The 57,671-nt window shown below is 40.6% G+C and carries 48 protein-coding genes, 1 tRNA gene and 1 pseudogene (2 of these 50 cut by a window edge); 9 read left to right on the forward strand and 41 right to left on the reverse strand.

Features of this window, described 5'->3' with window-relative positions; translation table 11 throughout:
* The 5 genes from J3L16_RS08980 to J3L16_RS09000 form a co-directional block, all read right to left on the reverse strand.
* On the reverse strand, positions 1–1,067 hold the 5' portion of the coding sequence (locus tag J3L16_RS08980; protein ID WP_207612636.1) for a TonB-dependent siderophore receptor. It extends 1,036 nt beyond the left edge of the window; 1,067 of the gene's 2,103 nt are visible here — the first part of the coding sequence; its start codon is at positions 1,065–1,067; the stop codon falls past the left edge of the window.
* A gap of 170 nt (positions 1,068–1,237) precedes the next feature.
* Positions 1,238–1,690: a 50S ribosomal protein L9 gene (gene rplI / locus J3L16_RS08985; protein WP_207612637.1), complete on the reverse strand. Its 453-nt coding sequence runs from the start codon at positions 1,688–1,690 to the stop codon at positions 1,238–1,240.
* A 19-nt stretch (positions 1,691–1,709) separates the two neighbouring features.
* Complete coding sequence (rpsR, locus tag J3L16_RS08990) at positions 1,710–1,937, reverse strand: 30S ribosomal protein S18 (RefSeq protein WP_207612638.1); 228 nt, start codon at positions 1,935–1,937, stop codon at positions 1,710–1,712.
* 11 nt (positions 1,938–1,948) lie between these two features.
* Entirely contained in the window at positions 1,949–2,329 is a 381-nt protein-coding gene (rpsF, locus tag J3L16_RS08995) for a 30S ribosomal protein S6 (protein WP_207612639.1), read from the reverse strand.
* A gap of 150 nt (positions 2,330–2,479) precedes the next feature.
* Positions 2,480–3,409 carry a diguanylate cyclase gene (locus tag J3L16_RS09000; protein WP_207612640.1) on the reverse strand — a complete coding sequence of 310 codons (930 nt, stop codon included), beginning with the start codon at positions 3,407–3,409 and terminating at the stop codon, positions 2,480–2,482.
* Positions 3,410–3,608: 199 nt separating this feature from the next.
* On the opposite strand from J3L16_RS09000, the gene J3L16_RS09005 reads away from it, so the two are divergent.
* Positions 3,609–5,117, forward strand: coding sequence for an Hsp70 family protein (locus J3L16_RS09005; RefSeq protein WP_207612641.1), 1,509 nt, complete (start codon positions 3,609–3,611; stop codon positions 5,115–5,117).
* A 3-nt stretch (positions 5,118–5,120) separates the two neighbouring features.
* On the opposite strand, the gene tmk is transcribed toward J3L16_RS09005, so the two are convergent.
* Positions 5,121–5,789 carry a dTMP kinase gene (gene tmk, locus J3L16_RS09010; RefSeq protein ID WP_207612642.1) on the reverse strand — a complete coding sequence of 223 codons (669 nt, stop codon included), beginning with the start codon at positions 5,787–5,789 and terminating at the stop codon, positions 5,121–5,123.
* A gap of 226 nt (positions 5,790–6,015) precedes the next feature.
* On the opposite strand from tmk, the gene J3L16_RS09015 reads away from it, so the two are divergent.
* Together J3L16_RS09015 and J3L16_RS09020 are read left to right on the forward strand one after the other, a co-directional pair.
* Positions 6,016–8,337, forward strand: a complete 2,322-nt coding sequence (locus J3L16_RS09015) for a GGDEF domain-containing protein (protein ID WP_242698767.1) — start codon at positions 6,016–6,018, stop codon at positions 8,335–8,337.
* 181 nt (positions 8,338–8,518) lie between these two features.
* Complete coding sequence (locus J3L16_RS09020; protein ID WP_207612643.1) at positions 8,519–9,034, forward strand: hypothetical protein; 516 nt, start codon at positions 8,519–8,521, stop codon at positions 9,032–9,034.
* A gap of 11 nt (positions 9,035–9,045) precedes the next feature.
* Here J3L16_RS09020 and J3L16_RS09025 read toward each other — a convergent pair whose 3' ends face one another.
* From J3L16_RS09025 to mutY, 4 genes are all read right to left on the reverse strand, one after another.
* A complete protein-coding gene (locus J3L16_RS09025) occupies positions 9,046–10,548 on the reverse strand; it encodes a winged helix-turn-helix domain-containing protein (protein WP_207612644.1) in 1,503 nt (500 codons plus the stop codon).
* Between the two features lie 180 nt (positions 10,549–10,728).
* Positions 10,729–10,804: transfer RNA gene (locus tag J3L16_RS09030), tRNA-Phe, on the reverse strand.
* Between the two features lie 113 nt (positions 10,805–10,917).
* The gene (locus J3L16_RS09035; RefSeq protein ID WP_207612645.1) at positions 10,918–11,190 is read right to left on the reverse strand and encodes an oxidative damage protection protein; all 273 of its coding nucleotides are present in this window, start codon (positions 11,188–11,190) and stop codon (positions 10,918–10,920) included.
* A 1-nt stretch (position 11,191) separates the two neighbouring features.
* Positions 11,192–12,295: an A/G-specific adenine glycosylase gene (gene mutY / locus J3L16_RS09040; RefSeq protein ID WP_242698768.1), complete on the reverse strand. Its 1,104-nt coding sequence runs from the start codon at positions 12,293–12,295 to the stop codon at positions 11,192–11,194.
* Between the two features lie 80 nt (positions 12,296–12,375).
* Between mutY and trmB the strand changes: the two genes are divergently transcribed.
* The 5 genes from trmB (at position 12,376) to arcA (ending at position 18,068) form a co-directional block, all read left to right on the forward strand.
* Positions 12,376–13,092, forward strand: coding sequence for a tRNA (guanosine(46)-N7)-methyltransferase TrmB (trmB, locus tag J3L16_RS09045; RefSeq protein ID WP_207612646.1), 717 nt, complete (start codon positions 12,376–12,378; stop codon positions 13,090–13,092).
* A 3-nt stretch (positions 13,093–13,095) separates the two neighbouring features.
* The gene (locus tag J3L16_RS09050) at positions 13,096–14,181 is read left to right on the forward strand and encodes a methyltransferase (protein ID WP_207612647.1); all 1,086 of its coding nucleotides are present in this window, start codon (positions 13,096–13,098) and stop codon (positions 14,179–14,181) included.
* A 3-nt stretch (positions 14,182–14,184) separates the two neighbouring features.
* The gene (gene glgA / locus J3L16_RS09055) at positions 14,185–15,615 is read left to right on the forward strand and encodes a glycogen synthase GlgA (protein WP_207612648.1); all 1,431 of its coding nucleotides are present in this window, start codon (positions 14,185–14,187) and stop codon (positions 15,613–15,615) included.
* 37 nt (positions 15,616–15,652) lie between these two features.
* On the forward strand, positions 15,653–17,269 hold the full coding sequence (locus J3L16_RS09060; RefSeq protein ID WP_242698769.1) for an ATP-binding protein: 1,617 nt from the start codon (positions 15,653–15,655) through the stop codon (positions 17,267–17,269).
* 91 nt (positions 17,270–17,360) lie between these two features.
* Entirely contained in the window at positions 17,361–18,068 is a 708-nt protein-coding gene (arcA, locus tag J3L16_RS09065) for a two-component system response regulator ArcA (protein WP_207612649.1), read from the forward strand.
* A gap of 30 nt (positions 18,069–18,098) precedes the next feature.
* Here arcA and pmbA read toward each other — a convergent pair whose 3' ends face one another.
* Positions 18,099–19,430 (reverse strand): metalloprotease PmbA, encoded by a 1,332-nt coding sequence (gene pmbA / locus J3L16_RS09070; RefSeq protein ID WP_207612650.1) that lies wholly within the window; start codon positions 19,428–19,430, stop codon positions 18,099–18,101.
* A gap of 118 nt (positions 19,431–19,548) precedes the next feature.
* Here pmbA and yjgA point away from each other — a divergent pair, with 118 nt between their 5' ends.
* Positions 19,549–20,055 carry a ribosome biogenesis factor YjgA gene (yjgA, locus tag J3L16_RS09075; protein ID WP_207612651.1) on the forward strand — a complete coding sequence of 169 codons (507 nt, stop codon included), beginning with the start codon at positions 19,549–19,551 and terminating at the stop codon, positions 20,053–20,055.
* Between the two features lie 27 nt (positions 20,056–20,082).
* Here yjgA and tldD read toward each other — a convergent pair whose 3' ends face one another.
* The 30 genes and pseudogenes from tldD to J3L16_RS09225 all read right to left on the reverse strand — a co-directional run.
* Entirely contained in the window at positions 20,083–21,525 is a 1,443-nt protein-coding gene (gene tldD / locus J3L16_RS09080; RefSeq protein WP_207612652.1) for a metalloprotease TldD, read from the reverse strand.
* Positions 21,515–22,357, reverse strand: coding sequence for a carbon-nitrogen hydrolase family protein (locus tag J3L16_RS09085; protein ID WP_207612653.1), 843 nt, complete (start codon positions 22,355–22,357; stop codon positions 21,515–21,517). Before J3L16_RS09085 ends, tldD begins: the two co-directional genes overlap by 11 nt.
* On the reverse strand, positions 22,341–26,207 hold the full coding sequence (locus J3L16_RS09090; protein ID WP_207612654.1) for a YhdP family protein: 3,867 nt from the start codon (positions 26,205–26,207) through the stop codon (positions 22,341–22,343). Before J3L16_RS09090 ends, J3L16_RS09085 begins: the two co-directional genes overlap by 17 nt.
* Positions 26,204–27,670, reverse strand: a complete 1,467-nt coding sequence (gene rng / locus J3L16_RS09095) for a ribonuclease G (protein WP_207612655.1) — start codon at positions 27,668–27,670, stop codon at positions 26,204–26,206. The genes J3L16_RS09090 and rng overlap by 4 nt, the downstream gene beginning before the upstream one ends.
* Entirely contained in the window at positions 27,667–28,242 is a 576-nt protein-coding gene (locus J3L16_RS09100; protein WP_207612656.1) for a Maf family protein, read from the reverse strand. The genes rng and J3L16_RS09100 overlap by 4 nt, the downstream gene beginning before the upstream one ends.
* Positions 28,239–28,712, reverse strand: coding sequence for a rod shape-determining protein MreD (gene mreD, locus J3L16_RS09105; protein ID WP_242698770.1), 474 nt, complete (start codon positions 28,710–28,712; stop codon positions 28,239–28,241). The genes J3L16_RS09100 and mreD overlap by 4 nt, the downstream gene beginning before the upstream one ends.
* Positions 28,712–29,557, reverse strand: a complete 846-nt coding sequence (gene mreC / locus J3L16_RS09110; protein ID WP_207612658.1) for a rod shape-determining protein MreC — start codon at positions 29,555–29,557, stop codon at positions 28,712–28,714. The genes mreD and mreC overlap by 1 nt, the downstream gene beginning before the upstream one ends.
* Positions 29,558–29,572: 15 nt before the next feature.
* Complete coding sequence (locus tag J3L16_RS09115) at positions 29,573–30,616, reverse strand: rod shape-determining protein (protein WP_207612659.1); 1,044 nt, start codon at positions 30,614–30,616, stop codon at positions 29,573–29,575.
* A gap of 67 nt (positions 30,617–30,683) precedes the next feature.
* On the reverse strand, positions 30,684–33,608 hold the full coding sequence (locus J3L16_RS09120) for a DUF6701 domain-containing protein (RefSeq protein ID WP_207612660.1): 2,925 nt from the start codon (positions 33,606–33,608) through the stop codon (positions 30,684–30,686).
* Complete coding sequence (locus J3L16_RS09125; RefSeq protein WP_207612661.1) at positions 33,605–34,042, reverse strand: type II secretory pathway component; 438 nt, start codon at positions 34,040–34,042, stop codon at positions 33,605–33,607. The genes J3L16_RS09120 and J3L16_RS09125 overlap by 4 nt, the downstream gene beginning before the upstream one ends.
* Positions 34,032–34,904, reverse strand: a complete 873-nt coding sequence (locus J3L16_RS09130; protein WP_207612662.1) for a type II secretion system protein — start codon at positions 34,902–34,904, stop codon at positions 34,032–34,034. The genes J3L16_RS09125 and J3L16_RS09130 overlap by 11 nt, the downstream gene beginning before the upstream one ends.
* Positions 34,904–35,434 (reverse strand): prepilin-type N-terminal cleavage/methylation domain-containing protein, encoded by a 531-nt coding sequence (locus J3L16_RS09135; RefSeq protein WP_207612663.1) that lies wholly within the window; start codon positions 35,432–35,434, stop codon positions 34,904–34,906. The genes J3L16_RS09130 and J3L16_RS09135 overlap by 1 nt, the downstream gene beginning before the upstream one ends.
* Positions 35,424–35,993 (reverse strand): prepilin-type N-terminal cleavage/methylation domain-containing protein, encoded by a 570-nt coding sequence (locus tag J3L16_RS09140; RefSeq protein ID WP_207612664.1) that lies wholly within the window; start codon positions 35,991–35,993, stop codon positions 35,424–35,426. Before J3L16_RS09140 ends, J3L16_RS09135 begins: the two co-directional genes overlap by 11 nt.
* 18 nt (positions 35,994–36,011) lie before the next feature.
* A complete protein-coding gene (locus tag J3L16_RS16430; RefSeq protein WP_207612665.1) occupies positions 36,012–36,518 on the reverse strand; it encodes a prepilin-type N-terminal cleavage/methylation domain-containing protein in 507 nt (168 codons plus the stop codon).
* A 48-nt stretch (positions 36,519–36,566) separates the two neighbouring features.
* A complete protein-coding gene (locus J3L16_RS09150; RefSeq protein WP_242698771.1) occupies positions 36,567–37,184 on the reverse strand; it encodes a prepilin-type N-terminal cleavage/methylation domain-containing protein in 618 nt (205 codons plus the stop codon).
* 31 nt (positions 37,185–37,215) lie between these two features.
* Positions 37,216–37,725 (reverse strand): hypothetical protein, encoded by a 510-nt coding sequence (locus J3L16_RS09155; protein ID WP_207612667.1) that lies wholly within the window; start codon positions 37,723–37,725, stop codon positions 37,216–37,218.
* Between the two features lie 2 nt (positions 37,726–37,727).
* A complete protein-coding gene (locus tag J3L16_RS09160) occupies positions 37,728–38,948 on the reverse strand; it encodes a type II secretion system F family protein (protein ID WP_207612668.1) in 1,221 nt (406 codons plus the stop codon).
* Complete coding sequence (locus J3L16_RS09165; RefSeq protein ID WP_207612669.1) at positions 38,941–40,674, reverse strand: GspE/PulE family protein; 1,734 nt, start codon at positions 40,672–40,674, stop codon at positions 38,941–38,943. The genes J3L16_RS09160 and J3L16_RS09165 overlap by 8 nt, the downstream gene beginning before the upstream one ends.
* Positions 40,671–41,726 (reverse strand): tetratricopeptide repeat protein, encoded by a 1,056-nt coding sequence (locus tag J3L16_RS09170; protein WP_207612670.1) that lies wholly within the window; start codon positions 41,724–41,726, stop codon positions 40,671–40,673. The genes J3L16_RS09165 and J3L16_RS09170 overlap by 4 nt, the downstream gene beginning before the upstream one ends.
* Entirely contained in the window at positions 41,723–42,625 is a 903-nt protein-coding gene (locus J3L16_RS09175; protein ID WP_207612671.1) for an AAA family ATPase, read from the reverse strand. The genes J3L16_RS09170 and J3L16_RS09175 overlap by 4 nt, the downstream gene beginning before the upstream one ends.
* 5 nt (positions 42,626–42,630) lie before the next feature.
* Entirely contained in the window at positions 42,631–44,301 is a 1,671-nt protein-coding gene (mshL, locus tag J3L16_RS09180) for a pilus (MSHA type) biogenesis protein MshL (protein WP_207612672.1), read from the reverse strand.
* 1 nt (position 44,302) lies between these two features.
* Positions 44,303–44,629 carry a hypothetical protein gene (locus tag J3L16_RS09185; RefSeq protein WP_207612673.1) on the reverse strand — a complete coding sequence of 109 codons (327 nt, stop codon included), beginning with the start codon at positions 44,627–44,629 and terminating at the stop codon, positions 44,303–44,305.
* A complete protein-coding gene (gene gspM, locus J3L16_RS09190; RefSeq protein WP_207612674.1) occupies positions 44,622–45,266 on the reverse strand; it encodes a type II secretion system protein GspM in 645 nt (214 codons plus the stop codon). Before gspM ends, J3L16_RS09185 begins: the two co-directional genes overlap by 8 nt.
* Positions 45,263–45,871: a PilN domain-containing protein gene (locus tag J3L16_RS09195; protein ID WP_207612675.1), complete on the reverse strand. Its 609-nt coding sequence runs from the start codon at positions 45,869–45,871 to the stop codon at positions 45,263–45,265. The genes gspM and J3L16_RS09195 overlap by 4 nt, the downstream gene beginning before the upstream one ends.
* Positions 45,868–46,806, reverse strand: a complete 939-nt coding sequence (locus J3L16_RS09200; protein WP_207612676.1) for an MSHA biogenesis protein MshI — start codon at positions 46,804–46,806, stop codon at positions 45,868–45,870. Before J3L16_RS09200 ends, J3L16_RS09195 begins: the two co-directional genes overlap by 4 nt.
* A 157-nt stretch (positions 46,807–46,963) precedes the next feature.
* Positions 46,964–48,766, reverse strand: a complete 1,803-nt coding sequence (locus tag J3L16_RS09205; RefSeq protein ID WP_242698772.1) for a sulfite reductase flavoprotein subunit alpha — start codon at positions 48,764–48,766, stop codon at positions 46,964–46,966.
* 19 nt (positions 48,767–48,785) lie between these two features.
* Positions 48,786–54,206: a glutamate synthase-related protein gene (locus J3L16_RS09210; RefSeq protein ID WP_207612677.1), complete on the reverse strand. Its 5,421-nt coding sequence runs from the start codon at positions 54,204–54,206 to the stop codon at positions 48,786–48,788.
* A gap of 227 nt (positions 54,207–54,433) precedes the next feature.
* Entirely contained in the window at positions 54,434–55,360 is a 927-nt protein-coding gene (gene rlmF, locus J3L16_RS09215; protein ID WP_207612678.1) for a 23S rRNA (adenine(1618)-N(6))-methyltransferase RlmF, read from the reverse strand.
* Between the two features lie 72 nt (positions 55,361–55,432).
* Positions 55,433–55,990, reverse strand: a pseudogene (locus J3L16_RS09220) (GNAT family protein).
* 96 nt (positions 55,991–56,086) lie between these two features.
* Positions 56,087–57,671, reverse strand: the 3' portion of a protein-coding gene (locus J3L16_RS09225) for an endonuclease (protein ID WP_207612679.1). It continues 44 nt past the right edge of the window; only the last 1,585 of its 1,629 coding nucleotides appear in the window; the start codon falls outside the window, past its right edge; its stop codon occupies positions 56,087–56,089.

Here is a 57,671-nt window from a genome sequence, read left to right on the forward strand (position 1 = left end):
CCGATCAGGACCGAGTGATCAATATTCCCTGTTGTAAATTCACTAACAAGGTTTCCTGAGAAAATGGCATTTTGTCTTTCTGTTGAATCGATATAACCATCTAAACCAACAACATTCGTGTCTTCGTTAAAGCTACTAGCAAAAAAGTTAGAATATACTTTGTCGAAGTCAGCGTATGATGCGCTAAAATTACCTCTGATTGTATCTGAAAAATCATGTTGTACTATGGCGCGAAACACATGAGCTTCAACATCGTTAAAGTTATTTTCAGGATCAGCAAATACAACCTCTTCAAAGGCTTCTACCGGACGGCCATTACTGTTAGTCGGTATACCTCTGTCAATAAAGCGTTCGTGGTTGATGTACTCATAAGACAAGTCAACTCTAGTTGCATCGCTTACAGAAAAGTGTGCAGTGGGGTTGAAACCAATACGGTCGCCGTCAAAGAAATCTCTATGATTTTCTAAATGCTCATACATAGCGTTAATACGAATAGCTGAATCATCACTAGTCGCTACATTTGCATCTATTTCAGCACGATAGCCGCCAAACGAATTTAGTGATGTTTTATAACCAGTGAATTGCTCATTAAGTTGCGCTTTTTTAGTTACGCGGTTAAGTACACCACCAGTGCCACCACGGCCAAACAATAAGGCATTCGGCCCACGTAATATTTCTACCTGCTCAATGTTATAAAGCGAGCGAAAATATTGCACATCATCTCTTGCGCCATCAATATAAAAGTCTGCGGTAGAACGAACACCGCGAAAAACTACTGCATCCCGATGGCCTTCACCTTGAGACGTGGTTACACCAGGAGTGTAATCGATAACCTGACCAATGCTAACAATATTACGTTGGGTAATATCATCAGCTGTTAAAATAGATAAACTTTGAGGAACATCCAAAATCGGCGTTGGCGTCTTAACAGAGTTCGACTTATTGTTAGATAAGTATTGTCCAGTTACGACAATTTTTTCAATATCTGTTTCGGCGTTGTTGTCTTCCGCCAATGCATTGTTAGTAATCAGTAACGCCGCAGCAATATAAGTGAGTCGAGTGTGCATATTTGCTCCTTAAAAGAGATTTTTATTAAAATTAACTCGGGTGTGGTTTCGGTGAGCATTAAACAACAGCTTACTTATAAAGAGTAATACGAATTATTACTAATTAATTCCAAAAAAAAAGCCAACTTAATAATAAGTTGGCTTTTGTTCTATCTTTGTTCTACTTGTAATTAAGCTTCAGCAATAACAACAAGTTTAACTGATGTCATAACATCAGAATGGAACTGTAGGTCAATTTGGTATTCACCAGTGTCACGAAGCGTACCAGTAGGAAGCTTAACTTCCGCCTTAGTCGTTTCAACACCAGCAGCAGTAATTGCATCAGCAATATCGCGCGTACCGATTGAACCAAATAACTTACCTTCGTCACCAGCAGGTGCCGCGATAGTTACATTTTCTAATGCTTCAACTTTCTCAGCACGTGCTTGAGCGGCAGCAAGCTGCTCAGCAATTTTTGCTTCAAGTTCAGCACGACGCTGTTCAAATTTTTCAACGTTAACTTTAGTTGCAGGAACTGCTTTTCCTTGAGGGAAAAGGAAGTTACGTGCATAACCAGATTTAACATTTACTTTATCGCCTAATCCGCCAAGATTTGCGATTTTGTCTAGAAGAATGATTTCCATCTTATGGACTCCTCGCTAATTACTTGTGTGAATCAGTGTATGGCAACAATGCAAGAAAACGCGCACGTTTAATTGCAGTTGAAAGCTGACGTTGATACTTTGCACTGGTACCAGTGATACGACTTGGAACAATTTTACCGCTTTCGGTAACATAGTTCTTAAGTGTAGGAATGTCTTTGTAGTCTATCTCAACTACACCTTCTGCTGAAAAACGGCAGAACTTACGACGTCTAAAAAATCGAGCCATTTATACTCTCCTTATTCCTGATCTTCGCTAACTGGCTTTTCAGCGCGAGGTGCATCTTCACGGCGTTCGCGACGTTCTTCTTTCATCATAGGAGATGCTTCAGTTACCGCGCCTTTAGTGCGCATAACCATATTGCGAAGAATTACATCGTTAAAACGGAATGCAGTTTCTAGTTCTTCAACAGCTTCTGCAGTTGCTTCAGCATTAATAAGAACATAGTGTGCTTTGTGAAGTTTTTCGATTGGGTATGCCAATTGACGACGGCCCCAGTCTTCTAGGCGGTGGATTACACCTTCGCCTTGCTTCAGGATAGTGGTATAACGTTCGATCATACCTGGTACTTGTTCACTCTGATCAGGGTGAACCATAAATACGATTTCGTAATGACGCATCAATACGCTCCTTACGGTTGTAGTCTCGGGCAGTGCAGCTGTCTGCATAAAGACAAGGAACTAGTGTGATTAGCTGCAAGGGCGCGGATTATACAGAGGTAAAGACACCTGTACAAGCATTAATCACTGGAAGAGACTATATTACTAAAATTAAGCGACTTGAATTGCGTTTAAAGACTTCACTTCCGTTAAATTCTTGTCCGCTGTATCAAATAAACTCACATCACTTTTTTGCATAGAACTCATAGACGCCAAGCCTATAGTAATTGTGAGTTGCTCTGAATAACTACCCTCGAAAGGAATACATAATTCACTAACTGCTCGTATTATTCTTTGCGATACGCTTTTTGCTCCTTGTTCATTGGTCCCTGGTAATAAAATTGTAAATTCTTCACCACCATATCGACACACACAATCAGGTTTACGGTTCACGATTTCTTTCAATACCGACGCAATGCTTTTTATCGCTTTATCGCCCGCAGCATATCCATATCTATCATTAAATACAGAGAAATCGTTTATATCAATAATCAATAAAGATAAATCGCTGTTGTAACGCTCCGCATACGCCATTTGCTCTTTTACATGCTTGCCGTAGTAATAACGGTTATTCAACCCCGTTAGCGTATCTGTATGATAAAGCCTGTTTGATATTTCAATGTGCCAATGAGATGTTAAGCGTGACATCACTCGCATCTTAAGCGCAGGCATCACTAAGGGTTTCCTCAAAAAATCAGCCCCTCCTGCTTCCCAAGCTTTCAACTCGGTTTCTACGTTTTTATCGTCGGAAAGAAAAATAATGGGGCAGCGAGACAACATACTCATCTCTCGAATCTCTTTGCATATCGCCCAACCATCTAGCGCAGGCATATTTACATCTAAAAGCACAAGATCTGGAGCTTCCAATCGACAAAAAGCCAAGGCAGACTCACCATCGTTGAACACCTTAACATTGCGAAACTCTGCCAGGCTTTCTCTGATTTTATCTGTAGTATCAACATCATCATCAATAACAAGCACGAGGGCATCTATTAAATCTGGCGTTGTATTAGCATCCATAGCTATCACTTTGTTATTCATAATTCAGCCTGCTTATTTTTAGTTATAGACTCTAGTTACAAAACAAACCAATTTAACCAACAAATTAATTACATTAAATTTGCAATGTTTTAGTTTGAAGGTTCTGAATGAATAAAGTTCCTTTAATTTCACACGCTACCCTCTATATTCATGTGTTAAATGTAATACAATTGTGTTTTTGCAATAATATTGGGTAGACATGGCAGCAATTGGAATTGATTACGGTACTTCAAACTCTGAAGTTGTATTTTTTGATGGCAAAGATCACCAGTTTGTTAAGCTAGATCCCTTAAATAAAGATTCAAATAAAATTAGATCTTCGATTTTTATTTATTTTGAAGATGATTTACCTACACCTCCTTCCGATATGATCGAAGCCAAAGTAAGCCAAATAAAGCGGTCAATTACAGAGCAAATAGAAAAAGCGAAGCAAGGCTATTACGATTCCCGCGATCCAAAAGAACAAAACATATTTAGTGCGCGCATAGATGAATTGAGAGGCCAATTTCATGACAAACCGGGCCTTCAACGTAAGGCTATCCAGTTGCTTCTTAAAAATATGACCGTACAAGATTTGTCACTAAACCAGTTGGTCGCCCATGGTAAATTTGCTTTTGGGGAAGAAGGGTTCAAACGATTTCTCGCACACCCCAATAAAGGCCGTTTAATTTACTCACCTAAAAATTTCCTAGGTGCGTCATTAGATGAAACACAACGCAGTGCCTTTGTTGGCATGATTGGTAAACAACTAGCTTATTTTAAAAACAATGCAGAAACCCAATTAAAAGCCCCTGTCACCGAAGCGGTTATCGGCAGGCCAGTGCGTTTTCATGGAACCCGTGGTGATGAAGGAAACACACAAGCTATTTCCATTATGACAAAAGCCGCAGAATTCGCGGGGTTTGAAAAAGTGAGTTTTCTAGAAGAGCCTATCGCGGCAGCATACAAAATTGAACGCACATTAAATAAGAAAACCAACGCATTAGTTGTCGATATAGGAGGAGGTACCACTGATATTTGTTGCATTACCCTGTCTCCTGAAAAATACAATAATATAGACAGGCAACAAGATGTTTTGTCTGTAACCGGTACCCGTTTAGGCGGAATGGAATGCGATAAAAGCTTAGTATTAAAAGCCATTGCCCCGAGTATGGGAATGGGGTTAAAAACATTTAATGGATTACCCGTACCTCCTACTTATTTTTCAGACATGTGTGCGGTAGACGACATTCCTAAACTAACTCGTTTCTTTCATGAAGATTATGGTTTAGATATCGCTCAAACTATGTCAATCGTTGAAAACTCAAGTTCATTGGAGCGTTTATTAACGGTTCAAGAAGAAAAGCTCTCTGCTCGTTTAGTTAACTCATCTCGCCTAGCGAAAGAATTACTGTCATCACAAGATGAAATAGTGCTACCTCTAAATTACATAGAAAAAGACTTTCAAGTTTCTATATCTAAAACAGAACTAAATGAATCCATGAAATCATGGTTAAAACGAGTTAAAAAGCTCATTACAGATTGTTTAGATAACACATCTCACAAACCAGACATTTTGTTTATTACTGGAGGGATGAGTTTATCTCCCATCGTAATAGATGAAATTCAAAAAAACTGGTTACCTGAGTTACCCGTAGTCGAAGGCGATGCATTTAATTCAGTTTGTGAAGGGTTAGCTATTCGCGCTTTTAATTTAACGAATAGCTAAAATTTACTGTTCGCTTAACACACGATTGAGAATAATTTTATGTATAGTCTCTATTGGTAATAAAGTGTCTTCGTTGACGCAATCAATTTTTAACCAACTCTCAGATATCTCTAGTTGTTTGTACACATGATAAACCTTTTCTAAATAGCCGTGCTGAGCTTCTTGGATATCTTCCTTTTCGTCTGTGTATGAGCGTTTTTTCTTTTTCAAAACTAACTCTTTCGAAAATTCGATGGGCAAATCAAGAAAAAACGTCATGTCGGGTTTAGGCAACTGGTTAACTTTATATTCTAGGGTTTTAATCCATTCAATAAAGCCGCTTCGTTCTGATTCAGCAAATTTCGCAGATTGATGAGCCGCATTCGATTCCACATATCGGTCACAAATCACATAAAACCCGTCATCTAAATCACGTATTAATGCCGGTTTTTGCTCTAAACGATCACTGGCAAATAAAATGGAAGCAAGTTTTGGATGAACATCGTCAAACGTCCCAAATTCCCCACGCAAAAATGCCCCTATTTCTCCACCAAAAAACGTAGTTTCATAAGCGGGGAAGCTGTACATTTTGACTTTTTTTCCTGCTTTTTTTAACGCTTCAACTAAAAGTTCAGCTTGCGTACCTTTACCACTGCCATCGATTCCCTCAACGGTAATCAATTTTCCTTTCATATTGTCACTCAATACTGTAATTGCCTAGACAAATAATACACTTTCTGAACATAAGCAACACAACTCAATTGTATAAAATTAAGGGCTAAGGCTAACGTTTATACAATGTAAAGCCACGAGAGCTCTACTTTGGTTTACTCGCTACTATGTTATTAACCTAGGCACTTGCTTTACTTTTTTTAAAGAAGATCTATATTCTAAAACAATACTTCCCTAGAAAAACATCATGCGAATACTATTAGCTACTCTACTTTTAATGAGCTTCTGCGGTTATTCTCAAGTCAGCAATGAACAAACGACTTTCGCATACGCTGAACTAGAGAGCATGTCGGCATCCTCTGTTTTAAGTAGAGCAAAATCATATCGATATAGTAATATGAAGCTAAGTATAGAGCTTGCTAATACGGCACTAAGCAAAGCTGAAACTGACAATGACTTGCAACTATCTGCTCAAATTCACACCGTTCTAGGAAAAGTCCACGATTCATCAAACAACGCGAAAGAAGCAGAGCTCAATTTCAAAAAAGCTATTTCGATAAATAAAGGACTGGGTGATATAGAAAGAGTTTTAATCACCTCAATTGATTATGTGGAGTTTCTACTAAATAGAAAACGCTATGATGAATCTGGCAAAATTATAGATGAAATACTGCCAATGTCTTTAAAGCACAGAGAGCCTATTCCCATTGCATTTACCTATAATATCGCTGGCGATTACTACTACAAAATAAAGCGCTTTAAAGATGCAGTATTTCATTTTAAACAAGCACTTAACTTTTTCCCTCTTAATGATTTATCAATACAAGACCATTTAGCCTACTCATACAAAAGGCTAGCGGAATCACATAAACGTTTGAAAAACAGAGAAGAAACCGCTTTTTTCTATAGAAAAGCGCTAGATGTGTATACCGAGCTAGGCAATAAGAAATTAATGGCGAGAACGGCAAATACCCTTGCAGAAGCGGAACGTTATTTAGGAAATCTTGTTACCGCATTAGATTATTCGTTACAGAGTATAGAGATTCATGGCCAAGTTGATGATCCAGAAGGTAAAGCGAAAGCGTTATCGGGCGCAGGTATTATTTACCGGCATATTGGTCGATATGAAAAGTCACTAGAACACATATATCAAGCCTACCTCTATTACAAAAGTATTAACGATATAACGGGTATAGCCAAAACCTCTAATCAAATGGGGTTATTATATACAAAACTAAATGAATTCGAACAAGCCAAATCTTTTTATGAAGTCACCATAGAACTACCTCAAGACAAAATACCTCCGACTACATTAGCTTCAGCGCTCAGAGAAATAGCAGTAATTGAATTGAATTCAAAAAATTTCGAATCAGCTGAAAAATTAGCATCTCAAGCACTCGCTATTTATCAAAGTGAGGGTGACAAATTAAAGGCATCTTTAGTCACTCGAATTATAGGTAACATTTATCGCGCTCAAATTTATTATGAAGAAGCTATTCTTTATTACCGGGAATCGCTGAAATTAGCAGAAGAAGTAGGCAGCTTAGTTTATCAAGCCAAGGCATTAACTCCGCTGGCTAACTTAATATTAAAGAAAGACGCAGATGAAGCCATTGTACTACTAAAAAAATCATTAGCATTATCAGTAGAAATCAATGATAAATCTCAAATACTTTACGCTTACCGCGTGTTACGCAAAACAGAAAAAAAGCGACAAAACCTAAATCAAGCGCTCGCTTATGCTGAAAAAGAAATTGGATTAATCCAAGATATCCAAGAAGACGCAGGAAATAGTAAGCTAGCTTTAACCAAAGCTAATTTATACTCCCATAAATTAGAAGTTGAATTAGAAACTCTTCGGGAAAAAGCAAAACTCGATCAATTAGAGCTTGCCAAAAAGAACAACGAAATAGAAATAGTTGGTCAAAATAAACGTATAGCGGAACTAGAACTTGTTAAAAACAAATATGCGAGTGTTACCTTAGCACTACTTCTTGTTGTCTGTTTATTTGCTGTTGCTTTTATTTACAGAGGGTTTACTAATTCTAAAAAACGTAACGTTGAATTACATAAATTGGCTGCAAGAGACGAATTAACAAACTGCTATAATCGCCGTTCTTTATTCGAGCAGTTAGAGTGTGATTTTGAAAAAACTAATTTGCCGGAAAGATACTGTATTATTATGGCTGATATAGATCATTTCAAAAATATTAACGACACTCATGGACATTCTACTGGAGATGCTGTTATCAAAGGTGTTGCGCAGATACTTCGGGACTGTTTACGTCAAAATGACATTGTTGCTCGTTACGGAGGCGAAGAGTTTTGCATTGTGTTGCCTCTGACTACTAAAGAACGCGCATCACATATTGCAAAAAAGATGCTGAGTAAAATCGAGAAAACTCAATTAGAAGGTATCAGTGTAACCTGTAGTTTTGGTATATCATCGATTAAGGATGGAGCAAAAACACCTACTGAATTAATTGATCAAGCGGATTCAGCACTATATAAATCAAAACAACTCGGCAGAAACCAAATCAATTTCTGGGAAAAAATAGAAAACGAATAAAGCTCTTTTTTGCTTCCCTCTCATTCATTAGAAATACAATATTTTTCAGTTAGTTAACTGGTAACCCCCATTTATTTCAGATGATTTCAGGCTATTTCATTAGTCTAATCAACCCTATACATACAATCTTAGCTAGTGGCTTTTACACACTCACTATCTGTATATATAAGGAATTTATTCTATGACGTTCAATTCAACTAAGGTTCTTAGTTTTACTATTTTGTTACTTTGTTTTATTTCCGTTTTTTCAATTCAACTTCAAGCAAATGAAAAAAAAGACGAAACTGCGATAAACAACATTATCCAAAACTTCAAAGACTCAATAGAAAACAAAGATGACTCGCTCTTTTTATCTCTTTTCCACAGTTCGAATGTTTCGTGGGTTGGAGTTATTAGTGATGAAACGCTCGAAACACTCATCTCTCTCGATCCAAAATTTAAACAACAACCCAAAATAATGAACAGTACGCCAAATGAGTTCATTCAAAATATTGTTAGTTCAAAACAGCAGTCCAAAGAAGTTTTTAAAGATATTCAAATTTTTCAAGATGGCGAAGTGGCTTCAGTGAGCTTCAATTATGATTTTTACAAAGACGAAAAGTTAACTAATTACGGACAAGAACACTGGCAATTAATTAATACGTCAGAGGGGTGGAAAATCAACGCTGTGAACTTCTCTTTCTCGCGAGTATTCTAAAAATCCATTTTTTAGTGACGACTTTCCAATTTATTAAGCCAAGCTTTCACCCTTGGCTTATAGCTGTGCAAGCTTCGTTGCTCTGTTATATCTAATGAGTGCCTAGCAAGCTCCTTGGCGCCATTAAAATCACCTTTAGCGTTGGCTAATTCAGACAAAAACATAAACCCTTTAGAACGACCTAGAGGGCATTGAAGCACTTGATGGTAATCTAGCGCTTGGTTAAAACTCACTTCAGCCTCATCAAATTGTTTAAGGTTCTGGGACAGCACACCATTAAATTCAGATGCATACGCCAAGTAAAGCCAATCATTAAGCTCTTTTGCACTAACTTGCACTTGTTCTATACGCTGTTTACCTAAAGCGACATTGCCGTCTCGTAAAGCCTGAATGGCACCAAAAAACTGCAAACGAATTAGCTCTTTTTTGTTCCCATCAGCAAGTGCCATAGGAATAGCTCGAGACAAAATAGTGTTTACCGTTTTACCGTCTAAATTATCTAGCGCTAATTCGACCAATAACCTTTGGGCTGTCAGGTTATTTGCTTCAGTAATCAATACTGCTTCTAACAGTTTATTAGCGCCAACTTTATTACCTTGGTGTTTAAGTTCAATAGCCTCGGCTAAAATTTCATTCGCAAATGCAGACGGGTAGTCCACATGTGTTAATTCCGTATTTTGCCCTAATCTATCATTAATAATACGAGCCAAATTGCCAAATGCACTGACAATATGTTCACTCATTATTACCCCTTTTTCGATACTAGACGGTTTGTGCAAGGCATACACTAACTGGTAATCACCCGAATTTCCTTCTATCACTGTATCTACAACAAGCTGAGTACCCGATACCTTAAATATCTGCTCAATATGCTCTCGCTTATAATTCGCTTTAGGAAATTCAGCGCGGTGCATGACTTCCATTACGTAATCAGTATTGAGTATTGCGACATTTTTCCCAGATGAGAGATGTTGTATAAGCTGATCCATAGCGCCATAACGTACCCATTGCTGATTGTTATCTTCGATATTATTGTTCACCGGCAACACAACGACAGACCCGCTAATTACCGGTTCCTTTTGCCTTGTATTGTAAAATCCAAGTAGTACACAAAAAAAGATAAAGGCGACAGCGTAAATAGGTTTAAAAGAGTGCAAAAAACGTGTCTTGTGTTTTGAGGATAGATTATTCAAAGGCTCTAATTCAGCTGCAGAATGATAAGTAACATCAGCAATCCACATATAGCCTTTACGAGGGTAGGTTTTAATAACATCTGTGCCAGAAAATAGCTTTCTTAGCTCTTTGATAGACTGAAACACAACTTGGTCATCAACAACCACATCGTCCCAAATTTCCATCAGCATGTGCTGTTTGCTAACAATGTCTTTTGAAGTTACTAACATCATCAGCAAATCAAAAGTTTTGGGGCGAACATTTATGGTTTCTTCGCCAACAAGAATTGTCCCGCTCTTGGGAAACACCTTAATTCCAGCAGTTTGATAATAGTCAGCCACTCAGCTACAACTCTTTTGACGTTTTTTACATGCTCTCATAGTGCATGGGTAATAAAAACTAAATTATGTTGTACTGCGACGGTATAATTATTTTTAATAAAATAAGATTATATTGTTTTGAATTTTTAGATGTTTTTAGATGTTTTTAGAAAATAAGATATTTTATGAAGAGATAAAAAATGGTGCCTCGACCCGGGATCGAACCAGGGACACGCGGATTTTCAATCCGCTGCTCTACCAACTGAGCTATCGAGGCACTCATACAACGCTAGTTGCGCTGTGGGTGCGTATTAAACGGATTTCCGCACCCTATGTCAACTGCTTTTCTCACTATTTTGGCTGTTCGGTTACGATTTAATCAAAACTAGGCTAAACAGAAGGCGGAACATAGCCTTCGATGTCCGGTTCTTTGCCTTCAAACAGAAAGGCTTCCATTCTTTCTTCCAAAAATTTGCGGGCAGCGGGATCCATCATATTCAATTTATTTTCATTGATTAACATAGTTTGCTTTGATTGCCATAAGGCCCACGCTTCTTTACTGATGGAATCAAAGATACGCTTTCCTAGTTCTCCAGGGTAAAGCTGAAAATCTAAACCGTCAGATTCTCGTTTAAAATAGGCACACTGTACTCGTTTAGACATTTTATTCTCTTAAGCTTCGTTGTTGAATATCGGTAATGATACGTTTTGTTGGGGCCGCAAATCCAATAGAATTCGATTCTTCTAAATCAAACCACCCATTGTTGCTATCTGCTACATGCATTGGCGGTTTACTCTCAAGCTGATGCTCGAACACAGTAATATCGAGATGGAAGTGACTAAAAGTATGTCGAAACGACATAGTTTCTGCCGGCCTAGGCTGGTTTGAGAATTGGGTTAACCATTCTACAACCTCTTCTTTAGTAGAAGCTTCGTAAAACCCCCAAAGCCCGCCCCAAATTCCTGTCATTGGCCTTTGCTGCAACCAAACGCGATTCATGTAACGCAAAACAACAAGATGTGTAGTTTTGACTGGCAGCGTTTTTTTCGGTTTTTTCCCCGGGAAGTCACTTTGTGTGCCACTGGCAAAGGCAATACAGTTAAACGCAACAGGGCACTTTTCACATTTAGGCTTGCTGCGACTACAGACAGTTGCACCTAAATCCATCATTGCTTGAGTGTAATGCCCTACCCTAGTCTTTGCCATAACATCATGGGCTTTCTCCCAAAGCGCAGTTTCTACCGCCTTTTTTCCCGGCCAGCCCTCTATTGCAAAATACCTAGCCAAAACCCGCTTTACATTACCATCTAATATGGGATGAGTCTGCCCAAGGGAAATAGACAAAATAGCACCTGCGGTTGAACGTCCAATTCCCGGTAGAGCCATAACGTTTTCTAAGGTCTGAGGGAACTGCCCAGAGTGGGCGCTAACTATGGTTTGAGCTGCTTTATGCAGGTTTCTTGCCCTTGCATAATACCCAAGGCCAGTCCAATGATGTAACACCTCGTCTATGGGCGCTGATGCAAGTTTATTCACTGTGGGAAAACTTTCCATGAAAGCTTCAAAATACGGAATAACCGTTTTAACTTGAGTTTGTTGCAACATGATTTCAGATATCCACACCTTATAAGGTGATATCTCTTGTTGCCAAGGCAAGGTTTTTCTACCGTGTTCATCAAACCACGAAAGTACTTTTTCAGAAAATGTGTTCATTAACGCCAAATTTTTGCTGTAATTTACTGAGTAAATACGTTGTCGCGCTAACATAGCGTCACTTTTTTTTGTAATCAACTTGAAAATACAGTGAGTGAGGGGATAATTCGCCTTCTAAATAGAGAGGAAGGCATATGGGTCAATTTAAAAATCAGTCAGAAGCGGAAGCTGCCGGCGTTTACGTAAGTAAAATTAGAAGTTTCGTTAAACGGGAAGGTCGCTTAACCAAGGGTCAAGCAAAAGCACTAGAAGATCATTGGCCTACTATGGGTGTTGACTATGCTGAAGCTAAACTCAATCTCGCTGAATTATTTGGCCGTGATGCGCCCACAGTTGTAGAAATTGGCTTTGGTATGGGTAAGTCATTAGTTGAAATGGCAAAAGCCCAACCAGAACTGAACTTTTTTGGTATTGAAGTGCACCGTCCTGGCGTTGGAGCCTGTCTGTCTTATGCCGGAGAACTCGGTGTAACTAACTTACGGGTTATCGAACATGATGCCATTGAAGTATTAAAGCACATGATTGACGACAACCAATTGCATAAATTACAGTTGTTTTTTCCAGATCCTTGGCATAAAAAGCGCCACAATAAACGTAGAATTGTTCAGCCGGATTTTGTTGAACTCATTGCATCAAAAATTCAAACTGGTGGTCAGTTTCATATGGCAACAGACTGGGAACCTTATTCTGAGCACATGCTTGAAATAACCCAGCAAAGCCCGTTATTTAAAAATACATCTGAAACGAATGATTTTGTTCCTCGTCCTGATTTTAGACCCATTACTAAATTTGAAACCCGCGGACAAAAACTAGGCCACGGTGTTTGGGATCTGATCTTTGAGCGAGTGTAAATAATGCTGCCTGTATCTCAAATTTTAGAGAGAAATGTCTCCTTATTCGATAGTGGTAACTGGCTAATCGTCAACCCTGAAGAATCCAGTTGGTTAGGCTTATGTAAGGCCCTTAATTTTACTGTGTTGCATCAATTCTATGATGTATTTCAACAATGCACAGGGTTTAATGAGCCTCTGGAATTTGAAAGTGAAAATTTGGTATCGGGCGAACAAGCCTTATCTCACAGCATAACTACTGACAAGCATACTCATATATTTGCGCCCTACATAGAAGAAGGCGATTACGACAATATTTTGATTTGTATTCCAAAATCAAAAGCCCACCTGCAATTTCTAATTGATATGGCTACAGCTCGTCTAAAAGGCGATGGACAAATTTATCTAGTAGGTGAAAATCGCAGTGGAATAAAAAGCATTGCCAAAATGCTTAAAAATAAAGGCGATGTGGTTAAGTTAGATTCAGCGCGACACTGCACGTTAATCAGCTACTCACCTAATGCTAACAACCAAACATTTTGTGCCTTAGATAAGCTATCAGTAAATACTTACACACTAAATAATATTGAGTGGAAATGCAGTAGTTTCCCTGGTGTATTCAGTGATGGAAAATTAGATGAGGGCACTGCCTTGTTGCTGTCTTCTTTAAATTTTCCGGGTAAGGGCAAAAGCTTAGATTTCGCCTGTGGTGCCGGCGTGATTAGCGCTTATCTAATGCAACAAGCACCACAGCATCAAATGGATTTATCGGATATTAGCGCAGTTGCTTTACTTGCCTCAGCACACACGCTTCACCACAATGGTCTAAAAGCAAAAGTCATCGCTTCTAACGGCCTAAGACATATAAAATCTAAATACACCTCTATTGTCACTAACCCACCTTTTCATACTGGCGTACATACCGACTACAATGTGGTTACCGCGTTTATTAAAGATGCCATCACTACCTTAGCAAAAGATGGTAAGCTATTTCTTGTAGCAAATCGCTTTTTGCCGTATTTGGAGCAACTTCAACAGCAATTCAATCATGTTGATATTTCTACTCAAAATACGCGGTTTTCAGTTTACATAGGCAGTAAAGGGCAGTAGGCAATGGATCTTGTTTTCGCTATTTCTGAAGTTGAAGGGTTGGTCAAAACCGGAGGTCTTGCCGATGTAGGCAAGGCTTTGTCTATAGAGCTTGCTTCACGGGGGCACAATACGATTGTGTTTATGCCCTATTACAAAGCCTTAAAAGACAGTCCAGAGCTTGCGAATTCTGAAACAATAAAGATAAGTGAACCATTGCTTTCTCAAGGCCGCAGCTATGAGTTCGATATTAAAAGTACCGAATGGCGAGGTACACAGCTCTACCTAATTGACTTTCCAGATTATTTTGACCGTGACGGTTTATACAACGACAAATACAATGCCTTTGATGACAATGGAGAGCGGTTTAGCTTCTTTTCAGGGGCAATTCTGCACAGCCTAATACATTTAGATATCAAAGCCGATATTATTCATTGTCACGATTGGCATACCGCTGTTCTGCCATTTCTTCTGAAACACAACACTGCACAATGTTTACAAAAAGTCCGTAGTGTAATGACTATTCATAACGCAGCGTTTCAAGGTGTCGCACGATTAGACTCAATTCCTTTTTTAATGCACCACCCTGCTATTTTGAGTCAGGTACATAGCGGCTATATCAATATGCTGAAAATGGGTTTGACCTTTGCAGACAAGATAACAACAGTGAGTCCCAATTACGCTATGGAACTATTAACGCCTTTAGGCAGCCATGGCTTGCATGAAATATTATCTTTGCGTAGTAGCGATCTAATTGGAATACTAAACGGCTGTGATTATGACACATGGGATCCTGCATCAGACCCTTATCTAGTCAGCCATTATTCTGCGAGCTCATTGACTGGAAAATCACACTGCAAAACCGATTTACAAGAGCGCTTTAACGTAACTCAATCAAAAAGCATTCCTGTTATTGGTATGGTTTGCCGATTAACAGAACAAAAGGGATTTGACTATTTACTCCCCATTATTCCTGAATTGTTAAAGCATAAGGTGCAGCTTTTGATTGCTGGCACCGGTGATCCATCTGTATGTATGGCATTAAATGAATTAGTAGAAAAGCATCCAGATAAATTAGCCTTTTTTAACGGTTTTAGTGAAGAAATGGCGCACAAGATAGAAGCCGGTGCTGATTTTTTCTTAATGCCTTCTCAATTTGAACCCTGCGGACTAAACCAAATGTATAGCTTAGCCTATGGTACTTTACCCATTGTAAGAGCTGTTGGTGGTTTAAAAGATACTGTGGTCGATATTCACGAAAATCCCAAAACAGCAACAGGGTTCACATTCCATAACCCCACATCTGAAGACTTATTAGCGTGTTTACGCCGGGCCTTATTGTTCTATCATGAAGCACCTTGCGAACTTAGCAAAGTGCAAAAAAGAGGCATGATGACACTATTCACTTGGCAAGGATCGTGTAATAACTACGAAGCACTCTATAATAAAATGTAACTATATCTAACGACATAAAAATTAACAGGAACCGGTTATGTTGCACTACACAAAAAATGTGTCATTCAAAAGCATAACAATGTGGGTTACTGTTTCTATTATTAGCATGACAATCATTGTCAGTGCGATTTTATCATTAAACGCCCAACTACTGTACGCAAAGAACCAAGCCCAAAGTGAACTCAATACTATTGGCAATATTGTAATTGAAAACATTTCAGACGACTTAGTTAACGACAACAACGACATAGTTACTCGTCGTTTAGCATCTCTTGTTCATTATCCCAATGTTACCAATGCCCATGTGTATAGAGTAAACAATATTAAAGGCGAGCACTTTTATACCAGTTTTAACCGTGCAGGGCAGGCGAGCGTTGAAAGTAAATTAGATCAGCTAGAGCAGCTCATCAATACTACTTTCACTGACAACATCGCGGAATTAGTATTTCCTGTAATCGCTGATAAAAAGAAAGTAGGTTACCTTTACCTTCGCTTAGAGTTAAATGAAAAGCGGACCATAGTGAGAAAAGTCCTCATTGACTATAGCATTGCTTATAGTGCCATTATGTTACTTTGGGTGCTTATTACCTTAAAACTACAGTCTATTTTTATCACTCCAATTAAAAATATTTTATCTTTACTAAGGAAAATGAACTTAACAAAGGATTATAGCCAACGAGTAAAACGATCTAACTTTTTAGAGCTCGACATACTAGTAACAGCAATCAATAGCATGATTGATCGTTTTGAAGAACTTATAAATAAACAGTTAAATACAACTGTTGAATATAAAGCACTAAACACCAACCTAGAAGAAATGGTTAATGACAGAACTGAAGCACTAAAAGATGCGAACAATCAGCTTATCCAAACGTTAGAGAAATTACATCAATTTCAGCGTCAAATTGTACAAAATGAGAAAATGGCATCTTTAGGAGATATGGTTGCAGGTATTGCTCATGAGGTGAATACCCCAGTTGGTTTAGGTGTAACCGCATCAACAATGATGTTAGATAGACTTATTGTCATTAAAGAGCAATTTGAAACAAGAACATTAAAAGCAAGCAGCATGGCGCAGTTCATTGATGAAGGGGAAGAAAATCTCAATATTATTTATCGGAATTTAAATCGTGCCGCTGAACTCATTTCTAGCTTTAAACAAGTTGCAGTTGACCAAACTTCCGAAATCGATCGTGTGGTAAATATAAAACAATTGCTAGATGACATAATTCTTTCTTTAGGTCCTCAAATTAAAAAGACAAACCATAAACTCATAGTCAAATGTGATGACGCACTTAATGTAAAGACAAAAGCAGGACCAATAAATCAAATTGTCATAAATTTAGTTATTAACTCGTTGATTCATGCTTTTGAAAAAGGTACTGAAGGTAAAATTGAACTCATAATAGAGAAAGATGGTCCCAATACAGTTCAGATGGTGTTTCGTGATAATGGCATAGGAATACCTAAAAACATCAAAAAACGTATTTTTGATCCTTTTGTTACCACCAAACGAGGTCAAGGAGGCTCTGGTTTAGGTATGCATCTTGTTTACAACTTAGTAACACAAGCATTGAATGGCTCAATCGTTGTAACAAGCGAAGAGGGGAAAGGAGTAGAGTTTACTATTATGTTTCCTGTAAAAAGTACATAATTAACAATAGAGAAGACTTGCAATGCAACGACGTACGTTTAATATCTAACGTATAACAATAAATCAGACTAGAAGATTACAGAGATTGATCATGCAAACGCCCAACATTTTAATAGTTGAAGATGAAGATGTTACTCGCACAACATTAAAAAGCCTTTTTGAAGCAGAAGGTTATAGTGTTTTTGAAGCCCAAGATGGCGAACAAATGCATGATTTTTTCCAAAATCATAATATCAACTTAGTCATAATGGATATTAACCTACCAGGCAAAAATGGTTTAATTTTAGCCAGGGAAGTTCGCGACAGAAAAAATGTTGGTTTAATTTTCCTAACGGGAAGAGACAACGAAGTTGACAGAATATTAGGTTTAGAGATTGGCGCGGATGATTACTTAACTAAGCCCTTTAACCCTCGTGAGCTGACTATTCGAGCTCGTAACTTATTAGCAAGAACCACTAACTCTAGTGAAGACGATGACTTGCCAAGTCGCGTAAGTTTCAACGGTTGGACATTAGATGGCGATAGCCGCGCACTAATCTCACCTTCAAGCAAAGAATTTAGACTTCCTCGTAGTGAATTCAGAGCGTTACATTTATTCCTTAGTAACCCTGGGAAAATTCTCACTCGTGAGCAATTAATTATGGAAATGACCGGCAGAGAACTTCGCCCTAATGACCGTACAGTCGATGTGACAATTAGACGCATCCGCAAACACTTTGAATCAGATCCATCTAAAGATGAGCTTATCGTTACAATTCACGGCGAAGGTTATCGCTTCTGTGGTTCTGTAGACTCGTAACCTTCTTTATATCATTCTCGTGTAGCGGAATTAACTTCCCGCTACACGCATAGTGTTTACTAACACAGATCCTGTTTGTACCGCTCCTCTAACTTCGCGCTCAGCGCCAATAGCCCTAATGTCCATAAACATATCTTGTAGCTTGCCTGCAATAGTCACTTCGTGAACTGGGAATTGAATCACCCCATTTTCAACCCAAAAACCCGCAGCTCCACGAGAGTAGTCTCCGGTTACGGTATTCACGCCTTGTCCCATTAATTCGGTCACCAGAAGCCCTGTGCCTAATTCTGCGAGCATTGCCTCATCTGTGTGACCAGAATGCCCAACAAACCAGTTGTGAATTCCCCCAGCGTGTCCATTCGACTTAACACCAAGCTTTCTTGCTGAGTATGTAGCATAAAGATAATGGGCTAGGTTTCCTTCTTGAATAATATCCATGTCTTGAGTAGCAACACCTTCGCTATCAAAATTACTACTGGCAAGCCCACATTTAATATGAGGTCGCTCTTCAATGGTCAGCCATGAAGGAAACAAAGGTTTACCTAAATGGTCCAACAAAAAAGTCGAACGACGATACAAGGCTCCTCCGCTAATTGCAGAAACTAAATGACCAAATAGGCTTGATGCGATTTCTTTACTGAACAACACTGCGCATTCTTGAGTAGGTATTTTCCTTGCGCCTAACCGAGCCACAGTGGTCTTTGCAGCTTCTATTCCAACCGCCTTAGGCTGGCTTAAATGATCGAAATTTCTGCTGACAGTGTAGGCGTAATCCCGCTGCATATCTTCTTCATGAGAAGCAATCACCATGCAGCTTAAACTATAACGAGAACTCGGTTGTCCAGCTAACAAACCATGAGAGTTTCCGTAAACGCTGGCGCCAATATTACCGTTAAATGTTGCGCCATCTGAATTGGTAATTTTGTCATCGTAATCTAATGCAGCGGCCTCGGCTTCAAGTACTTTAGCCATGGCCATTTGTGTATCAAGCTCGATTGGGTGATATAACTCTAAATCACTGAACTCTTTTGCCATCAAGGCTTCATCGGCCAAACCATTACATGGGTCTTCCCCAGTGTATTGAGCAATATGTATGGCTTTCTCTACCGCTAGCGCTAACGCTGCTGGGCTTAAATCTGCGGTTGAAGCACTGCCTTTTTTCGCCCCCATATAAACCGAAATCCCCAAACTACTGTCGTTAGTAAATTCTACATTTTCGATTTCATTAAGGCGGGACGATACCGCAATACCTTGTACTTTTGACATACTGGCTTCTGCTTGGCTAGCACCATTTTTCGTCGCGAGCTTTATAACGTCTTCAATAATTTGCTTACTATCAGACAAAGTGTGCTCAATTTGCATAGATTTCCTTAGAATGAACTGGGTTTTCGCCACTTTATAAAGAGAATGTAAAGTTTTACTACCCTATTGGTCGAGTGGTCGTTACACTTTACCTAAGTGTACCATTTAAAGTGACCAAATGAGCGATATAGACGATGACGATCAGTTCGTCAGTAAAACACAATTAAAGCAAGAATCTGCCGAACGACAAAAGCTCGGTGAAAAAATAGTCCTTCTTTCTCCTGCTCATTTGGCCTTGTTTACGTTGGATGAAGAGCTAGAAGAAGCGATCATGATTGCTCGTAGAATTAACCGTAAAAAAGATGGTTATCGCAGGCAACTTCAATTTATTGGAAAATTACTTCGTTTTAGAGACATTGAACCTTTACTCGAGTCCTTTAGCAAAATCGAAGCAAAGCATGCGCAAACCAATGCGCACTTTCATTATATCGAGACGCTAAGAGATAATATTGTAGAAAAAGGTGATGAAGCCATTCAAGCTGCATTAGAAGCTCATCCTTCATTGTCTCGACAAACATTGCGCCAAAACTATCGACAGGTTATGAAGGAACGTGCAAATAACGCACCTCCAAAACACTATCGGGCTTTATTTCAATATCTCAAAGATCAACTAGACAGTGAATAAGCAAATAGCATAGTAAGTATTTACTTGCTATGCAGTTCCGCCTACAGTTAACGCATCTATTTTAAGTGTTGGCTGACCCACTCCTACAGGAACACTCTGGCCATCTTTACCACACACGCCAACACCATTATCTAACGCAAGATCATTTCCAATCATGGATATTTGCTGCATAACCTCTGGACCATTGCCAATTAAAGTCGCGCCTTTTATCGGTGACGTTACCTTACCATTTTCAATTAAATACGCTTCTGCGCTAGAAAATACAAACTTACCAGAAGTAATATCAACCTGACCGCCAGCAAAGTTAGGTGCATACACACCCCGCTCAACTGAGCTTATAATGTCTTCTTTTGAGTGTGACCCGTTTAACATATAGGTATTGGTCATTCTAGGCATAGGTAAATGCGCATAGGACTCTCGTCTGCCATTTCCTGTGGGTTCAACCCCCATTAGACGAGCATTGTGTTTATCTTGCATATAGCCTTTCAAAACACCATCTTCTATCAATACATTGTAACCTGCTGGCGTGCCTTCATCGTCAACAGATAAAGAACCTCTACGGTTATCCAATGTGCCGTCATCAACTACGGTTACGCCTTTTGCTGCAACTTGCTCACCTACTCTACCACTGAATGTAGAAGAGCCTTTTCGGTTAAAATCCCCCTCTAAACCATGGCCAACAGCTTCATGTAACAAAACACCTGGCCAACCATTCCCTAATACTACAGGCATTGTTCCTGCTGGTGAATCAATGGCGCGCATATTCACAGCTGCCATGTGAATAGCGTCATCGGCTAAGCTTTCGTATCGAGGTTTATTGTTTTCTGTGCTAGAGAAAAAATCATAAGCATAACGTCCGCCCATACCGGCAGAGCCTCGCTCTCTTCGGTCACCGTCTTCAAGCAAAATAGAACAGTTAAGTCTAACTAAAGGTCTTATATCTGTAGCAAAAGTACCATCACTGGCCATAACTAAAATATGTTCGTGCACTGCTGAAAGGCTAACAACAACTTGCGACGCTGTGGGCGCATGCTTTCGAATATAGCTATCTGTGGCTTTCAATAAGGCTATTTTTTCTTTGTCTTGCAATGAGGTTAGCGGGTTACTGTCTTTGTATTTAGCGGGATAAGTCCCTTGTACAAACGCCTTACAGTTTAGCGTACCACCTTTGGGAGCAATGTTAGCCGCAGCTGCACTTGCTTTCATAAGCGCATCTAACTGAATATCATCAGAATAAGCAAAACCTGTTTTCTCACCAGAGATAGCTCGTACACCGACTCCCCTTTCTACATTGAAGCTTCCGTCTTTAACAATTCCATCTTCCAACACCCAGCTTTCATGCTGACTAGATTGAAAATACAAATCGGCAAAGTCTACTTTGTGCGACAGCATTTGATCGATGGCTTGTTGGCACAGGGACTGATCCAGCTTAGACTGGGTTAGTAAGTCGTCTACAACGCTATTTGACAAAATCGCTCCTAAATTTAGCATGTTGGTATACTGGCATCGACGCTCTAATACTCGCAATCGATTGCATATCTACCTGTTTTTGTACAACGCCCACTGCATGGGTTTGTTGTACTAGAATTTCACCCCAAGGCGACACTATCATACTGTGCCCGAAAGTTTCACGGCCATTACAATGCCGACCAACTTGGCCCGCTGCAACAACAAAACACTGTTTTTCTATTGCTCGTGCTCGTAACAGCACTTCCCAGTGTGCTTTGCCCGTTACCTCAGTAAACGCGGCTGGCAATACCAAAACATCAATTGCCCCCATAGCATCGAACAAAGCAGAAAAACGAATATCATAACAAATTGCAACACCAACTCTAAGCCCGTCCACATCGATAACAACAATATCTTCACCGGCTAAGGTTGTATCAGATTCACAATAGCTACCTGTGTTATCTCCCACAGAGACATCAAATAAATGCATTTTGTTGTATATAGCACGCTGCTTTGCTTCGCCTTTTATACTGCCATCAATATAGCGACAAGCCGCATAGAATTTATTGTTTGTCGCGCTAGCTAACGGCACGCTGCCTGCGAACAAATGGCACTTAAATTCTGCGGCAATGTTCAGTAAGCAGGCATAGATATGTCCACTATCATAATGTTCAATATACTTAAGCTGTTCACTAGTCCCACCACCAAAACAACTAAAACACTCAGGTAATACTACAATTGAATTCGATACTAAATTCGCCTCACGCAGTTCACCCTCGAGCCAATTTAAGTTTTCATCTGGATTGGGTGTTGATGTCATTTGAACAGCAACTAAATTAACTTTGCACGACATTCTCTTTTACTCCACCCAACTCACTTAGAGGAACTTCTGTAGCGGGCAATGGCACATCATCTATTGGTGAATTTTGCTGTGCAGGAAGTTGAATGTCTTTGCTATCGCGATCGACCTCTTGTACAACGGGCTCTGAAAATGTTCCTGTTAATTGATAATTTATATTTGAAATAACTTTGGCTGAAGTCAGAACTTGATCTAATGCTAACGCAGCTAGTGCAGTAGGAGGGCTTGCTAGGAAATACACTAAAAACGGTAGATTCCCTGTTACATTGGGGGTGAAATTAATATTGTAATCCAAGGTTTCAGTGTCGAGTTGACTGTAACCTACTATTTCTATTTCACCTGCACCGCCGTCGACTATAGTGTCATGGGTACTTGCCCTACCATTTTCTATGTTCATGGTGCCTTTTATACCATCGTAAAAGAACCCTTGTGCAAATACATCTCGGAAGTCTAAGCTCAGTTTTCGCACCAGTGAATTTAAACTAAACAAGGTGAATATTCGCGCTCCTTTATCACTCACTTGCGATAAATAGCCGTCACTTAGCTCCCAATCCAATGAGCCTGAAAGGTTTGCTAAATCAAATTCAGTGGGCGAGCCTGACCAGTTGATATCAAAGGTCGCATCTGCTTCTGAATCTTTTATGCCCGAGGTTAACCCTAACGAATCTAGCCATTGCCCAAAATCATCACTTTTTAAATGGCCATTTAACGAGGTAACGCTATTATCACCTGTATTCCAACCGCCAGTGACATTAAGTGATATATTATTTCTATTGACTAAAAGCCGATCAATATTCACACCATTTTCACTTGGGCTCAATGCTAAATCAATTTTGCCTATATCCAATGCGTTCACTCTGCAATCGTCGCAATTGAAGCTGATTGGAAAAGATATATCTAAGGGCTTTTTCTCTGATGTGTCATTTTCAACATCGTTTTTCAATGTCACATGCAGTTTTTCGGCAAATATGTCCACTCCTTCGTCAAGCCATTTGTCAGGCACTAACGCGTTTCCTATGGCTTGCTTAGACGTAAGGCCAACTCGCCAATTATTGTTTTCTTGCTGAGCATTTACTCGTGCGTTGTCGAAGTTCAGTCCTGCTACTGTTAGCGTTGTAGCATCTAAGTAAATTCGCTGAGGAATAGTTAGTAAACTCACATCTCGTTTAGGCGCCGATGCATAATGTTCATTTACGTTCTGCTGTAACTTAGCCCACGGCTCAAATTGCACAAAAGGTAGCGACGCCAATACGGCGTGGTCTTCAGTTGGTATAAAATTATGACTATTACCTATAGTCAGTAAGGAACTAGTAAAGGTTAAGGGCGTATGATTTAGTGTTCCTTTAAACTCAATATCGTCACCCAGCGAGAGAGTCAACTGAGACTCTGCCGTTTCCCCCGTCACATCAACAATCAACATTTGCGTATCATCTGCTGATTTATACAAAGGCCCAGGCAGCTCTGAAGAAACACCGGCTAAATCCGTTATTATTTTCCCTTCAAAGGTCACTCCAGTATCAGTCAAGACACTGTTTACTTTGCCATTCCATTGAAATTCGCCGTCAAGTTGTTCTGTCAGTGGTAAGTTAAAGTAATCAAAGGTTTTATCGATATTCCAGCTACCGCTAATATCTATATCGAGTAAGTAATCTTTCGTCGCTTGCATACCAGTCAAAGACATTAGTACAGGCTGATTATAGAGTAACCCACTCATTTCGACGGCAGAAATATCACTATTATTAAAACTAAGTACACCATTTGATTTCTCAAAATCAACCTTAATATTCGGCACACTTACAGTGGAATCTTGTAACTGAATAGCACCATGAGCAGTAACTAATCCACCTTTTTCAAAAGGCACCTCTAAATTCAATGATGCATTTAGCTCACCGTCTATTAATACTTTTTCATTCAGAATACTCGATAGTTTAGTCAAGGTTGTTTTTTGTAATAATGACGCAACATTTTTACCTGTCGAATGACCCTCAGCGGAAATAACTATTCTTTTTGAACGAGTTAAAGACGACACCACAGCATTTGCATTTTGTAGTTTTACATTGTCTAAATATCCTTTTGGACTTTGCATAAATAACCCATTGTTTTCAAACAACAATGTCATGTCCAATTCTGTCAACATTGGCCATTTAGGAGAAAAAGCAAAATCAGTATTACGTACTGCAACACAGGCCTGAAAAATCCCTTGGTTTTCATTAAATGGGAAATGTTGAGGTTTTCCTGACCATATTAAATCAGCGGCCTCTATGTCACCTCGCCCGGAAAGAGCCTCTGATAAAAAGTCTACCGCATTTTTATTCATAATAGCGCCTGGCAGTAAATCTGGAACTTGATTAACCGACAGTGGGTCTACGCTTAGCGCAACTTGCATAAAACTAGAAGCCAACTGGTATTCAGCTTCAGCATCGAAAGATACTGTATTACTAGCTAAGTTTAATTTAGGCAGGTTTATAGTCCAGCTAGGCGTCAGTGCATTTTGGTCAAAATAAACATAAGCATTAGCATCTAGGTTTGCATCTGAAATAATCTGCCCATTTAGATTTCTCAGATCTAACGTTGTGTTTTCCCCATGCGCATCAACCCGCCCTTTACCTCCATCCCAAAGGACATTTAAATCTAATGAGTCAACGCCCGGTATGGTGTCAACAGCTTCCCAAGACACATCGTGAAACTCAGCTAGAATAGAAGGGTTTTGAGACTCCCATTTTACTTGCAACGTCGATAATTCACCCCCCATATTCATATTGAGTAATTGTTCGGAAAATTGATCCCCCGTAAACAGAGACAAAACAGAGCTTACTGGTTGCAAAGGAATAGGCTTGACTATATTTATAACGGCGCTGCCTCGAGCGTCTGAGCGCCCTACAAAATCACCAACGAGCGCATTACCTTCTTGGCTAAGAACGAGCTGATCAACACGAAAATTCCAACCTTTGTCATCGGGTAAAGCTTGAATTGTTCCGCCGTTAATTTCAGTTAACAAAATTTCCTCGTTTCCACTCCAACTTAGTGTAGAGTGACCCAAATCGATATGCAGCTGATCGAGCACGTTGTCATCGATACTAAGCCAAGCGGATAAATTGGCCCTACTTTCTTGTAGCGGATAGTGAGCTGTGACCCATTCATTAAACCACGGAGAAATATCTAGCTCTTCTGCTTTTGCATAAAAAGTGCCTGATAAGCTGTTTGTATCGCCAGTTAATTCGACGAGAAAAGACGCAGAGTTATTGGTTAATTCTTTTACCCGAATGGTACCCTTGCCTCTGTGGGACTCATCATTGTTATACCAAGCTAATTCATCTATTTCATAAAGTTCTTCTTGAGATGGCGTTTTGACAATAACCTCTCCCTCTGCAATTGTGAAACTTTGCAGCTGGATAAGAAAAAGGTTCTTCAAGGCTTTAACTATGGGATAATCGTTACTTGTCTCTGAAACAAAATTATCTGGTATTACTATGAGTTTGGGGGCTTTGATATCAAAACGATCGGAGATAAGTATGCCTTCATTAACACTTTGCCAAAAGTTAATATCTACCCACACTTTTTCTACGCTAAAGTGAACTGGCGAAGATTCAGATTGTGACATCACAACATCTGAAAGAACAATACTAGGACCTAAGCCTCGCCAAGTTGCATTAATCTCACCTATCATCAGATTAACAGCATATTTTTCCGCAACAAACTCTTCTGCCCAATGTTTGTATTGGTCAAAATGAGGTAGGGCAAGCCTAAATAAACTTAAAAGCACAGCAAAAATAACCAACAAAATGGCTACGCAATGCCATACTTTTTTTAAAGTGTAAGACGCTACACCTGAAACATTTGTCACATCATTACCACGTCGTATTTATCTTGGTTGTAAAGTGGTTCGGTTTGCACTTTGATTTGTCGACCAACAAACACTTCTAATTCAGCCAGCATATGTGACTCTTCTCCCAGTAACGCCTCCGCTACAGCAGGAGAAGCATATACAACAAATTGATCTGCATCATAGGCGCGGTTAACCCGTACAATTTCTCTCATCACTTCAAAACAAATTGTTTCTATGGTTTTGATCGAGCCACGCCCCTTACAAACCGGACATTCTCCACATAAAACATGCTCTATACTTTCTCTTGTGCGCTTTCTTGTCATTTCAATCAAGCCTAACGCGGTGAAACCATGAATGTTTATTTTTGCACGGTCTTTACCTGTAGCAACTTCTAAAGAGTGTAAGACACGTCTTTGGTGGTCTGGTTCCGTCATATCAATAAAGTCTATCAGTATCATACCACCTAGGTTCCTTAACCTAAGCTGACGAGCAATAGCTAGCGTTGCTTCAATATTGGTATTAAATATGGTCTCTTCTAAGTTTCTATGCCCAACAAAAGCTCCAGTGTTGATATCAATGGTGGTCATCGCTTCGGTTTGATCAATAATTAAATAACCACCAGACTTCAGATCTACACGCCTTTCTAACGCCCGCTGTGCCTCATTTTCAACATCATATAAATCAAAAATTGGCCGGTCGCCTTTGTAATACTCCAATTTTGCATTCAGCTCAGGAACGTACTCTTGAGTAAAGTTAAGTAACTCTTGGTATGCTAAGTTTGCATCTATACGAATGCGATCTAACTCTGTACCGACAAAGTCTCTCAATACCCTACGTGCTAGGGGTAAATCTTCGTAAAGTAATTTCGTCTTGGTTTTTTTCAGACGAGATTGAATTTTACTCCATAAGCGCTTTAAAAAAGCAGCGTCTGACATTAATTCTTTTTCATTAACACCTTCTGCGGCAGTGCGCAGAATAAAACCACCTTGTTCGTCACAATAGCCTTGAACTAATGACTTTAACCGCTCTCGTTCGCTTTCTTCTTCTATTCTTTGAGACACACCAACATGAGTAACACTAGGCATAAACACTAAATAGCGGGAAGGAATAGTAATATCTGTGGTTAAACGCGCTCCTTTTGTGCCAATAGGGTCTTTTACCACTTGTACTACGATATCTTGACCATCTCTCACTAGGAATCGAATATCGTTCTTTTCTATTTGACTTTTTGTGACTTCATCAACAATTTCATTATGTATAACAATGTCTGAGGCGTGTAGAAATGCAGCCTTTTCTAAACCAATATCAATAAAAGCCGCCTGCATACCCGGTAAAACACGACTGACTTTGCCTCGGTAAATATTCCCCACGAGTCCACGTTTGGTGTGCCGCTCTACATGTATTTCTTGTAAAATTCCGTTTTCTATTAAGGCGACTCGAGATTCCGAAGGCGTAACATTAATTAGTAACTCTGCACTCATACTTCTACTCCAAACTGTATCAATGCTTGTCTGCATTCAAACAAGGGTAACCCTACTACCGCGCTATAGCTTCCGACTATACGAGATACAAACATTGCACCAAGCCCTTGAATGGCATAACTGCCAGCCTTATCTTTCGGTTCTCCAGTTAACCAATAGGCTCTAGCTTGGTGCTCACTGATTTCACCAAATGTAATTTCGGAGGTCACTATTTCACTGTATTCTTTAGTGTCGTTAAGTAAACAAAAGCCTGTACTAACATTGTGGCTTTTGTTACTCATAGACAACAAGGTGTCTATGGCATCACTTTCATTCTTGGGTTTACCAATAGCGACACCTTGATACTCAATAATAGTATCTGCGGCCAATATAGTTTGATTAGGAAAATCTAGGTAACCCTGCGCAGCAATGGCCTTTTCACGTGCTAAACGAGACACTAGCTCTGTGGGTGTTTCTTTCAGTAAAGGTGACTCATCAATATTCACAGCACAGACTATATGCTTGATACCAATTTGATTGAGCAGCTCTTTTCTACGAGGCGATGCCGAAGCAAGAATAATAGTATCCGTCATTTTAGTTTCAATTGGCGCCGTAAACGCCTCAAGAACCAAAAAGCCCATGGCCAAAACACCATTGATGTTATTGTTGGCATTAAATAGTCATATCTAAAATAAATGTCAGTAAGTAAGTGCAGTAGCCAAAACTGAAGCAAATGATAAAACGCACTAAGAAGGGCAATCACAATGCTCTGTTGCCACACTGAATAGTTTCGTAAACGTTGATAATTAGCAACCAAAATGAACACGCATATGCTCAACACAAGACTATGTATTCCTAAAGGAGTACCTAATAGAATATCTAAGCCAATACCAGTGATAAATGCGCCCGCGACGTTTAAGCGATGAGGCAAAGCCATGGCCCAATAAGACAAAACGATTAATGCCCAATCAGGGCGGTATATATCAACCAACGCTGGGAGTGGAACGATTTGTAGTACCAAGGCCACTATAATCGAAAAAGGAATAGTAAAAAATCTAGCCATCATTGTACTTCCTCATTTTGAAAGGAAGTTTCATGTTCCAAAAGTAATACATATTTTATGCGGTCAAGGGCCGCAAGGGGCATTGCCAATACCGTAGCAAACTCTTGCCTTTCATCTTTATCCACTTTGGTTACTTTAGCCACAGGATACCCTGCTGGAAAAACGCCTCCTAAACCAGACGATACCAATACATCTCCTACTGCAACATCTGAACTGTGGGTTACATGCTCAAGAAATAATTCATTAATACCGCCGCTACCGCTAGCAATAAAACGAATATTATTACGCAATGACCGCACTGGAATGCTATGTGTCACGTCAGTAAGTAACAACACTCTGCTATTGGTTGTACCCACTTCCATCACTTGCCCTATTACACCAAATTCATCAACTAATGCTTGAGAGCGATAAATACCACTAAGTGTTCCTTTATTGATCATAATTTGGCGAGAAAAAGGATTTCGGTCAACAGACATTAATTCAGCAATAATTTTCTTATAGTCCGCTGCAATAGGTGCATCCAATAAAGCCCGTAAATCTTTATTTTCTTGCTCTAAAACAGCAAATCTCTGTAACTTTTCGCCTGCGATAAACAATTGATCAGTCAACCGCTGATTTTCGGCAACCAAATCTTGATGGGAGGTGAGTTTCTTTGCACTTAAATTAAGTATCAAACTAGGCAGGTTTGCGATGTACTGAAGTGGACTGAGCGCCGAATTTAGATATAGACGAGTAGACTGAAAGCCGTCGAGTTTATGATCAACAAAAATCAATGTACAAGACAGTATTACTGCCATCGTTAGCCGAGTAGCTAACGATGGCCCTCGGGAGAAAATGGTATCCATTTTTACCCCGTTTTATTATTCGTAAGTGAACAGATCGCCGCCGTGCAGGTCAATCATATCAAACGCTTTACCACCACCACGAGCAACACAGGTAAGCGGGTCGTCTGCGACAACAACTGGAATACCGGTTTCTTCCATTAATAAACGATCTAAATCTTTTAATAATGCACCACCACCGGTTAACACCATACCTCTTTCAGAGATATCTGACGCTAACTCAGGAGGAGATTGTTCCAATGCCACCATAACCGCTGACACAATGCCACTTAATGGCTCTTGTAGCGCTTCTAGAATTTCATTGCTATTTAGCGTAAAGCCTCTAGGTACACCTTCAGCTAAATTTCGGCCGCGAACTTCAATTTCTCTAACTTCTTCACCGGGGTAAGCTGCACCAATTTCATGCTTAATACGTTCAGCAGTTGCCTCACCCACTAGAGAACCAAAGTTACGTCGAACATAATTAATAATGGCTTCGTCAAACTTATCACCACCAATTCTAACCGACGAAGAATACACCACACCATTTAGTGAGATAATCGCAACTTCTGTGGTGCCACCACCGATATCAACAACCATGGAGCCAGTTGCTTCAGACACGGGTAGACCTGCTCCAATGGCGGCAGCCATAGGTTCATCAATTAGAAAAACATCTCTTGCGCCAGCCCCTGACGCCGACTCTTTAATCGCTCTGCGTTCAACTTGCGTCGATCCGCAAGGAACACAAACAAGCACACGAGGACTTGGTCTTAAAAAGTTATTGTCATGCACCTGTTTAATAAAATGCTGCAACATTTTTTCGGTAATATAAAAATCGGCAATAACACCGTCTTTCATTGGACGAATAGCGCGAATATTGCCAGGTGTACGCCCTAGCATCTGTTTCGCTTCAGCACCAACCGCAGCAACACTTTTAGGGCCACTTGCGCGCTCTTGTCGAATCGCAACAACTGAAGGCTCGTTAAGCACAATCCCCTGATCTTTTACATAAATCAGCGTATTCGCGGTTCCGAGGTCTATGGATAAATCGTTGGAGAACATGCCCCGAAGCTTTTTTAACATGAAATCTATGTTCCTTTTATGTTCAAGTACAGACACCATTTTTTACATGGTAACGCAAATTTATGTGCTAGTCCTCACTTGTTACCTCTCTAGTATGAAAAATTCTGTCATTACCTCGAAACAAGCCAAATGACACTAGCGCACTAGGCTCGTCATTATCATCAATTACACCATCATCATTCCAATCAAAGTTAAGGTAATCGGGCCATGTGACAGTATTTACTAAAGGCACAAGAAACAAGCGTACGCTGCCTCTCTCCCCACTCGATGGCGCTGCAAACACAAGGTCTGAAATACCAGATTGGCCACCACTTAAGTTTCCTGTACTTGAAATACTGTTATATTGCCCACTAATGTCTGCCTCTACACCCTGAGATTCATCAGCAACTCGCAATTCATTATTCGTTTGTTCAAAGTCTATCGCGGTACAAGTGTCATCCACATTCAGTAACCAGTTTCCAGACCTAAAGAACTCCGCTTGTAAGTTAACTCGTAACGAACGGGTTTCTGGACCAAACGTATTAATTAAATTTAGCCTTCCATAACGTTGTTCAGCATCACCAACATTTTCAATACGAAATTCACTACAACTTCCTGTGTTGTTTTCATCAATGTAATCGGGCCTGTAGCACACATCATCCTCATCAATCAGCACACTTGCAGCCAAAACTATTGAAATGTCAGTATCAAAAGGCGCCAAGCTGCTATCTGGCACGTCGACTTTTTCGTAAGTCACTTCAACATCCTCAAGCAACACTTCACCTATACCGTCAAATACATCAATATTATCAAGTAAAATTGACGCACTTGATACATCGGCAATAACATCAAATTCAAAGACAGAGTTATCTTCCAATGAAAGCCCATTTGTTAACTGAGGTACTTGAGGAGACAGTCGCCATTCTGTATCAGCATATAAATTGGTGACCTGCCTATTTGCATTCATTGCAGTTACCAAATATTCAGGTTGTGCACTTGCGTCAAAACGACTGGCTAAACCAATATAAGAAAATTCATCACTACAGTTTGGTTCCACGATAGGAGTATTCGACGTAACGTCAAAATACGCTGGTATAAAGCGTCCCAAGGTAACAGAGCTACTAGTGAGCACATTGCCTAAGTAAGCACTGTCTCTGACTGTTAATCGATAACTTCCTACTTCATTATTTTCCGCGCTATTCGACGAATAGACACCGTTACTAAACGGGGTGCTTCCAGGAACCGACACAAAAGACGGTGAAAGAGCACTTCGCAAATCAGAATCACTGTCCAGCGTTAGCTCTGCTTCTAAGCTTTGCGTAATGCTACTGGAAGATGGGGCTAGGCGTTCATAGGTGTATTGTAGGTCTGAACTACTGTAACTCGGAAGCGGTGAATTTCCCACATCGCCAAGGGCATGAATAGATATAGTAAAAGGCACACCTGCAATATGAGGTGAACTGGTATTTTCGCTAATCACTAATCCCGCGGGAATACTATCGAACAGACTACTACCGCCAGTGTCGATACTAAAATCAGGGTAATCCCCCGATGCTGAAATCGCTAGTCTACCTGCATCGTTATATGTCCCTTCAAGACTAGCCACACCGTTGCTATCAAAATTCAGGGAAACAACACCGCTCGATTCCCCTGTAGCGTTATTCACAGGAACATTGGCAAAAGGCACTCTACAAACATTGGTTGAATAAGGAGCACCAGTGGTAACACAATCATAACTTAATGTTACATTTTGTTGTCCCGTTAATGCTCCAACACAGACACCTTCATCATCTTCCACGGCTCGAATGCCTAGCCGGTTTAAACTGGACTCTGCCAAAATATCAGGCAATGAAGTAGACAATCCATTGAACCTATCAACGAACACAAATCCCGCATTGCGAAACGTTAATTCACAATTTGGGTCAGAGCATTGAGTCGCTTGGGTAGCTGCTGAAATGCCAACTTGCCCAGTTGCTGTTAGTACAAGAGGCAGAGGTAGTGTTGACGACACATCAATCGTTGTTTGCCCAACAAAACTGATTTCTTGATTGCTTGAATTCGTTTGTGGCACAGAAACAGTCACCTCTTCAGGGAATAAATTACAACTGCTGTCTGCACATGCTGTTATAGTCACTTTAGATGATTCACAGGTTAACCCTGTAGAAGGATGGGTGATCATGTAAAACAAGACGCTTGCGGTATCATCACCGCATAGTCCTGTGTTTTCTAATGCATTAACTTGGCTTTCATCAAAGGTTATTCTGGCTCTATCTCTCAAGTTTAAAGATGATGCATTCACGGCTCCGTTAATGCTACTGTCATTGCCAAATTCCACATTGCCTTCAGAAAAAATCAAACCGTTAAATTCAGTTCTATCACGAAATGTCACATTGCTATACAGGCCTAAAAAAAGTTGTCCTGAGCTCGCTCCACTCGTATTAAAATCAACATCATTTCCCGTCGTCAAAGCATTAACAAACAAAGAGACGTTTCCACCGTTTTGTACGACAATATTTGTTCTGTCTCGTAATGTCAGCGAATCAATAAAATAGTTACCTGATGTCAATCTGATTTCTGAATCATTACCTGCTTCAAGTCTACTGATTCGTGTAACGTCACTACCTGAGAACGTAATTGTTGCTCTATCTCTTAAAACAATGTTCCCGTAATCACCTGTATTCACAGATTGAGATCGGTCATTATTAATCGTAATATTTGTATTCGAAGAACTCGCCTCAAAATCAGGCAAACTAAGTCCTTCACTGGCTTGACCGCTGGCAATACATGGACCGCTGACACAAGTATTGGCATTCTGTTGAGACGAGGTAATTGTCATTGCGTCGATAATGGTGCCACTGTTTATTAATTGAGCTCCAGAGCCAAACTGGATACTCCCATTACTATCAAATGACGAAGCTGCACTAGGAAACACACCTATGCATTGCTGTGCAAAAGCCAAATGAGTCGCACCTAGAATGAAACTGACCAATAGTGCTCTAATTACATTTATCACAAGCGAACCACCCCATCTCGGGCCAAGGTTCTACTTGTCCATTCAGTACCAGCTTGACACACGCCTGTGCTTTCAAATTGATAATATATAAGTGTATCAACGCCATTTTCCGTAACAATTTGCGATGAACACATAGTAGTAATTGCACAATTTTGTAACCCATTTACGCCACTTACATTCAATGTATTACCTGGCGAGGGGATGTTGCACTGTGCATTAACAGAATTTAACGGAAATGATGTCGCTGCCAAAATCTCTAGCCCCGTTTGAGCGGCCAAATAAGCTCGTGTGCCATGTACTTCATAAACAAGGCTCTGAGAGCTTGTTGTTAGCTGATTTGACAAGGCAACCCCTAAAAAGCTGAGTATAATGATAACGAATAGCGCCATCACAGTTAAACTCCCTTTTTGGTGATTTATCTTATTAAGGCGCATTGGCAATATGGACCTCTTGTTGAAACGCAACAAACTCGCCGTTCAATAAAAACCGAAAGCGAATTTGTACCACAGCATTTCTTACTCTTGAAGGGGCAAAATACTGAAAAGGATCATCTTCAGAAAATACACTAGCAGAACCAGAAATAAGCGTATTAGATATATTGTTTGCTAAAACAACGCCGCCATTATTAGCCGTCGTTGGCTGACCATTAGCAATTTCACTTTCAAAGCGTACAAGGGCGTTATTTGTGACGCAAAAATTGACAGCATTACGGGCAAAATACACTCGTTCCGCTGGTGAGCCATTTAAAAATCCGTTTTCTAATACTAACTCTAATGTGTTATTGATAAATGCAGTGCAAGATTGCGTTCCAGAAGTACCACACCCCATAATATTTCTTACGTTTAAACGCTCATTAGCTACGGAACCTGAATTAAATGAATAAATGTCATCTGAGCGCAAGGGGTACACAATAGCAACATGATTATCTGGCTCAATTTCAAATGCCGAGCCACTTAACATCTGTGGCGCAATTATAGGCATGGATGCCGCATAATCATCTTCTCGAGCAACAGGCAAATCTAAGTAAACACTTACCCACTCAAAAGGGACGAACTGTAAACAGTGTTCTCCGTTATTTTTTAATACTCGAATACTATTGGGAATAGCGTTAGCCAGCTCTCTTTGTATGCGTTGCAAAGGAAATCTTGCGCCGTTCAACACTTGCTCTCTATCATTGATGTTCACAACACTGCTAATAGAAGAACTAACAAAGCTAGTTATACCCACTGACGTTATTGCTAAAATAATCAACACGACAACTAATTCAATAAGGGTAACGCCTCGTTGAAAGCGCATTAATAATTCATCCTAAAAAACGTAAAATCAAGCACGTCATTTCCCGGTGTTGTCACAAAAATAGTAACTCGCTTGGCTATGCTACCTAAGCTATTGTCATACTCCACCACAACGTCCACAGAAAAACCTTGATACAGATTTGCGCTTCCTGCCGTAATAGATTGACCTAGCGCACTTTCTATATTGCCACCAGAATTGGCAAACAAATTGTTGTAATCGTCTACATCGTCATAGTTTTCACGGGATTCTTCTGGCCCTAAATCAGCAGCGTCAGTACAGGTTGTTCCATTTTCTCCACAGCGAACTAAACTGCCATCTAGCATTGAATTTTCATCAAATGCTCGACCTAAAATTTCATCGCTGAGGGATTTAGCTAATGCCGCAGCCCGAGTTTGCAGTACGGGCGAAATGCTCTGTTGGGTTTGATTTACCACAAAGGTAATAACAATACTTAATGCGATGCCGAAAAGAAGGATACCAATAATCAATTCAATAAGGGTAAACCCCTTTTTATGATGATTAACAAGCACGAATGAAGCCTTCGCTGTTCACGCAAACATTAGACAAAGATTGAGTGCTAAATGTAATTTGGCAATCCACTGCACAGTTATTTACAGCTGTAAGCGGGCGGCCAAAACTATCAAAATCAATAAACCCTATAGCGGTTATCCCATCCATAGCAACAAAGCTCGCCCCAAGATCAGTAAAAAATTCGGTGTCTATTTGAAGGTAATCAGGCGTATTTACGTTCACCGTCGTTGCGCAAGTCGAGAGCGCTGCACTTGGCTCAGTGGAATAATTATTTGAAGGTGGTCCTATGGCTGGCGCGACCGTATCGAACACAATTCGATGGCAATAGTCAGCTCGAGTATCTTGCATTGCCCTAAATTGCATATGTCTTAACGAGGCGATAAGTTGGTTTTGCAGTGAAAAGGTATCAAAGCCGCTACTGTTTTGAAATCGAGCAGCGGCTACCACAGACAACACTCCAATGAGTATTATGGTAATAATAAGCTCTAAAAGCGTAAAGCCCTTAGGCAAAAGATGAACATGTGCAAGCGGTTTACTTGCACGAACAGAAGTGTACAAAATGCATACTTAGGTGAATTAACAACCTGTATCCGTTACTGCAATATTGGGTGCTTCTCCTTCATCAGCGTTCGTATAAACCACTTCACAATCTTCGCCAGCAGCTGTTCCATTTAGTGTAATAGTAAACAAATTAGTATCAGCAGTTAATATAAAAGCCGACGTTGGATTTGCAACCGTTGACAATTCAATATCTAAATCAACCCATTCAGCAAGCTCGACATCCAAAGCTCCAAGGTTTGGGTTAGCATTTGGGTAACCATTAATAATGGTTAAATCAGCTGTTCCATCATTGTCAATATCAAGATCATTTGATGTGTTAGTCGCTTGTACACCATTAATTGCTGCTTTTGCGAAGACTAATTGTGAGCCTCCTTGCAGTGCTGCTGCAACACCTTGTAAAGTTGACGCTCTAGCATCACCTTGTAAATTTATAAATCTTGGCGCAGCGGTAACTGCCAAAATTCCCAAAATAACGATAACAATAATTAACTCAATTAGTGTAAAACCAGTTTGTTTTCTCATTAAAAATCCCCTACTCGGATGTACTTATTCTATTTAATATAGACTAAATTATAAAAGTTGGTTTGCTATTTCTGTATTGTTACTAAATACGATAACTTGCCCTATTCTAGGGTCGTAAATAAATCCATTTCCAGCGCTACTGTCGTTCGGTTCACTGGTAGCATTCCTTACTGTTTGGGTTAAATAATAAAGGCAAATGTCATTATTCTCTGAACCTGCGCCATTACTCACACTAGTAAAATAGCGAAAGTTATCAAACGGGCTATTGCTAAAGTCAGATGTAATAGTTGGCGAACTCTGCAAAATTAAATTGAAAATACTCTCGCAGTCTGCATCTGACATATCTGTGTCTTCTGTACTGCTATCGTTGTTGATTTGGCCTGTGGGGTAACCTGTATTTTGGTCTACGCCAACAGTAATGCCATCCAACGTCACCGACGTCAAATTTGTACCCGAGTTGTTATCTGGACGAGCTTCTAGCTCCCACTGCGCACGCACTAACCCTACGGCTGTGGCAAACCCTCCAGCAACTCCTTCCACTGTGGCATCTTCTGCTCGCTCAGTTACATCGAGAAAGCGAGGTATAGCAACCGCTGCAAGTAACCCTAAAAGCACTACAACAATCACTAACTCAATAAGGGTAAACCCGCGACTATGTTTAATCATTTTTTCTCCGAAAACCAAGTTCATATCAGTTTCAGCCATCAGTAAATTTTACAACACCAGTTACCAGATTATAGTCAAAACTCGCTCCCTGACTTAATCTGTAACGACAAAACCCAAATTCTTCCTTACTGCCTTTTTGAGGTAAAAAATAGTCAGATAACACTTTAAATCCACCAATCAATGTAGGTTCATTGAGTAAACTCTGCCACAATTTTTCACACCCGTTACGGCTTTTATCTATCCATGGTTTCCCATTACTCCCCATCCTAACCGGGTGTCGTGCTATCTCCTTGCCATTAATATCGTAATGAGCCAACATGATCCTTTCTGGACGACCTTGTGCCTGCCATTGCCAATGTGCTGTTTCTGCGCTTTGTTGGAACTGCCGAGAAAACCCTTCTAAAATGGCATTATCCATATTAGGCTCTAAGCGAAAAAAGTACGCAATACAACTTGCCATCAAAACTACAAACACCACAACAACGGTAATGTTGACATACATTTTCGAAATAGAATGGTCAGTAGCTTCATCGTTTTTCATTTTTACCTACCTTGTATCGCGCCCATTAAATCCCACATAGGCGTAAAGATACCCAGCGCTAAAACCAGCACCATGGCAGCAACTATAGCGATTAATATCGGTTCAATTTTAGACGTTAAGCTTTTTAAATCGTAGTCCACTTCTCGTTCATAAAAAGACGCCACTTCACTGAGTAATTCATCTACTTGCCCAGTCTCTTCACCTACACTGATCATTTGCAATACCATAGGAGTAAATAATTCGCTGGTTTGCGCCACACGAGACAAGTTTTCACCACGTTCAATATTTTGTCGCATGATTAAAATACGAGACCCCATAAAGCTATTATTCACTGCATCAGAAACCAAGGTTAATGACGCAGTTAACGGCACCCCCGCTTTCAACATCATGGCGAAACTCCTAGAAAATCGACCTAAAATAGAACGTTCTAAAATGCTGCCTATGATAGGTAGTTTAATTTTCGCTTTATCCCAGTTGTAGCGCCCTTTTTCAGTATTTACATAATGAATGCTACCCCAAACTATTGCTACGGTAGCTATAACTAATACATACCATTTGTGTACAAAGAAATCAGACATGCCAATTAAAAATCGCGTCATTACCGGTAACTCAGCATTAAAGCGACTAAACATAGCAGCGAACTGAGGGATAACGAAGATATTCATAATCACAAGGGCTATGGCGATAGCAACAATCACAAAAAGTGGGTAGCGAGTTGCCGCTTTAATTTGCTTTCGGGTTTCTTGCTCTCTTTCTAAGTACTCCGAGAGCTGCAGAAACGCCGAATCCAATTGACCCGTGTTTTCACCAACGTGGATCACGCTAACAAACAATTGATTAAAAATAGTCTTATGCTGACTTAACGCAGAAGATAAAGTTCGACCGCGTTCTAATTGAGAAACAACATCGGATAATGCCATTTTCAATCGCAGAGAAGAACTGGAATCTGCCAACCCAGTTACTGCCCGCATAATTGGAATGCCGGCCTTAGTTAAAGAATACATTTGTCGACAAAAAATCACCAAATCCGGTAATGTCGTTTTTCTTGTTAACCAATTAATTTTATCTACGCTAGTACCGGCATCTTGTTCTAGCTTGATGGCCACAGGCGTAATGCTTCTTCCACTGAGCTGTCTTGCCACCGCTTGAGCGTCTGCAGCTTCTATTACACCGCTCGCTGATTCTCCGTTTGGTGTGCGCCCTGTGTAATGAAACCTAGCCATGGTTTGAATCTTCCGCAGGTTTACTTGGCTGAGCTTCGACTACCGTTTCAATCAACTTAGTGACTTCTTTTACCGTGGTAATTCCCATTTTTGCGTATGTCAGAGCGACATGAGATAAAGGCTTATAACTTGGATTTCGTTCCGCAGCTTCCGAAAAAGCAAGTGTGTCGCTCATTTTCAAAGCGCGCATCATCTCATTAGTCATTTCAAGCAGCTCAAAGACCCCTAGCCGACCTCGATAACCTGTTTGATTGCACTTTTGACACCCTCGCCCGTGTTTAAAAGCAACCTCTTTCACTGACTCATCAATACTGCTCAACCAAAATAACTCCTGAGCCGTTGGTTGATAATCTTGGCTGCAATTGTCACAAATTTTGCGTATTAAACGCTGCGCTACAATACCTCGTAGCGAGCTGGCCACTAAGTAACCCGGTGCGCCCATATCAAGTAAACGGGTTGCACTGCTTATGGCATCATTAGTATGTAAAGTAGATAAAACCAAATGCCCGGTTAACGCACCTCTAAGTCCTATTTCTACGGTTTCTTGATCTCGCATTTCCCCTACCATAATAATATCGGGGTCTTGGCGTAACGTTGTTCTTAGTACATTTGAAAATGTTAAGTCTATTTTATTATTTACTTGTACCTGGTTAATGCGAGGTAACCTGTATTCAACAGGGTCTTCAACCGTGATAATTTTCCGCTCAGGTGAATTAAGTTCACTTAATGCCCCATAAAGAGTTGTGGTTTTACCCGACCCCGTAGGCCCTGTGACCAAAATCATACCGTGAGGTCTTTGTAGCAGCTGTCGAAACCTAGTTAATAGTTCTTCAGGCATTCCGGTGTGATTTAAACTCAAGACGCCTGCGGACTGGTCCAATAGACGCATTACCACAGCCTCACCATTTTGCACTGGCATTGTCGATAGGCGCACGTCTATTCTATGATTTTTAGCTCTTACTTGTGTACGGCCATCTTGAGGTATGCGTTTTTCAGAAATATCCAAACCCGCCATCAACTTCAACCTCAATACTAAGGCTGCGGCGATATTCTTCTCTGAAATGATATGCTCTTGCAAAACGCCATCAATACGCTGGCGTATTCTTAACTTACCCTCATCGGGCTCAATATGAATATCTGACGCTTTCGCTTGCACTGCGTCATCAAAAATGGACTGAAGTAAGCGGGCAACGGCTGTATCCGATTCAGCATCTAAACTTTGTGATAAATCAAAGCTCTGGTCGTCTTTGTATTCTTCCGCAAGCTCTTGTGCGAACGAGGTGATTTCCTCAGTTTTCCTATACAAAGTATCGTAAGCGCCAAATAACTGGGTTTCACTTACCACTGCCAAATCAATTTGCTTGGGTAATAATTCAGATAAACTATCAATCGCATTAATGTCTGCAGGGTCGCTCATCCCCACAACAAGGCTTTCGCCTTTGTCTTCAATCACCAAGGCTCGGTAGCGACGAGCTTGAATCTCTGGCAATAGTTTTACTGCTTCGGGATCAACTCTTGTGTTATCTAAATCAATGAGCGGCACATTTAAGTGATCAGACAAAATATTCAGTATTTGCTTTTCACTCACCATATTCATTGCAACCAAAGTCGCACCGAGTTTTCGTCCCGTTTGCCGCTGTTCCGCCAGCGCATTACCTAGCTGTTCTTCTGAAATAAGCTGTTGCTGAACAAGTAAGTCGCCTAATCGAATACGCGGGGTGTTCATGGCTTAGCCCTTTTATTTAGTAACTCAATACGCTGCAAAGCGTAAGTCTTAATTTCTGGATCATCATTGGCTAACACAATCACTCGTTGAAAACTCTTTAATGCTAAAGGTGTGTTATTCAGACTTTCGCTCACTATGCCTAAACCTAGCCATGCTCTTACGTCATTGGGTGATTGGGTGACTAGAGCGCCGTAATCCTGACTAGCTTGCTCATTGTTATTTAACGCCCTCGCAAGTGAAGCTCTGTATAGCAAGAAATCTGGCTCGAGAGAATCCAATTGTAAAACATGCCAAGCTTGCTCTGGTTTATTTAACTGAGAATACAATCGAGCTTGCATTAATCTAACTGAAATATTTTTTGGAAAAAGGGTTTGCGTTTGTATCAATAGCGCCTCAGCTTGAGGATATTGTCTATCTGCAAAATACAGCGCAGCTAATTTTTTCCGTGCATCAACGATCAGAGGCTCATCGTCTATCCACTGAGCTAACACTGCTTTTGCCTTACTTGAATTATTATTGGCAAGGGCATCCGCAACTAAAGTTTGATAGTTTGAGAACCGTTTACCACCTGATGGCACTACTGCCAATTTCACATCACTAGTACTGGCAGTATCAATTTCTGGTTGTTCATTTTGCGACTTCGAACTTCTCAGAACAGGGCTAGTGGGCTCCACTTTTTTTATTGTCGTCTGAACTATGGAAGTATTTTCTTGCGAAGGACGGATTTCCACATCAGAGCCGTTTTGTTTAAGAGCTGCGCTTTCACTTTTCACGACTGCTGACTGATCAGCTTCCACTGGTTCCACAAAAATGGTTTCATTTGGTCTTTCGTTTTCAAATGCGCTTAGTGGTGTTGGCGTTATATACGAGCTATCTATCGAAATATACAACCAAGTGCTTACAGCTGCTAAACCAAGTACAACAAACACAAGTACTCCCCATACAACACCACGCCCCTTAACCTTATCCGGTGCTTGGTAATTTGCTGTGTGTCCATTTTCCGGTACAGACCTATTTTCTAGGTCATTCAGCATTTTATTTACAACGCTCATAGCCAAGCCGCCCAACTAGCAACGGCTAGTAATATGACAATGACAACAACTGATAAACCTATTTTTGCAGACCAATAACGAGAAACCGAGAACGCAGCTTCAGTATCTTCAATCGCGCCGAAAACATGACCTTTTTCGATACATGATTTTCCTTCGCCATAGGCTAGCATCAAACTTTTGTGACATAGCACGTTTACAATACGGGCAGTGCCTTTACTTGCTTTCATCATCAATTCACAACAGGTTTTATCAAACAGTGTTGCGCCTCGATAACCCGCAACGGTTAATCTATGTTGAACATATTGAACAACTTGGTCCGCATCCATTAAACTTAAAGAATAACTAAAGGTAATTCGCTGACGTAGTTGACGCAGTTCGGTCCTGTCTAATTTTTCGTCCAGTTCTGGCTGACCAAACAAGACCACTTGCAATAGCTTGGTAGATTCGGTTTCGAGGTTAGTCATTAACCTAAGTGCTTCAATACTTTCGACCGGCAACGCTTGCGCTTCATCAATAATGAGAACTGTACTTTTTCTTTGCTGATTTGTAGTAATTAAGGTTTGTTGAATTTTTTGAGTAAAGGTTTGTTGGTCGCAATTCTCATCAACATTCACCCCTAGCTCTGCGGCAACGGACCGCCTTAATTCTGCGGGAGTAAGCAAAGGGTTAGGAATATATGCAGATTCAAAATGATCGGGTAATTCGTTTAATAATTTCCGGCATAACAGCGTTTTTCCCGTGCCCACTTCTCCGGTAACTTTTATAAACCCTTCCCCAGTCTGCAATGCAGTTGATAACACTTGTAACGCTTCATTATGGCTTGGCAAACCAAAGAAATAACTGGTGTTAGGAGTGAGGGTGAAGGGGAGCTCAGATAAGCCAAAATGATATAAATACATAAGTATTAATCAATAAACAGCCAGTCAGCCATTTTTTCTCTGGTTGACTCTAATTGCTTCGACCACGTACCTTCGCCCACTATGGTAGGTTTAAGCAAAATAATGAGTTCTTTTTTAATTTCTATTTGAGACTTGTTAGTAAATAGCTCTCCTACATAAGGAATATCGCCTAGTACAGGTGTTTTTGATGTTGAATCAGAAATAGTGGTTTGCATTAAGCCTCCAATCACAACAATTTCTCCTGACAAGGCTTTAATCACTGTGTCTGACTCTCGTATTGTACTTAATGCCAAAGGTAAAATGAGCTGTTCACCATCTAGCGTAACGACCTTTTCCTGCTCATCGGTTTCGATAACTGAAGGGTGAACATGCAGTAACACTGATCCATTTTCATCAATTTGAGGCGTAACATCTAACGCAATACCGCTAAAGAAAGGCGTTAATTCTACATCGGGAACCACAGTAGTACTTGTGCTTGTTACCGTACTTTGAGATGACACATCAGTAACAAAATACTCATCTTCGCCCACTTTAATCACGGCTTTTTGATTGTTCGTGGCAGTCACCCGAGGGCTCGATAGCACTTGCACATTACCTTGAGTCGAAAGTAACGACAATACGCCAGAAAAGTCTTGGTTCACAAAAGAAAGGCTTGTCACACCACCGAGTATAGCTGTCAAGTCGTTACCAATAGTTGCAGCAGTATTGTTAAATTGAAAATCGGTGCTGCCTACGTTGCCTACGACTTCGTTCCAATTTATACCTTGTTGATAATTGTCGCTAAGAGTGACTTCTAAAATTCTCGCTTCCAGAATCACTTGTCGCTGCAAGTTAGTCTCAGACGCTTGTAAGAATGACTTAATTGCGCGGATTTCTTCAGGTAATGCTCTTACCGTTACCAAACCTGCTTGCGGAGAGACAAACACCACACGCCCGTCCTCATTACCAATCATGCTTTGCAAACTTGTCTGCAAGTTCTCCCAAAAATTAGTTTCTGTACGCGTTGTTATTGCAACACCATTAATTCCTGTATTCTGATTGCCCGATGAGCTGCTATTGCTAGCTGAATTGCCGGAAAAACCATTTAACGAGTTACTCCCATTATTATTGTTGTTTCCGTCGGCCTGAGACACGCCTCCAGAAATAATGCTAGTTTGCGTATTACCATCTCGTTCAATCAATAAATAATTAACCGCAAACGTCTCGGTGCGCATAGTCGATGGGCTAATACGAAAAACAGTGTCTTTTCGCTGCACATCAAGGCTGTATAAGTCACCCACAAGGCTGATTATGTCAGGCAAAGGAACTTGTTTTAACGACAATGAAACCACACCTTCAACTTCTGGGTGCACAGCAATACTGTAGGGCGTATCAGCAACAAGACCTTTAAAAAAAGCTCTGATTTCTACACTTTCGGCTTCTACATCGTATTTTTGTACACCAAAAAGAGATGACGTTTGCTCTGTATTGGTTGTCTCTGGAGATAAAAAATCATTGATGGCAGCAGGAAGTCCTTCATCTTGTTTAGGACTTATTCGAGACGCTTCCATTGCCTTTTGCTCTGCAATTTGAGAATCCAGCTCTTTGGTAAACTCATCGGGCTTTAATGTGGATTTGCACCCAACCAAAACGATTCCCAATATAACCAAGCCAATACGTGCGTTTTTAACGTTCATATTATTGTATTTCCGATACAGATTTAGAGACCACGCTCACTTCTGACAATGACAACAAAACCCGTTGAGTTTCACCGTTTTTCTGATAATCAACTTCAACCGAATTTGCATTTATTTTCACTACCTTTAATCCATTCAGTACTTGAGCTTCAAGATAGACATTGCCATTTACAATGGCCTTTTTCCCCGCTGGAGTTATAAATATAGCCTCTAGCGAAGGTAAAACATTTACTTCAGCCTTAAGGTTTTCATCTTCCACGAAAGCTTCCGGCCGAGTTGGGTCTGCAGCTAACGCTATTCCAAAAATGATTGTAAAAACACTAAACACGAATAAACACCTTTTCAGTACTGAGCGTATAAAATTCTATGGTTAATTCTGATTCTGGATAGGCTTGCACATCAAATGTCATTTGATTCCAATACACTTGCCATTCAATTTTCTCTAACATGTCTAAAAATAACTGTGTATCGCTGTAAGAGCCTGTAAACACCATTTTTACACCATGTTGATATAAGCCCACGGCCTGTTCTTCTGTATCTTGGTATAAATTGATCGGCGCTAGTGCTTCGACTTTTCGCAGTGTTAGCTCTTTTGATAAGCCCAACATTGATGCCATTAATGCTGGCATTGAATTTGGTAATACAAGGGCGTCGACTTCAGCTTTAAACTCTTTTGCAATACGTTCTGTACGCTTTTCAATTTGCGCTAGCCGCGCCTTTAGATCTTTGTCTGGGTCTTCGTTTTCAGCAAGCGCATAGGTTTGTTGCTGTAAACGTAAAGAGGCTATCTGGCGCTCGAGAGATACTTTTTCAGTGCGTAGTGATGTGTGTGTTTTCCAACTTGGCTCTACGCCGTAAGTGAAACCAACGAGCAAAATAACAACAATAACCGCACCAATAAGCATACTTTTTTCACGCTTGCTTAAAGCTTCAAACTTATCGCTATATCGGTTCCATCTATTCATCTGCCTTCACTCCGTTCTGCGTTACTTGGTGTCGCAGTTCGCAGCGAAAAGAAAATGCCTTTGTCTTGCTTTTCCAAAGTCACATGCTGAAAATCAACTCCTGTAAATGATTCCGTCCCGCTAAGCTGACTTAACCAATTCGGCATGCTGTCAGCTTTAATTCCATACCCTTCCAAAATAACTGTGTTTGTTTGAATATCGATATAGGTTAACCACACTTCCGATGAGTCTGCATCGGCCAAATCACGCAATACCTTAGAAAACTGCGTATTCTTAGCACTTTCTCGGTTTGCTAGCTCAACTAAAACACCCTGCTTTTGTTCTAGCGCTATCTTTAATTTATCTATTTTTGCTATCAGTTCTTGATTTGGTTTTCGATTTAATAAAGCTTTTTGCGATGCATCTACAGAGGCTTTTAAAGCACTCAATTGTCCACGCATTCGCTCTACATCAGCCTGCGCTGAATTTGCTTTCCATGTGGTTACCGCTGTTACGACTGAGAAAAGAACAACAAGGAAAACAAATAACAAAACAACATTATTCAAAGACACTAAATTCAACGTAGGCGCATAAGCACTAGAATAGAGGTTAATTCGACTTTTCATCGTTTCACCTCCTCTGTAAGCACCGCGCCCAGTGCTGCTCCTAGTGCCGTATAGCTTATAGCTTTGTCTTTGAGATCATCCGGCAAAATAATATTGTGAGGCAATGATGACACTTTAACGGGTAACGCTTGCTCAATCTGTTCGATAAGCGCAGTTAAGTGCTGAGTATCTAATTTCAACCGAAGTTGCCTAACAGGGGCTTGGCGAAGTTGGCTTTCAAAATAATCCATAGAGCGCTGAATCTGAACACAAAGAGAATCTATAATGCCCATTTTTAATTCATCTAGGGTGAAACTCCCCAAATTTTCAAACCCTTTTAATCGTCTTGAAAAGTAGAGTTTTCCTTGCTTAACAATATTTAGACATATCTCTGGACTGCCATCTTGAATTAGAGTGATAACCGCATCGGGATCTTCCAATAAAAAATTGCACGTCACCACTTCTTCAACTGAAATCGATTCAAGAGGTAGCCCGGCCGAAATCACAGACTCAACAACGTAGTGCATATCTTTATCGTTCACTGACACTACATTTACTTTATCATTACCCGCCAAAGGTACTGGTAAATCAGTATAATCAATAGCTCTGCTAGTATTTGAATCTGTTAACTCATTTACTGACCACGCTAGCGCACTGACTACTTCTTCAGCTTCGACATTGGGCTTATCAAGTTGAAATTGTTGATAATAATCAATGGAAAAGGCAACAAAAACAGGGGTGCAATTCACATTTTGTTCAATCGCCCACTTTTTTAGAGCCTTCCCCCAGTCTTGGTCGCTTACAATAGTTTCATTATGCAAAACCACGCTGCCATCACTGTCTTTTTTTAAGATGCAAAAAATTGTGGCATCGCTCTGAATAGCAATCCCAATCGACAAGAAGTCCGATTTCTTATTGAATTTGTGTTTTAAATAAGCCCTCAAGCCCAGTTGCATAAGATAGGTATGTTGTTTTTATTAAGAATTCATTACAACAGAGTCTAGTAGAAACTTCCAAAATCACCAATAATTTAACAATGGTTCGCGCATTAACCAAACTAATGCGCAACTCACATTATTTCCTTGTATCTTACTTAAACTACAGTGGTTATTTTTAATACACATCTCGAACATAGCGTTTTTGTTTTTTCAACGCGTTTACGTACGCCGTCGCATCTTGTTCGCTTAAATTACCCTGTTCGGCAACAATTTTATGCAAGGTTTTATCAACGTCTTTTGCCATTCTAAATGCATCACCACAAATGTAAAAATACGCACCTCTTTCAAGCCATGCATATAAATCAGCCCCATGTTCGTACATGCGATCTTGCACATAGACTTTTTGGTCTGTATCTCGTGAAAATGCCAAATCCAACCTATTCAACAAGCCGCTTTCTTGCATTGCTGACAGTTCTTGCTGATAGATAAAATCTGTTTCACTGTTTCTATCGCCGAAAAACAGCCAGTTTTCTCCTTGAGCATTAAATGCTTGTCGCTCTTCTAAAAAGGCTCTAAATGGGGCTATACCTGTTCCTGGGCCTACCATGATGATAGGTTTATTGTTGTCACTTGGAATAGCAAAATGTTTGTTGGGAGACAAGTAGCACGCGACTTCGTCGCCTTCGTTTGCAACATCAGCTAAGTAGGTAGAGCATACGCCATTGTGCTCTCGATCATTTGAGTTGTATCTAACACTGCCTATGGTTAAATGCACTTCGTTGTCATGGGCTAACATACTCGATGAAATCGAATACGCTCTTGCCACTAACGGTTTCAATAATGGCAAAAATTGCTCTAAACTGAGATCTAACCCTGGGTGTAGTTGACACAAATCAACGATATCTTTACCCCAAAGGTAATCGTCAAGTGCACTGCTATCTTTTGCTGTAACAAGCTTAGCCAATTCACTTTCTGGGCATTTTGCCGCAATTTCAGCAATCAACTCCTTGCTTGGAACCCGTATTTCAAGATCTTCCGTAAACACATCGTGCACGGTTTTATTCGGCTGTGAAGGCGCATCTTCATCGCCTTCAAGTCGAAATTGATTCAGTAGTTCGGCTACTAACTCAGGGCTGTTGCGAGGAATAATATTCAGCGTATCTCCGGCTTTGTATGATTCTCCTGAATCACCTAAGGACAACTCAAAATGACACACCTCTTTACTTGAACCCTTTGCCGTTAGCACTTTTTTCTTAAGTAATTTGCTTAGCATTGGGTTTTTACGAGTAAATTTAGGCTTATCTTTTTTCTTTGGCGTATTTTCAGGCAAAGCGCCTTGGCTTTCTGAGCCTTTTTCAGCAATGGTTGGAATAACCTTATCCATCCATTCTTGTGCAGCAGATTCGTATTCAACATCGCAATCCACTCGTTCGCCTATACGTGTCGCACCTAAAGCTTCTAACCGTGCATCCCACAGTTTTCCAGCGACACAGAACCCATCGTAATTAGTATCACCCAAGGCCAATACAGAGAAAAATGTACTAGTAAATTCAGGCGCATCATCAGCTTCCATGGCTTCCCACAATGCCAATGCATTATCTGGCATCTCACCCTCGCCGTAGGTGCTGGTCACTACGAGCAAACGCTCTTCTTTAGCTAACTGCTGAATATCGACGTCGTCCATATCTTGCACTTTGGCAGATAAACCAATTGTTGCCGCTTGTTCGGCGATTTGCTCTGATACTTGCTCAGCATTACCTGTCTGTGTGCCGTAAATAATGGTTAGTGGCTTCAACGCCGTCGCTTTCGCTTTTACTGATTGCACATTTTCTTGGGTAATAGCTAAACGACTATGTAATCCAGCCAAGAAACCGCCTACCCAGTGAATTTGCTCTTCATTAAAGGGTAAATTCTGAGGAATATGAGGTAACGTATTAGTTAGCTCTGAGTTGCTTTTTTTAGTCAAATTTGTAGACATGAATAAATTCCTTTACGACCTAAGCTGATGCGACTTGTTGGCGAATAACATCGGTTAATAACTGGTGATAATGCCGCGCTAAGGCTTCATTAATATCGAGGTGTTCGGCAAGCTCTAATGTGTTTTGTTGATCTCGATTAAGTATCCAAACACTGACACCAAAAGCTTGGGTATCCCATACTTCTCGCATTAGCAGTGATTGTTTGTAGTCGGTAAGACGTTTGTCAGCTAATAATGCAGACAAGGCGTCATCACAATAATGATTTAACACCTCTTTAATGTCTTTACTTACCACATCGACTAATTTTTTATCTTCAGTTTCTATCAATTTACGCGCTGCGTTGTCAGCATCATCAGGCTGAACTTTGGTTGCTTGTTCAAAGGCTCTTCGCAACACACCAATCGCGCTCACAAATTGGAAAATAAGAGGGCTATCACATTCCCCATAGGCAGGAACTTGACCATTAAACATACTTGACGTCTTTGTTAGCATCTTGTGGTAACCCGTTTGTATTTCTCGAATTAACCTAAATGCTATAGCTTGCGAAAGCTCATCCAGCATGGCTTTTCGCGTCATCAACTTAGCGATATTCTCACTGCGCTGATATTGCAATAATGACAAGGGCACTACATAGTAGAAGTGTTTCTTTTCCTGTTCCCAGTTAGCCAATAGCTCGGCAGTTAACTTTGACCCCGTGTGCTCAAAGTGGGCTTGTAAATGTTGTTTTAACGCTTGCCCTTGTCCCAAAGATAAGTCGTCATTTTGGTCAACACTAAAGGCTTTAACTGAATCCTTGCTACAGCGGTTTACAATATCGCCACTTGGGTCGTATTGATATGCCATACCACCACTCATACCATTTCCAAAACCTTTACCATATTGGCCAAGGTTAACAATGCTGCCGTTGGTCATGTATTCACAGCAAAAATCCCCCACGCCTTCAACAACTGCAACGGCACCAGAGTTGCGAACACCGAAGCGATCACCGGCTTGACCGTTGACATAAAGCTCGCCTCCTGTCGCACCAAATAACGAGAAGTTCCCTACTAGCACGTTCAAAGACAAGTGATTTGGTGTACAAGGGTCTTTGACGATAATTTTTCCGCCCGTAGCGCCTTTACCCACACCGTCATTACAGGTGCCGCTGTGCACAAGCGTCACGCCGGTATTATTAAAGGCCCCGTAACTTTGTCCAGCAGAGGTGTTGGTATGTATTGTCACGCTATCGTTAGCAAGTACTTTACGGCCATTTTCCATTACTAAAATAGATGAGTGATTACTTACTTCTTGTTTCGATAGCTGGTAATTAAATATGCGCTCTACATCAATTGAAAACTGTGCACCTACGCTTTTATTACAATTATTGAGCTTAGTGGTTTCAATCACTAACTTACTGGCTTTCTTATCGAGAAAATCAGTTTTAAAACGATTTAAAAACACGTCGTCGTGAACGAAATCAGCTTCTAAATATACTGGCTTTTCTATTGTGACTATGTTGGCTTCTTTTAGCATACCAGTCAGGTCTAACTGCCCTACCATACTTGCGTGATTCACCATGTTTAGCAGCTTGGTTTCGCCGCGAATGGCTTGTAACGACGCATAACCAACACTTGCCAGTATTTCTCTTACTTCGTGGGCTAAATTAATAAAATACTGGGCTAATGCTCTTGGGTCACCTTGATACAACTCAGGGTTAGTGGTTAATCCCGCTGGGCATTTAATGTTACAGTTTTTCGCCATAACGCATTTCAGCATCATTAAGGCGGTTGTACCAAACTCGAAAGAGTCGCCCCCTAAAATAGCCGATTTAACAACATCTAAACCCGTCTGGTGAGCGTTAGAGCAGCGTAAAACGACTTTGTCTCGTAATCCGTTTTCACTCAAGGCTTGATGCACTTCCGCTATGCCCACATCAGCCGCGCGCCCTGTATGTTTTAAGCTGGTTACTTGCGCTGCGCCCGTACCACCGGTATTACCCGCGATATTGATAACATCGGCACCTGCTTTGGCAACCCCCACAGCGATAGTCCCTACGCCTTCAGACGACACCAACTTAACAATAACCTTAACTCTCGCAGCTTTTGCATCGTGAATAAGTTGACCTAAATCTTCTATGGAATAGGTATCGTGATGAGGAGGAGGAGAAACCAACTCAACGCCTGGAGTACCTCCTCTAGCCGCTGCTATTTCAACGTTAACTTTGGCCGAAGGCAGTTGTCCGCCTTCACCGGGTTTCGCACCTTGGGCTATCTTAATTTCAATTTCTTGTAATGCTGGATCGGCTAAATAACCACACCATACGCCGAAACGACCCGATGCAAACTGCTTAATTTTACTGGCTTTAACAGTGTTGTAACGCCTTGACGCTTCACCACCTTCACCTGAGTTGCTCATTGCCCCGGCAATATTCGTTCCTTGCGCCACCGCTTCATGCGCTTTTGCTACCAAGGCGCCGTGACTCATAGCACCTGATGCCAAAGACGCCGTTATCTCAGCCGCAGGTTGAACGTCTTTTAGTTCAATAGGATCAGGCACTGAAATGAGCAGCGAACAAAATAAGTGTCCATTACCTTTTGCATTTAGCTCAATGTGCAGGGCATCACAACGAGTGATACTCAAGTCACCTTCATCAAAATACTGGGTAAGTGCCTCAGCCAAAAGAGGGTGACAAGTTTCAGGGTCGCGTTCTAACGTCAATTGCCATTGGTTTTCACCTAACGCAACAACTTTAAGGCCCCGCTGACCTATGTTGTTATTTCCTTGTAGATTCGCCTCCGCTATTTTTTCGACGAAATCTTGAGTGCTAGCTGCACAATTAAAATCCATTGGAAGTGCCAATACGTCCCTTAATGTAGCAGGTCGTAAGTGCCTCTCAGCTCTAAGGTTTTCAGAGAAAACTCGATAAGCAGGCGTTATCTCTGCACTATTGATTTGCTCTGGTGATAAGGCTTCAAAACCCAGTTTTTTGTAGGCAATGTCATCGGGGAGAATGGCGTCAATTTCTATTTCGTTTGCTTCATCGTCGGCATACAAAATAGCTTCTTCGGTCATATTGATATATTCGCGTACCGCAGTATTACCAAAAGCATGCCCTGCTCCGTCGCTACGCTCTTTAAACAAACCTAACAGTGGAATGTCTTTTTCGTTTTGAACCGTATGCACGTATTCATGCCACTTTGCTGCATTTTGCGCGATATCAGCAAAACGTACCCCGCCAACGGGAGAATCGATGTTCGGGAAATACTTGGCTAGAATAGGCTCTTTGGTATCAAAAAAGTTAGATTCAAAAAACTCTCCGCAAATGTAGCTTTCTACCGTACACAGGCCAAACTTACCCATGGTTTTCATCAGCGCTTTTTCTACTGCTTTTTGGAAGTTTTTAAGCTGATTTTTAATTTGCGCAGAATCGTTGGCCAGCTCTAAAGCTCGATGGAATACGGTTAATGGACAAACTGCAGAAGCCCCAAAACCCAACAAGCAAGCTACGTCATGAGTACTGGCCACCTGCCCTGTTTCATACACTAAGCTACTGTGAAAACGTAAACCGTGCTTAATAAGATGCTGATTAACGGCAGATATCAATAAGATAGCAGGAACTGCCGCCTCCCCATGGCTTACACCACGGTCGGTCAATAGAATAATTCCCGTCCCCGCTTTAGCAAGGCCTTCTGCTTTACTACAAATATCATCTATTGCACTGAGTAAATTAGATTCATTTTGCTTATGACAATTTAAGTCAGGAATAAATAAGGTATCAATACTGGCAACCTGAATGTCAGACTGCTCGGTGATCTGCAATAACTGCTGAGGCTGAAGTATTGGTGAGTTTAATGCCAGTTGGCGACCTTCAATTTTGGGCCCAAGTGCCACTCTTAATGTCATTCCGTCAGCTTCGCGAATGCTGTCTAAAGGCGGATTCGTAACTTGAGCAAATCGCTGGCTAAAATACCGTGACATTCCCCCTTCTTGTGGCGCTAGTGCGTTTGGAGCAATACCATAACCCATTGCAGATATCTTCTCTAAACCCGTTTGTAACATAGGGTCTAGCATAAATTTAAAGCTCTCTTGGTTCATACTGTAAGCGGCATGGCGAGCAGATATATTTAAACTTGAAGTCAAGCTGACATCAGCAATACTTTTCTCTGGCAAGTCGCTTAATTTAATGCGCCTTTCCATTAATAAAGCTGAAAAATTTTCGCTTGCAGCGAGTGACTCCAGTATCTCTTGAGAGTATTTAATAGAGCTATCTCGATGGTTGAATACCACCATTCCACCCGCTTCGATACGCCCTCGTTTAATCACAGATTCAGGGGCGAAATCGATTTGACCAGCTTCACTCATCACTGCGAAATAATCGTTGGTTTCAACGGTACGCAATGGTCTTAAGCCTAATCTATCTAGCCTAGCGCCCACTTTTACACCGTCAAAAAAGATCAGCGCAGCAGGACCGTCATTTTTTTCTTCAGACAGGCTGTAATATTCAAGCATATCTTCAATATTTTGAGAAAGATCTATATCGTTTTCCCACGCAGGAGGCATCATGGCTGTTACCGCAGTAACAATATCCATTTTATCTTCTGTAATACGTCTGGCGAGGGTTTGATCTAAACGAGCAGAATCTGACTGACCTTTAGGAAACACCACTTTCTTTCGCTTTGAACGAGCAATCGCGTCTTCACTTAAACGGTTCTTTTTGTCGGTATTGAGTTCGCCGTTGTGAGCCATCCGTCTAAAAGGCTGAGCAAACATAGGGTTTGGAGCCGTATTTGTAGAGAAACGCGTATGAAAAAACAAGGTATGAATTTTATGTTCTGGGTGACTTAAATCTTTGAAGTAAGGGATTACTTCCCAGCTGTTTAATCGTCCTTTATACACCTGAGTATGTGAACTCATGGATAACGGATAGAAACCATATAATTCATCTAAATTAAATGCCGATTGCTCTATTTCCAACAAGGCTTTATTGATTACAACTTCAAATTCACTTTGCGTTTCGATATTAGTTGGACGAGTAAACACTAGCTGTTGAATAGATAGCTGAGCTTGCTGGCTCGCGTCATTCAGCGCTGACGGATTTACCTCAACCGTACGCCATTTAATAACATTTAAGTTATGGGCGGTAAATGTGTCTTCAAGAATTTTCTTAGCATGTTGATGCTGTTGCGAGTCAATAGGGTAGAAAAAGTTCGCAACACCAAACTCTCCCAAAGCTAAATCCGGCTTTTCGCACAAGTGCTGAAAAAAGCTAAGGGAAATATCAATATTCACACCGGCGCCGTCACCGATACCTTCAGCGCTCATTCCTCCTCTATGGGGAATTTTGCACAATGCTTCATGGGAATGTTGGAGCAGTTCATGAGTTTGCAAACTGTGTTTGTGAGTAATAAACCCCACACCACAGCTTGAGTGCTCTAATTGTGTATTGTACAACTGCCTCATTTGGGACGACCTCGATGTTATTAGTGCGAATTTGACACAGCCAAACACCTTTTAGTATTGAGCTATTCCATATACGACTGAATTTTTATGCAGAAAAAACGGGTGAAACCTAACAATAATGTGATTTTTGTCGCGATTTAATTCATTTAATGACTTAAGTCTTAGATCGCAGAGGATACAGATCGACAAATACTAATGCAAATAATTTTCATTTGTTAGTTAGGTTTTCAAAAGCGCCATGCGATAAAACGGCTGATTTTTTGGCCTTGAGCCATGTTGATAATTTTCGATTCTGACACGCCAATCTGGCTTAACGATTTTTTCAATCTCGGTAGATGTTCGCTTTTAGAAACTAACGAGGTGAACCATATGACTTGATCTTTAAACTCTAGGCTTTCTTTTATCATTTTGTTAATAAAAGAAAATTCACCACCATCACACCAAAGCTCGTTAGATTGGCCTTTAAAATTCAATCCAACTTTCTCCTTAGAAGCTATGCTCGATTGTCTTTTATTGGCATTTTTAGACAAATTGCGGACTTTGCGTTTTGTGCCTTCGGCAGCATCTTGCGCCGATTTATGGAAGGGGGGATTACACATACAAAAATCGAACTTGTCTTCTGGTTTTACTATTCCTTTGAACAAATGGTTTTTATTACTCTGTTTTCGAATAACAACATTGGATTTTAAACACGTGTTGTTCGATGCAATTGCACTGGCTGACTTCACAGAAACTGGGTCTATGTCAGCCCCTACAAATTTCCAATCGTAACTGCTTACGCCAATAATGGGGTAAACTAGGTTAGCTCCGGTGCCAACATCCAAGCCCTTTATCTGCTTGCCTTTAGGGATTTTTCCACCGTGATCGTGAGCCAAAAGATCCGCAATATAATGCACATAATCAGCACGTCCTGGAATTGCGGGACACAAATAGCCTTCGGGAATATCCCAAAATGTCACACCATAATAGTGATGAAGTAACGCCGTATTTAACGCTTTTACTGCATCTGGTAACGAAAAATTAATCGTTTTAGTGTTATCTGGTTTAGATACAATGAATTTTTTTAGTGGGGAATAACAGGCTACCAATTGAGCTAAAGGATAATGACCTACATGCGCATTTCGAGGGTGTAGCTGATTTTTTTTCGCGTTCATATAGTGTTAAATTCATTTCCAAGTAAAGGCTTACACCTGTTTCAATATGCTCCTTTACATATTACAGCCTTGTTAACCTTCAGCATACTCTGATTTTATTAACCCTAAACACTTAAGGTCGTGAAACTGCTGTTTCCAATAGCCACTTTGCCGTCGTATTCCTTCGTCGAGAAAGCCCACCTTTAACAATACTGATTCTGATGCGAGGTTTTCTGGAATTGTATCAGCTTGGATCCGATTAATAGGGCCACAAGGTAGCTCACCTAAAAACGCGTGTTTTACTATTCGATGAACAGCTTCTGTAGCAAAGCCCTTCCCCCAATATTGAGGCAGTAAATCATAGCCTATTACCGTACTTTGCATTGCGGTGTTTCAGCTATTGAAACCGCACGTACCCATAAATTGATTCGTTTCTTTTAAACGAATCGCCCATCGAGTTCCCAATTTCTGCGTAAACCGAGCAGTAAACAGCCCAATCAACTTTGTAGCTTGGCTCAGTTCAGTAAAAACCTCCAAATCATAGTGCTCAACCACTAACTCATTGGAAAACAATTCAAAAATGCTATTTGAATCAGCCATAGACAACTCATCGAGTACTAATCGGTTGGTTTCTAACACTGGGAATTGCACGGGGTGTCCTTTAATTAGGTGTCCTTTAATTCAATATTTTCTAAACACCAGTAGGAAAAACCTACTGGTGTGTATAAAGCGAATGACTAAGTTGACTTAGTTACCCCATATTTCAGTAACAAAATCAGGATAATCTACAAAAGGATTGCGGTTGCCTTGATGAGAAAATCCAGCGTCATTGCGGTCTAGTTCTTTTTGGCTTACAGGATCTTGAGCATGCCACTCTTTCAGCATATCTAGTACCCAATCTTCAAAGACTTGATCGCTACTACCGTCTAATACTGCATCGGCAGAGGTACTGTTATTTTCCCATCCATCAATATCGTTTTCGTAACGCGTTGCCATGTAGAAATAAGCTCGAGCTAAGTCGCCTTTAAATTCATCGATAGGTTCAAATACAGTACCGTTATAGCCTAATGAACTAGTCGCGCTACCTAATTTAGAGCCATTCGATGAAGTGAACGTTGCTGAACCTACTTCACCATAAGGGAAACTACTGCGCTGAGAATTCACAAAGCCATCCGTTGCGAAAACGTGATGTACATCGGTGTTCATTGGGTCTACATCACCACCGAACCAGCTTCTAGGAAACGAATGCTCACGGTTGTAACAACTGCCTTCACCAGAGAAGTTCCCACATTGATCACTACCGGCGGCATAGGTATAACTGTCACTGCCATTAGGAGATTCAGAATAAATATCTAAAATACTGCCGTCGTTTTCGTAGTAAACATCTCTTTCGCTAGACAAATAGAATGTCCACAAATCACCGTAAGAGCGAGTCGTATGGCCATTGATAATATTGTACAACGCCGTTTTTAACGCATACCCAGTTAACCCTTCAGCACTGGTGTAATAATCTGAAAGGTTACTGGTGCCTCCAGAATTGTTATTACCTCCACCCACGCTGAAGTCTGTCGACTCAGTTGAAGCGAAACTACCGCCACTGGCTACTATGTCACCGCTCACAGTTAAACTGTATGAGCCTGAACCAAATGAACAACAGATCCCATCACCAAAGGAATCATTAATGGTAAAGGTATAATCGCCTTCGTTTAAACAGATGTCCTCTGAATACGAAGTAAAATTCTCATAATCAGACCCTGAGAATAAAACCGCACCTTGACTATTTGTTATGGTCCAACTGGTTTCATTGCCATATCTATCAGTGAGAAGGTCAAATGAACCTGAACTACAAGTTCCTGCGCCTCCGGTGTCAGCTCCTGCGCCCGTATTGGGTTCGAAATCGTCTACATACACAAGTTCGCTGCCGTCAAACCCCGACACATCGTAAAAGCGAAGCCCTACCGCTATGCTAGACGTTTGCGACGCCGTATAGCTGTATGTAATTTGTTGCCATTCGCCGGTAATGGATGGGTCGGAATAAACTCTAAAGCCATCGACAAACAAACGCGCTCGCATACCGCCTTCAGTATGATAGACCTGAGCGCTAAAATCGTAGGTTTCACCTGCAACAACACTGATTGTTTGACGTAAATCCGTAGATGCTTGAGAGCCAGTATTCACAGTAACAGCAGCTGAACTGTTGCCACTGAATACCACAGATGTTGATTCTGCTAGGTTAATTCCTGAGTCGATTGTGGTCCAATTATCAGGTGTAGAAGACGTCCAGTTTTCGAATTCACCATTAACAACATTGGCATTAACTGCATAACTGGTT

The sequence above is a fragment of the Alteromonas sp. 5E99-2 genome (assembly GCF_017368475.1).
In the GTDB taxonomy this organism is placed as follows: domain Bacteria; phylum Pseudomonadota; class Gammaproteobacteria; order Enterobacterales; family Alteromonadaceae; genus Alteromonas_F.

What these genes read in the sequence shown, in the direction of transcription:
- rplI (WP_207612637.1), bottom strand. Translation starts at nt 1,690, where the DNA reads ATGGAAATCATTCTTCTAGACAAAATCGCAAATCTTGGCGGATTAGGC.
- rpsR (WP_207612638.1), bottom strand. Translation starts at nt 1,937, where the DNA reads ATGGCTCGATTTTTTAGACGTCGTAAGTTCTGCCGTTTTTCAGCAGAA.
- rpsF (WP_207612639.1), bottom strand. Translation starts at nt 2,329, where the DNA reads ATGCGTCATTACGAAATCGTATTTATGGTTCACCCTGATCAGAGTGAA.
- J3L16_RS09000 (WP_207612640.1), bottom strand. Translation starts at nt 3,409, where the DNA reads ATGAATAACAAAGTGATAGCTATGGATGCTAATACAACGCCAGATTTA.
- J3L16_RS09005 (WP_207612641.1), top strand. Translation starts at nt 3,609, where the DNA reads ATGGCAGCAATTGGAATTGATTACGGTACTTCAAACTCTGAAGTTGTA.
- tmk (WP_207612642.1), bottom strand. Translation starts at nt 5,789, where the DNA reads ATGAAAGGAAAATTGATTACCGTTGAGGGAATCGATGGCAGTGGTAAA.
- J3L16_RS09015 (WP_242698767.1), top strand. Translation starts at nt 6,016, where the DNA reads ATGCGAATACTATTAGCTACTCTACTTTTAATGAGCTTCTGCGGTTAT.
- J3L16_RS09020 (WP_207612643.1), top strand. Translation starts at nt 8,519, where the DNA reads ATGACGTTCAATTCAACTAAGGTTCTTAGTTTTACTATTTTGTTACTT.
- J3L16_RS09035 (WP_207612645.1), bottom strand. Translation starts at nt 11,190, where the DNA reads ATGTCTAAACGAGTACAGTGTGCCTATTTTAAACGAGAATCTGACGGT.
- mutY (WP_242698768.1), bottom strand. Translation starts at nt 12,295, where the DNA reads ATGTTAGCGCGACAACGTATTTACTCAGTAAATTACAGCAAAAATTTG.
- trmB (WP_207612646.1), top strand. Translation starts at nt 12,376, where the DNA reads ATGGGTCAATTTAAAAATCAGTCAGAAGCGGAAGCTGCCGGCGTTTAC.
- J3L16_RS09050 (WP_207612647.1), top strand. Translation starts at nt 13,096, where the DNA reads ATGCTGCCTGTATCTCAAATTTTAGAGAGAAATGTCTCCTTATTCGAT.
- glgA (WP_207612648.1), top strand. Translation starts at nt 14,185, where the DNA reads ATGGATCTTGTTTTCGCTATTTCTGAAGTTGAAGGGTTGGTCAAAACC.
- J3L16_RS09060 (WP_242698769.1), top strand. Translation starts at nt 15,653, where the DNA reads ATGTTGCACTACACAAAAAATGTGTCATTCAAAAGCATAACAATGTGG.
- arcA (WP_207612649.1), top strand. Translation starts at nt 17,361, where the DNA reads ATGCAAACGCCCAACATTTTAATAGTTGAAGATGAAGATGTTACTCGC.
- pmbA (WP_207612650.1), bottom strand. Translation starts at nt 19,430, where the DNA reads ATGCAAATTGAGCACACTTTGTCTGATAGTAAGCAAATTATTGAAGAC.
- yjgA (WP_207612651.1), top strand. Translation starts at nt 19,549, where the DNA reads ATGAGCGATATAGACGATGACGATCAGTTCGTCAGTAAAACACAATTA.
- J3L16_RS09085 (WP_207612653.1), bottom strand. Translation starts at nt 22,357, where the DNA reads ATGTCGTGCAAAGTTAATTTAGTTGCTGTTCAAATGACATCAACACCC.
- rng (WP_207612655.1), bottom strand. Translation starts at nt 27,670, where the DNA reads ATGAGTGCAGAGTTACTAATTAATGTTACGCCTTCGGAATCTCGAGTC.
- J3L16_RS09100 (WP_207612656.1), bottom strand. Translation starts at nt 28,242, where the DNA reads ATGACGGATACTATTATTCTTGCTTCGGCATCGCCTCGTAGAAAAGAG.
- mreD (WP_242698770.1), bottom strand. Translation starts at nt 28,712, where the DNA reads ATGGCTAGATTTTTTACTATTCCTTTTTCGATTATAGTGGCCTTGGTA.
- mreC (WP_207612658.1), bottom strand. Translation starts at nt 29,557, where the DNA reads ATGGATACCATTTTCTCCCGAGGGCCATCGTTAGCTACTCGGCTAACG.
- J3L16_RS09115 (WP_207612659.1), bottom strand. Translation starts at nt 30,616, where the DNA reads ATGTTAAAAAAGCTTCGGGGCATGTTCTCCAACGATTTATCCATAGAC.
- J3L16_RS09125 (WP_207612661.1), bottom strand. Translation starts at nt 34,042, where the DNA reads ATGCGCCTTAATAAGATAAATCACCAAAAAGGGAGTTTAACTGTGATG.
- J3L16_RS09130 (WP_207612662.1), bottom strand. Translation starts at nt 34,904, where the DNA reads ATGCGCTTTCAACGAGGCGTTACCCTTATTGAATTAGTTGTCGTGTTG.
- J3L16_RS16430 (WP_207612665.1), bottom strand. Translation starts at nt 36,518, where the DNA reads ATGAGAAAACAAACTGGTTTTACACTAATTGAGTTAATTATTGTTATC.
- J3L16_RS09150 (WP_242698771.1), bottom strand. Translation starts at nt 37,184, where the DNA reads ATGATTAAACATAGTCGCGGGTTTACCCTTATTGAGTTAGTGATTGTT.
- J3L16_RS09155 (WP_207612667.1), bottom strand. Translation starts at nt 37,725, where the DNA reads ATGAAAAACGATGAAGCTACTGACCATTCTATTTCGAAAATGTATGTC.
- J3L16_RS09160 (WP_207612668.1), bottom strand. Translation starts at nt 38,948, where the DNA reads ATGGCTAGGTTTCATTACACAGGGCGCACACCAAACGGAGAATCAGCG.
- J3L16_RS09165 (WP_207612669.1), bottom strand. Translation starts at nt 40,674, where the DNA reads ATGAACACCCCGCGTATTCGATTAGGCGACTTACTTGTTCAGCAACAG.
- J3L16_RS09170 (WP_207612670.1), bottom strand. Translation starts at nt 41,726, where the DNA reads ATGAGCGTTGTAAATAAAATGCTGAATGACCTAGAAAATAGGTCTGTA.
- J3L16_RS09175 (WP_207612671.1), bottom strand. Translation starts at nt 42,625, where the DNA reads ATGTATTTATATCATTTTGGCTTATCTGAGCTCCCCTTCACCCTCACT.
- mshL (WP_207612672.1), bottom strand. Translation starts at nt 44,301, where the DNA reads ATGAACGTTAAAAACGCACGTATTGGCTTGGTTATATTGGGAATCGTT.
- gspM (WP_207612674.1), bottom strand. Translation starts at nt 45,266, where the DNA reads ATGAATAGATGGAACCGATATAGCGATAAGTTTGAAGCTTTAAGCAAG.
- J3L16_RS09195 (WP_207612675.1), bottom strand. Translation starts at nt 45,871, where the DNA reads ATGAAAAGTCGAATTAACCTCTATTCTAGTGCTTATGCGCCTACGTTG.
- J3L16_RS09200 (WP_207612676.1), bottom strand. Translation starts at nt 46,806, where the DNA reads ATGCAACTGGGCTTGAGGGCTTATTTAAAACACAAATTCAATAAGAAA.
- J3L16_RS09205 (WP_242698772.1), bottom strand. Translation starts at nt 48,766, where the DNA reads ATGTCTACAAATTTGACTAAAAAAAGCAACTCAGAGCTAACTAATACG.
- J3L16_RS09210 (WP_207612677.1), bottom strand. Translation starts at nt 54,206, where the DNA reads ATGAGGCAGTTGTACAATACACAATTAGAGCACTCAAGCTGTGGTGTG.
- rlmF (WP_207612678.1), bottom strand. Translation starts at nt 55,360, where the DNA reads ATGAACGCGAAAAAAAATCAGCTACACCCTCGAAATGCGCATGTAGGT.